This window comes from Microbacterium sp. P5_E9 (assembly GCF_054049175.1).
The window spans coordinates 1-57671 of sequence record NZ_JBFUMV010000014.1; the positions used below are offsets into that span (position 1 = coordinate 1).

A 57671-nucleotide genomic window follows, 5' to 3' on the forward strand; every position below is an offset into this window, starting at 1 on the left:
TCGTCGGTGATCTCTCCCGCAGGCGTGGCTGTTGGACTCCCCGCCGAAGAGCACCCCCCGAGTGCGATGGCTGCGATGACCGCGACCGCTGCAACGCTGCCGCGGGTCATCGCCTTCGTTGTGATTGCCATGACGTTCCCTTCTTGTTGGTGTGGGTGGTGGAGTCAGAGCTTGACCGCACCGGTGGCAAGCCCCGCACGCCAATACCGCTGCAGGACGAGGAAGGCAATGACGAGCGGGATGATCGCGATGACGGAACCGACCATGACCATCGGGTATATTCCCTCGACGGCGGCTGCGCTGTCGGTCTGGGTCGCCCGAGCGTTGAGCTGTGCGAGGCCGACGCCGAGTGGGAATTTGTGGTCGTCGTTCAGCACGATCAGCGGAAGGAAGTAGGCGTTCCACATCGCCGTGAGTTGGAACAAGGTGATCGTGACCAGACCCGGGGACATGAGGCGGAGAGCAATGCTCGCGAAGATTCGCAGTTCGCCGGCACCGTCGACGCGCGCGGCTTCGATCAGTTCACGGGGCACCGACTGCGCAGCGAAGATGGTCATGAGATAGAGCGCGAACGGGCTCGCAACGGACGGCAGCACGACGGCGAGCGGAGTGTCCGTGAGGCCCAGCTGACTGACGAGAAGGAAGATCGGCAGAGCGAGCACGGAGCCGGGAACCATGACTGCGCCGACGATGACCGCGAAGACCACGCGCTTGCCTGGGAGATCGAAGTGAGCGAGTGCGTACCCGCCCATGGCACACAGCACCGCGGATCCCAGAGCGGACGCGACGGCATAGACCACGGTGTTGAGCAGCCACCATCCATAGACGCCGTTCTGGTAGGCGAACAGGTGCTCGATGTTCTCCCACAGTGCGAAGACGCTTCCGAAGGACAGGCCTGGCGTCGAGAACAGCTCGGACTGCGTCTTCGTGGAGGAGATGACCAGCCAGACGAGGGGGACGAGGTAGTAGCCGAGCGCCAGGATCATCACTGCGGTGAGAAGCGTGCTGGGGTGTGCGCCGCTCAGCTTCGGCATCCGTGCCCCGGCGGTCGGCGCTGTCGCACTGGGCTGAACGCCGCCCTTTGGCACCATGGTGGCAGTCACAGTCCCCTCCGCGCCCGCCGCGCAACGACGACCTGCGCAAGGAGAACAAGCAGGATGGTGGCCACGCCGAGCGTGACGGCAATGGCTGCGGAGTACTCATATCGGCTGCCTTTCACCGCGAGGTTGTACATGTACATCGCGGGCGTGTAGTCGCTGACGATCGTCGTGGGCGCCAGGCTCTGCAGAATGCTCGGCTCGGTGAACAGCTGAATTCCGCCGATCGCCGAGAAGAACGTCGCGAGGAGGATGGCGGGGACGAGCGCCGGAAGCTTGATGCTCCACGCGATCCGGAATTGGCCCGCACCGTCGATGGCGGCCGCTTCGTACAGCTCCCGAGGAATGCTCTGCAGCGCCGCATAGAAGATCAGCATGTTGTAGCCCGTGAACTGCCACACGGAGATGTTCGCCATGGCCGGAGTGATCAGCTCGGGAGAGAGCAAGTTCGGCGCCGGCAAATTTAGTGCATCGGCGGCTTGTGCGATCAGACCGAACTGGTCTCCGTACATGTATCCCCACATCAACGCGGCCACAACCGTCGGAATCGCGTAAGGGATGAAGATGCCGAGGCGGAAGACACTCGCGAACGCAAGTCGACCGCTGTCCAGAGCCATCGAGACGCCCAGAGCGAGCGCCAGGATGACTGGGATCTGAATCAGCATGAAGAGAATCACGCGGCCGAGGCCGGCATAGAGTGCGGGGTCGGTCAGCGCGGCCAGGTAGTTCGCCAAGCCTGCGAACTGCACCCCGCCGATGAACTGGCTGCGAAACAGGCTGAGTCCCACCGCGTACCCCAGCGGAAGAATCACCGTTGCCGCGAACACGACGGCGAATGGCAGGAACAAGAGCCATCCGGTCCACTTGAGCCTGCGGTGGGCTCTGCGCCGAGGCAACGGAGGGGCCAGCTGGACGGCGGTGTCCATCAGACCTCCTTTTCATCAATCTGGTAGCGCTACCAGACTTATCATACGCAGTGGATGCAGGCTGTCAAATAACAGGTTGGTATCGAGCGGAGGGCTGCATCGTTCCATCGACTGATGAAAGGAGAATGCCGGTGGCGACGTTCGACTTCACCCCATTCCTCCAGCGCGCCAGAAAGCGCGTCACGCAGTCACTCCGCGACGGTGGGTACGCGCGCACGGAAGGTGCCGACCGCGCGGATCTGTACGGGACGGCGGCGGCAATCGGCATCCTCGCCGCGACCGGCGACCGACCCGGGGGCGGGCGCGCAATGGACCTGACCGTCAGGGTTCGCGGATGGCAGGAAGCCGACGGACGCTTCAGCGACCCGACCCACGGGGATCTCCACAGAGCGGCGACGGGGGTCGCCACCCTCGCGCTGCTCGGCGATCCGCCCGAAGTGCCGGCGTTCGCGGATGATCTCCTGGACGCCGCCGTCGCCGATTCGTTCCTCGATGGGCTGGATTGGTCCCACCCGTGGCCGGCATCTCACCAGGCTGCCGGCCTCCTCGCGATCGGGGTCCTCTCGCGGGCAGACGACACCCGTCGTCGAGCGGAGTGGCTGTCGGCCTACACGTCTTGGTTGGATGACAACGTCGACCCCCAAACCGGCCTGTGGCGGGGCGGACAGATGGGCGCCCTGACGGACGACCCGGGCCTCTTCGGAAATCTCGGCTGCAGCTTCCACATCCACTTCCTGTACACGTGGCTCGGGCGCCCCTGGCCCGTCCCGAGTGGCGTCGTCGACACGGGACTCGCGCTGTATTCGGAAACCACTGCCGTGATCGGAGCGGAGCAGACCGACTGGGGCTTTCGCCAACTGGACTGGGCGTACTCCGTCGGCCGCGCCTCAAGGCACGGCCATCGGCAGGACGAGGTGCGCAGCGCTCTGGAGGACCTCGCCGGTCGCGCGGAGGAAGCCTTCAGCCGGCCCGACGCGGTCGAAGGCGACCTCCATGTCGTTCAAGCTCGCGTTGGCCTCGTCGCCGAACTCGCGCAGCACCTGCCAGGCCTTGCGGGCCGCGACCGCCTGACCTCGATCGTCGATCCCCGGCCGTTCATCTGACCGAGCGGACACGACCGCCTTGGCGCCCCCCGACCACCACCGCGACGGCGCCCAGCGCGCACGACGCGAGAAAGATGGCTGCGGGACGGGTACTCTCCACGCCGAACGCCGCGACGATCGGCGCTGCAACGGCTCCGGCGATCATCGTGACGGCGCCCAGGAGGGATGCCGCTGTCCCGGCACGGCCCCCGTGGTGCTGCAGGGCTCCGGCCTGGAGGCAGGGTGAGAGGACCCCGAAGGATGCGGTGAAGCCGAAGAGCGGCACAAGGAACGCCCACAGCGCACCGGGCGCCACCACAGCGCTCACGATGAGGGCGAGCGCCGATATCGCGACTCCGCATGCTCCGAAAGCGACGACCGGCCGCAGACCCTGGCGATTCGTCAGCCGCGCGCTGAGCTGAGCGGCGAGGATCATCACCGCACCATGTCCCCCGAAGACCACAGCGTACATACCCCCGTCTAGGCCCAACACCTCTTGGAAGAGGAATGACGACGATGCCATGTAGCCCATCATCCCGGCCCAGAGGAGAGTGTTTGCTGCGAGCGGGAAGAGGTAGTCGCGGTCGCGGAACAGCGCCTGATAGTCGCCGATGAGGTCTTGGAGAGCCGGTGGCCGGCGCCGCTCTCGAGGAAGGGTCTCGCGCCGCGCCACGGTCGCGGAGACGATCACCAGGAGCGCACCGCCGAATCCCACAAGAATCCAGAACAGACCCCGCCACGACATGACCTGCAGCAGCATCGCCCCCAGGGCCGGTGCAGTGACCACGAAAGTTCCGTTGACGAGCTGAAGCCTGGCGAGCAGCAGCACCATGCGCGGACCCGCGGCGCAGTCTCGCACGATGGCCAGCACGATGACGGAGCTCGCCGCAGATCCCACGCCCTCCACCACACGGCACGCGATCAGGATGTCAACGGACGGTGCAAGGGCGCACCCCACTGTGGCCACGGCGTACACCGCGAGCACCGCCAGCAGGGGGCGCATGCGCCCGACCCGATCCGAGAGGGGCCCGGCGGTGAGCTGCCCGACGGCCATGCCGACGAATGCTCCAGTGAGAGTGAGCGAGACGAACTGCGGCGTCGTGCGCAGGTCCTGCTCGATCGCCGGAAACGCGGGCAGGTAGAGGTCCATCGTCAGCGGCCACAGAGCCTGCACGAATCCGAGCACGACGAAGAACGCCGCGGTCGGCGCAGCCACTGCCTGAGCGGAGCTCCTGGGTTCTTCGGTCAAAGGGGCCCCGCATCAGGGGGCGGTGTGCGAACCATCGCCCTAGCAGTCGCCGCCGAAGCGCATGACATTGCTCGATTCAGGTTCAGGTGCGTGCAGATCGGGTGGACTGCCGCTGCACGAGTACCGGCTCGAACCGCACGGGCTCCAGGTCGGTTGTGCCGGCCAGTGCTGCCAAGAGCAGGTCTGCGGCGCGGCGGCCCATCTCCGCGCTCGGCTGACTCACGGAGGTGAGCGGGACGATCGCCGCAGCTGCGAAGTCGATGTCGTCGTAGCCCACGATCGCGATCTCATCCGGGACAGAGACGCCCAGCCGAATGAGGCTCTGGAGTATGCCGAGGGCGACTTCATCGTTGGCGGCGAAGATGCCGTCCGGTCGCTCGTGCGAGGGGAGGGTCGCGATGCGGTCACCCAGCTCGCGGCCGAGCCGCACGCTGAGGGTGGATGTTTCGATGATCGTGAACGCCGCGCCTGCCGCCTCCACGGTGCGCCGGCATCCGTCTCGGCGGTCGCGCATCTGCGCGACCCGGAAGGGGCCGCCGACGAACATGATGCGCCGCGCGCCGCCTTCGAGCAGATGCTCAGTCGCAAGCGAGCCGCCGAGGACGTCGTCGAGGGAGACCGACAGATGGCGCCCGGATGGATCGCTGCGGTCAACCAGGACGATCGGCACCTTCCGATTGTCGAATCGCTCCAGCGCCGACAGGTCGTCTCCGACAGGAGCGAGCAGGATGCCGTCCAGTCGTTGCCTGTCGAAGAGTTCGAGGTAGCGCTTCTCGCGGTCGTAGGAGTCGTAGCTGTTGCCGACGATCACCGAGTACCCCGCCTTCTCTGCGACCTCCTCGGCGCCGAGGACTGCCAGTGAGAAGAACGGGTTGGTGATGTTGATGACGGCCATCCCGATCGCGTCACTGCGCCCGGCACGCAACTGACGAGCAGCGACGTTCGGCACATAGCCAAGCTCATCGATGGCCTGCTGCACGCGCGTCGCCGCACTCACGGAGACCAGCTCCGGCCGGTTCAGCGCATTGGAAACCGTCGCGACAGAGACCTTCGCGAGGGCGGCCACATCTCGGATGCTGATCTCAGCCACGTCGACCGCCCACGGCCTGCAGACTCGAGAGCAGCCGTACACGCGTATCCACCTTGTGGTCGGCGGGTCCGTGCACGATGGTGACGGCCCACGGCGTTGCGCGTTGGATCAGCACGGTCTCATTCTCGAGTGACCACGACGTCCCGCCCTCGGGCACGAGGGCGATGCCCGGGCCTCGCAGGATGCCCCGATGCTCTCGCCAGACGACCGGGGAGTGGGATCGGTGCACGAGCGACCAGGAAGCCGCCGAGGCGGTCAGTTCCACTCGCGCCACCATCTGGCCATGACTGTACACATCGAGACCTGCCTCCTGCGATCGGCGAACAGATCCGGGTGCGGCTGCCAGCATGAGATAGCCGGCGACCAGACGCCATGGCGGCCTTGCGGATGAGAACACGTCGCCGAACCCCCCCAGCTCCGTGACCGCGCTGCCTTCGCTCAACCGGATCATCTCATAGTCGATCGCATCGACGCTGACCTCGCGCCAAGCAGTCCTCATGTCGTGTTTCCTCGCCGTTCGGCGGCACTGTCGATCAGCCGCCGTGCGGCCGCGCGCAGCCACGTGCGACGGGGTTCGGACTCGAAAGACTCCACGCCGTGGCCGAGCGCGTCGTACACGACTGCCCCGTGCTCCGCCGTCGCGGGGCGCCACCAGACGACGGGATGGCGCACGCCGTCCTCAGTGTGCTCCGCGACCACCACGGCGTCGTTCCCACGTTCCAGCGACGTGTAGCGCTCGTCGTAGAGCACGAAGTCGCCGTCGAAGGCGATGACGCCGTCCGGAAGCTCGTCCGCCGGCGTGGTCTGCACCAGCGCCGCGCCGATCTGCGGGTGCATCGTGACCCCCGGAACCCAGCGACCTCCCATGATGGCAGCCCAGCGGGGGTCGTCGCGGAATGCGAGGGCAGAGGAGTGCAGGGCGAGAATCGGACGCCGTGAACGATGGTGGGCAACGATGCCGTCGACTACTCCTGCAGACTCGGGGGCCGGCAGTGCGAGGTCTCCGCTCGCGTTCAGCACGAGCAGATCTGCGGCCGGCCAGGGGGCGGTGCTCGAAGTCGTGATGGCGTGAACCTCTCCAACGGCCGCGAGCACGCTCGCCACCGCCTCGGAGGTGGCGTCCAGTGCATGCCACGGGTCGGCGTGATCTCGCGCACCGGTCAGGATGAGGATCGCAGCGGAGTCAGTCATCGATCCATGTCGAGCGATTTGGGCGGAGGCTCTCGAGCTCGTCCCACAGGTCGTCCGGAATCGTGAGGTCGAGCAGTGCGAGCGTGTTCTGAAGCTGCGCGGGTGAGACCATGCCGCAGATCGTGGAGTGTATGCGGGGATCGCGGGTCGAGGTCTGCAGCGCAGCGGCGATGAGTGGAACGCCGTGCCTCGCGCAGGCCGCGCCCATGGCGTCGATCGCGTCAAGGACCGGCATGGGCGCCGGGGCGTAGTGGTAGCGATCCGAGCCCCGCGGCCAGGAAGAGAGAATCCCTCCGCCATAGACGGCCGCGTTGACGACGCCCATGCCGGCGTCTGCCGCCGCCGTGAGAAGTTCATCGGCCGTGCGGTCGACGAGGGTGAACCGATTGTGGGTGATGAGCGCGTCGAACAGCCCTGTTTCCACGAACCGTCGCAGCAGGGTCGCCGGCCCTCCGGAGATCCCCACATGATCGGCATACCCCTCGTCGCGAAGGGTCAGAAGCACCTCGACCGGCCCCCCGGCGGCCATAGCCTCGTCGAAGGGTATGTGCTCTGGATCGTGCAGGTACAGCAGCGGGACCTTGTCTACTCCGAGGCGTTCGAGACTCTCATCGAGGGATCTCCGCATGCGGTCCGAGTCGAAGGAGTTCGTCCTGGGATCGCGATCGAGCTTCGTCTGCAGCACCACGTCGTCGGGCAACGGCCGCCCCGCCAGCGCGGAGCCGATCCGCCGCTCGCTCTCGCCGTCGCCGTAGTTGTTGGAGGTGTCGATGAAGTTGAGGGGTGAGTCGAGCATCGCGAGAACCGTGGCCACGGCATCCTCTTCTGGCACCACCAGTCCGTGCACCGGCGAAGCAGTCCCCCACGCCGCGGTGCCCACGCAGACCGGCGAGACGTTTAGCCCGGTACGCCCCAAGGGGACGCGACCGGTGGCGGTCGATACGCGTGTCATTCGAACGAGTCCCCCCCACGGAAGCGGTCGATGAGCACCGCGACCAGGAGGATGACCGCGACGATGAGGTCCAGGTAGTCGGGGTCGAAGAACTGGATGTTCAGGATGTTCGTGATGCCTGCCACGACGAGAAGGCCGAAGAGCCCGCCGATGGGATTGCCCACCCCGCCCCGGGTGATGGAATAGCCGCCGATCATGAGCGCGGCATAGATCTGGAACTCGAGCCCTGTGCCGAGGACGTTGGAGGCCGAGCCGAGCTGGCCGACGTACAGGATGCCTCCGATCGCCGCGCCGACGCTGCTGGCCACGAGCGCCAGCATCCGCACCCGCCCAACCGAGATTCCCGCGCGCGCGGCGGCCCGCGGGTCGCCTCCGACTGCCTGGACCTTCCGCCCGGACCGCGTCTTCGAAACGAACCCTGCGGCGACGAGGGTGAGGCCGATGCCGATGAGCAGCAGTGCCGGGATGCCGAGCACGGCGCCCTGCGTGAGGTTGTAGAGCGGATCGACGATGGTGGAAGGCGGCGCGTTGACGACGATCACCTGGCACAGCCCGCGCAGCAGGGTCAGCATGCCGAGGGTGACGGCGAGCGGCTCGGCACCGAAGCGGACAATGACGACGGCGTTGACAAGGCCGACAACGACACCGACGACGATGGTGATCCCCGCGACGAGCCAGGCGTTGAGACCGGTGGCGACGAGCTGATTGAAGATGACGGCCGCGAATCCGACCATCGACCCGATGGACAGATCGACGACACCGGCCAGCAGCGCGAACGATGCCATGATCGCGACGATCAACGGGATCGCGACGCTGACTCCCACGATCTGGATATTGGAGCGCGCCAGGAACGAAGGTCCGGCCCAGATCAGTCCGATGAGGATCGTCGCACCCAGCGTGATCCCGATGCTGCCGATCGGCCCCTTCACGGAGTCCAGGACTCGAGTCCGCCGCGACGGTGGCGCCTCGTCGAACAGCGTCGGCGCGATCGCGGTCATCGTGCGCTCCTCTTCTGGCGGAATCCGTCGATGCCGACGGCGAAGATCAAGATGGCACCCTGGAATACCAGTGCCCAGGCGGGGGCCAGCCCGAAGAAGGCGATGGAAGCCGGGATCGTGGCGAGGAAGCCGACGCTGAGAAGGAGAAGAAGAAGGTTCCCCTTGCCGCCGGACAGGCTGACTCCGGCAAGGATGACCGCAGCGATGACAATGAGCTGGAATCCGGCACCGGCGGCGGGTGTGAAGCTCGGGTTGACGGCGCTGAACAGCACACCCGCCACCCCGGCGATCGCGCCCGCACCGATGAAGGTGAGGAACCGCGTGCGGGGAAGCGATATGCCGCGCGCCTTGGCCGCCTGTGCGTTTCCTCCGACCGCCTTGAGCCTGCGACCCCAGCGGGTGTAGGTGAGTGCGATCCCGGTCACGACGATGATCACCACCATGGGCCAGAAGATGTTGGGGAGTCCGAGGAAGCGGCCCAGCCCGAACTGGCGCAGGCCGCTGTCGAACGGGATCTGCGCCGACGAGAAGAGCAGGAGGAGGACCGCCAGGCCACCGAAGCCGGTGGCGAGTGTCACGATGATCGGGTTCAGCTTGCCGAACACGACGATGAGGGCATTGACACCGCCCCAAGCGGCCCCGGCGACGATACCCAGGACCACAGCGAGCGGGGTCGGCCCACCGGCATTCAGCACCGTGACCGTCGTCCATGCACTGAAGATCAGCGCGACGGGCAGGCTCAGGTCGAGCAGCCCGCCGCTGATCACGACGAGCGACTGCGAGACGGCGAGGATGCCGGCGATGGATGCCGTGAAGGTGACCGCGAGGAGCGTCTGGTAAGAGAGGAAGTCGGGTCGTACCAAGGTGGTGGCGACGATGAGCAGCAGCCAAACCCCGGTGATGGTGAGTGCATCCCGAATCGTGGTGCCCGTCGGGGCCTCAGAGCGGCGCGGACGCCGGCTCTGACGCCCCGACGAGGTCGGTGCGGTCGAGGAGATGAGGGAGCTGGTCATGATCTCACTGACATGTCTCTTTCGACCGCGGGCCGAGGGTCAGGCGTTGCAGTACAGGTCGTATTCGGTCGTTCCCTCGGGGGCGTCGGCGAGGCCGGCGACCCGATCGTCGATGTTCGGGATCTGCGCTGCCTCCTCGGCGCTGACCGGGCACGGAGTGACGCTGACCGCGGCGTCGTCACCGGTGTCCTTCACTTCAGGGGCGTTGCCTGCCGCGATCTGGTCGGCGATCTCAAATGCGAAGGCCGGGTAGCCCTCGAGGAAGTACATGACGCTGCCGACGAGGTTGGGGTCGACGTTGGCGCCGGTGATGAGTCCGCCGTCCTGTCCCCAGCCCATGATGGATCCGTCGCGACCGAGCTGCGTTGCCGCCTGGAGTGCGCCGACGACCGCCTGGTCGTTGATCCCGACGACGAGGATGTTCTTCGCGTCGGGGTGGGCGGCGAGCACGCCGGGTGCATTCGCAAGCGACGTCGTCAGGTTGCCGTCGGCCTCGTAAGAGACGTAGGCGTCCTCGGCGATGTCGGGGCAGGTCTCCTTGACTGCGTCGCGTGCGTTGCCGGTGCGCCACGTGTTGATCTGGCCGGCGGAGGTGCCCTCTGCGGAGATGACGAGGTCGACGTCGCAGTTCCACTTCTCCTTCGCAAGCTCGCCCAGCCGCGTGCCGCCCTGGGTGCCGGCAGCTGCGTTGTCGACGCCGACGAAGTACCAGCCCTCCTGCGCGATGTCGAAGGTGATCACGGGGATATCGGCTTCGGCGTACTTCTTCGCGATCACGGGGTTGGCGGATGGCTGCCCATTGAACATCATGACGACGTCGACGCCCTGCTGAATGAACAGGTCGGCGTTCTTGGTCGCGGTTTCCTCGCTGTTGTCGTTGCTCAGCTCGACGAACTCCCAGCCCCGCTGCTCAGCCAGGCTTTTGGCGACGTCGCCTTGCAGCTCCTGCCAGTCGGCGTCGGGCTGCCCGCCCACGGCGAAGCCGACGGTGAACGTGTCGTCGTCGCCGGCGGCTGACGAGCCGGTGTCGCCGACGGTGCTGCAGCCGACGAGAGCGAGCGCGGCCGCCGCGACCGTCAGGATGCTCGTGCCGAGGCGGGTACGTGCGGTGAGGTGCTTCATTGCAGTGTCTCCTTGGTTGTGGGTGGTGGGCGGAGTGAGCTGTACGCGACCGCGACGGAAGCCTCCGGGCGGCGATGACGGTCAGTGAACGGTGGACGCGGTGTCTTCCGGCGTATCTATGTCGGCCGGGATCGCGCCGGTGATGAGCCCGACGATGGTCTCGGGGGTCACGTCCGCGACGTTGCGCGTGGCCACGGATCTGCCGAGTCGCATGACCGTGAAGCGATCGGCGACGGTGACGAGCTGCTGCATGTTGTGGCTGACGAGGATGACGCTCACCCCGTGGTCGCGCAGGCGCGAGATCAACTCGAGCACCTGTTTTGATTCGCGGACGCCGAGAGCCGCGGTCGGCTCGTCGAGGATGACGATTCGGCGACCCCAGATCAGCGCGCGGGCGATCGCAAGGCACTGCCGCTGGCCGCCCGACATCCCCTTGACCGACACGTTCACGGACTGAATGCCGACCTGGAGCTCCTTGAGCACCTCCCGAGCACGAGTGCGCATAGCCCGGTCGTTGACGACGTCGAGCATGCGGAGGATCACGTTCTGGGAAACGACCTCGCGGCCGAGGTAGATGTTCTGCACGGCCGACATCGTGTCAACGAGCGCGAGGTCCTGATAGACGGTTTCGATTCCGGCCTGCAGCGCGTCGGAGGGGCGGCGAAAACTCACCGGCTCGCCGTCGACGTAGAGCGTACCGGCGTCGGGAACCACAGCTCCAGAGAGCACCTTCAACAGCGTGGACTTGCCTGCTCCGTTGTCGCCCACCAGGCCCATGACCTCGCCGCGGCGCAGAGTCAGTGAGGCTCCGGCCAGCGCCACCACCGCCCCGTAACGGCGTGTGATGTTCTCCGCCTTGAGGGCGATGCCGGAATCAGCCGCGACCTGGGCTTGCCTCATGACAACTCCATCGTTGTGGTTGAAACGTTTTATCTAAAACGTTTAAATGGGAGTAAAGCACAGAGCAGTGGGGGCCTGCAACCATGAGAAGGTGGATCCTTCAAGGGCCCTCACACTTGGGCTAGATGACGTAGTCGTGTGTCAGTCGTGGGGATTGAGAGATCTGGCCCTGAGATCGGCAACGTCATCGCGATCCCCTATCGGCCGGCGCGCAAGCAGAATGAAGGCCGCCGCGGCGAGTGACACCGAGACAGTCGTGACGACGCCGAGCGGAAGAATGCTGAGCGCTCCCGCGACCCCGACCAGTGGCGCTGCGACTGCGCCGAAGCCGAACCGAACCGTTCCGAGCAGAGACGAAGCGGTGCCGGCGATCTGTGGGTACTCGACGAGCGCGAGTGTGGTGGCAGGGGGTGAGGTGATCGCCACTCCGCTGGCGATGAGGAACAACGACGTGAGGACAACCCAGAGCGGCATAGCAACGACCCCGGCAGCCAGCATCCCAAGCGCACCCGCGCAAGCGACGATGATGCCAAGCACAAGGGTGCCGCGAACGCTCCACTTCTCGGCGCTCCGCCCGGCGAGGTAGCCGGATGCCATGAATCCGGCCGAATTGACTCCGAACGCGAGCGCGTAACCGAGCGGCGATAGCCCGTAGATGTCCTGCAGGACGAAGCTCGACCCCGAGATATAAGCGAAGAGTGCGCTGTACATGAAGCCAAGGCAGAGCACCGCCCCGAGAAACACCCGATCGGAAATCAGGAGGCGGAAGTCGCCCATCGTTCGCCGGAACCCGCCGCGGATGCGCTGCTCGACACGGAGCGTCTCGCGGAAAACCAGCAGGGTGGCGATCAGGATGCCGGCACCCATCGCGGCGAGGAAGACGAACAGCCCGCGCCAGTCCGTGAGCGTCGTAAGCACTCCCCCGATCAGCGGCCCTACTACAGCTGCGAACCCGCCCATGACGGTCAGTCGACCGTAGAAGCGAATCAGCGCACCGTTGCTGTAGATGTCCCGACCGGCGGCCTGGGCGATGACCACCCCGATGCTTCCGGCGAGGCCCTGGGCGAATCGCGCCACGATGAGCATCTCGATTGTGGGGCTGACCGCGCACAGCCCCGAGGTGAGGATGTACGCGACGATGCCGACGAGCAGGATGCCGCGACGACCGAAGCGGTCCGACAAGGGACCGGCCACCAACTGCCCTCCGGCGAGCCCGATCAGGCAGGCCGTCACGGTCAGTTGCGCGACCGAGGTCGCTGCCCCGAGATCGGCGGCGAGCGCCGGCAGCGCAGGGAGGTACAGGTCCATGGAGATCGGACCGAAGACCGTCAGCAGGAGCAGGAGTACCGGCAGCACCCGGCCGAAGCCGGGACGCGCGAGTGACGTATCGTGCATGATCCCGGCCGGCCGAGCGACCTCAGGCCGGGAGAAGATCCACCTGGATGCTCCGAGGAGCGCGGAAGACCCAGCCGGTGACGGGAGTCACAGCCGCCTTGTCTCGCGTGATGTCCTTCGTACCGGCAAGCAGCTCTTCGTACATGATGCGCTCCACGTGGCGACCGAAGAAGTGCCCAGCGCAGAAATGCTCGCCGCCCCCGAAAGCCTGGTGATTCTTCTCGTTGCGTTCGATGTCGAATCTGTTCGGCTGATCGAAGTGCGACTCATCGCGGTTGGCCGACGCGATAATCGCCTCGACGACATGCCCCTGGGGGATGCTGACGCCTCGGAATTCGGTGTCCTGCGCCGGCTGTCGGCCTGTGGTCCCAATGGGCGCGATCCATCGAAGGCCTTCGAGAACGGCGTTCGGAATCCGACTCGCCGGATCCTCGCGCACCAGTCCCCACTGATCCGCTTCGAAGAGCCCCAACGCAGTGGAGGATGCCGCGTGGCCAGGCTCCTGCATGCCGCCAAGGAGGATGATCTTCACTGTCGAGAGGATGTGATCCTTGTCGCGCGGGGTTCCGCCCTCGCGGTTGGCCCAGAGCATGTGCGAAAGCATGGACTCGTCGGGCGTGCGGGACAGCTGCTCGAGCACGGGCAGAAGGACATCGTCGATCTCCCTTGCGGCGGCGTCGGAGATGTCGTAGATCGCGGGATCCTGCATCACGTTCGCGGCACCCTGCGCGAGCATCTTGAACCAGCGGACGAGCGTCTCGCTATCGACGTACGGGTCAAGGCCCATCACGTGGCGCAGGGCCTCGACACTGACAGGCTCGAAGTATTCGGTGACGAGATCGGCGCTTCCTCGGGCCGCCAATTCTTTGACGTGGCCCCGCGCGATCGGCCGAATGGCGTCTTCGATGATTTTGGTGATCGGCCGCGGCTGCAGCTTCTTGTCGACGCCTGCCCGGAGGTCATCGTGGATGGCTCCGCCCACGAGCGTGATCACCGGGTCGCCCAGAGTCCGTCGGAGAGACTTCTGCGATGAAGCCGAAACCCAGCTTTCCTTGTTCGCCAGCACTTCGGCGACATCGTCGAAGCGGGTCACCCAGTACAGGTGCAGCTGCGGCAGATAGGCCACGGGAGCGTCTTTGCGCAGCTGTTCGTAGATCGGATAGGGGTCGAGAAACAGCTGCTGGGGAGTGATGGAATCCAAAAAGCTCTGCACCGCGCTCATGTTCGTCTCCTTCGACGGATCTTGTGAAAAGGTATTAGATACTGTTCGTGTCGTTTCGAATCAATTTATCGACTTTGCGCCTCTGACGCAATGGGGCGACATTCGGTGCAGGTCAGGAACCGGCGAGTGCCCGAGAAGAGCGAAGCAAGTCCCGCAATGACACCGACGGGTCGCCCAGATCAGCTGCGTCAACAGGAATACGCGCATCGATGATGCGACGGGCCGCTCGCACGGTCTGGCTGTCATCGATTGAGACCGCGCCAACGAGCAGCCCGCCGTCGAGGTGGAACGCCACGTGCGCGGAGCGGAGGATGGTGACTCCGCTCCCCGTCATGCGGCCAACGCCTTCGACGTGAACGTGATATCGATCGGACCACCACCACGGCGAACTGCGCGTGGCAGGGTCTTTTCCTACGAGTACGGCCGCGAGCTCTTCAGCATCATGCTGCGCTGCTTCCCAGTGCTCCTCGCGCCGTCGAAGGACGCCGTCGCTGCCTAGGACTCTTGCGACGTCACCGATCGCGTAGAAGCCGTCGCCTGCGGAGTGTCGCTCGTCGACCACCACGCCGCCGTCGACGGTCAGGCCCGCGGACTCGGCCAGCTCCGTATTGGGAACGATTCCTGCCCCGACAACGACGGCGTCGACCGACACGCGCGATCCGTCATCCAGGAGCGCCGTGTACTCGCCATCGCGTTCGGCAACTTCGAGAATCGATCCCACGCGAACGTCGACACCGTGCTCACCGTGCATCTCATGCAGCCGCCGCGCGACGGATTCGCCCGCGGCGGGAACCAGCGGCACCTCGACGGGGTCGATGAGCGTCACGTGGACTCCCAGCGCACGCAGTGATGACGTYAGCTCGGCGCCGATGAGCCCGGCTCCCACAACGAGTATCCGGCCGCCTGGTCTTGCGGCGGTCTTGATGCGCTGGGCATCCGAGAAGGTTCTCAGCATGTGGACGATGGGAGCATCGTTGCCTCGAAACGGCAGCATTCTCGGGCGTCCGCCGGTCGCGAGCACCACAGCGTCCCCGCGCACCACTGTGCCGTCATCAAGCATGACGCCCTTGTCGAGCGAGACCACCGCGCGACCGCACATGACATCGACCCGCTGTGCCCGAAGCTGCTGTGGCGTGCTGAACTCGAGCTCGGCGAGCGTGGCGTCGCTCACGAATGCCGCCTTCGTGAGGGGCGGACGATCGTAGAGCGCAGGCTCTTGCTCGATCACGGTGATGCGCCCAGTGAACTCATGGCGGCGCAGGGCGTCGGCCAACGTGTAACCCGCCAGGCCACCGCCGACGATGACGACGGACTGCGGTATGCCGGTCATGACAGTGCGAGCCGTTCCACGTTCGGCACGATGAGGATGGAGTCGCCCTCCACTTCGACAACGTGCGCCGCGACGTTCTCCGTGGCGGGGGCGGAGAGGACCTTGCCGTCGCGAAGGCAGAAGCGACCGGTGTGCACCGGGCACTCCACGACGCCGCGCTCGATCCAACCGTCCGCGAGCGATGCGAGCTCATGGGAACACGTGTTGTCGAGGGCGAAATATTCGCCGGCGTCATGGAAGAGGGCGATGTCGTCGACGGTCCCGGTGACTGCCTTGGAGACGACGATGGCTTCCCCGTCGGGGACGTCGCCGACCTGCGCCACCTGAATCCTTGTTGCCACGAGATGCTCCTTTGCGTCTTGCGATATCTATCTATCCGAAACGTATCGTACACTAAATTACGACGGCATCGGAGATCTCCTTCATTCGACCGAGATCGGGCTCTTGCTGATGAGAGGAAGTGCTCCCATGACAGCAGCGCTGAAGGCAGATGATGCCGTGGTCGTGGCCTACCGGAGGACCGCGTTCGGTCGAGCGCGAAAGGGCTCCTTCGCCGACGAGAGACCAGAGGACCTCGCGCTAGCCGCAGTGCGTGGAGTGCTGGCCGACGTGCCGGCACTGGATCCCTCGACCATCGATGACTTCTACCTCGGCACGGCGATCCCCGAGGGCGCCCAGGGCGACAACGTCGCCCGTCGCGTGGCCGTCTACGCGGGCTACGACAGCCTCCCGGCAGCCACCATCAACCGTTTCTGCGCCTCCTCATTGCAGGCGACGGCCAGCGCAGCCCGCGCGATTCGCGCCGGCGACGGGAGTGTCTTCCTCGTGGGCGGCATGGAGTCTACCTCGAGCACTCCCCCGGCACCGACGAACATCTACCCCGGCTCTGAGACCGCGGCGGCGCGCGTCGATGCCCTCTTCACGTCTGACAATCAGTGGTCCGACCCTCGGGAACACGGACTCTCTCCCGACGTCTATGTCGCGATGGGCAAGACGGCCGAGCTTGTCGCCCGACTCACCGGAACCTCGCGGCGTGACCAGGACGAATGGGCTCTCCAGTCCCAGGTGCGCGCCGCAGCCGCCATCGACTCGGGCTACTTCGCCCGCGAGATCGTGCCGTACACCCGCCGCGACGGCAGCATCATCGCCACCGACGACGGGCCTCGAATCGGCACGACAATCGAGGACCTCGCCGCGCTCAGACCTGCCTTTCGCGAGGGCGGCACCGTGACCGCAGGCAACGCGAGCCCCCTCAACGACGGCGCCTCGGCGGCGGTGCTCATGAGCGCAGCGCGCGCGGACGAGCTCGGTCTGACGCCGCTCGCCCGCATCCTCGGATCGACGGCGAGCGCCGTGTCGCCCGAGATCATGGGACTGGGTCCGGTCGGGGCGACGCAGAAGCTGCTCGACCGCCTGGGACTCACGATCGCAGACATCGACATCATCGAGCTCAACGAGGCCTTCGCCGCCCAAGTGGTGCCGGTGGTGCGGCAACTCGGGGCTGATCCGGACCGGGTGAATGTTCACGGCGGTGCGATCGCGATCGGTCACCCATTTGGTGCGACCGGCGTCCGGCTGGTCGGCACGCTGATAAACGCCCTACAGGAGCGCGATGGCCGCCTGGGCCTTGCGACGCTGTGCGTCGGCGGCGGTCAGGGGATGGCCCTCGTCCTCGAGCGGGTGAAGTGACGTTGGGGACCGTCGACCCGTTCATCCTGACGCTGACTTCCGACGAGCCGGTCCTGGACTGGTTCGGTCTCACCATCCAAGAGGCACACGACGGCATCGCCGTCGTGACGCTGACCGTTTCCGCCGAACATCTGAATGGCAACCGCATGACGCATGGCGGAGTTGTCTTCGCGGTCGCCGACCAAGCCTTTGCCATGGCGGCGAACACAGTGCTGCCCTACGCCGCGACAGTGGATGCCAGCATCCAGTACCTGTCCTCCACTACTGCGGGCGACAACCTCACYGCAACCGCCCGCACGTCATACCGTGACTCGCGACGCGCCGTCGTCGACGTAGACGTGACGGTGGACGGACGCACGATCGCGCTGTTCCGTGGGACCGCCCGCGCCGTCCGGCGCGCTTGAACAACGGTCCGGTCCCACCGAGAGACCGGACCGCGAGAGCGCCTAGCTAGGCCCGCGTGCGGCCCTTCACGAACTCGCTGTCCGGAAGGTCTGTGACAGGCAGGCCGGAGGCTGCGAGGGCCTGACGCGCCTGCTTCATGAGGCGATCGGGGATGCGCGGTGCGGGTGCGCGCAGCGCTCCTCCGTTGAAACCCGCGAGCCATTCCTGGTACTTCCACCCGGTGCGGTTGATGACCGTCGTTCCGACCGATGAGCCAGTGAGGATTGCCGTGTTCGCCGCGCGCGCGGGCGCGACCTGCCACCACAGCTTCATCGCGTCCTCCCACTTCCCGTTACGGGCGAGTTCGAACGCGCGGGGAAAGTAGTCGCTCATCCAGTTGGAGTTGCTGGTGCCGGAGAACTGGAAGTCGAGCACGGACATGAGCGGGATCGTCTCACCTTCGATCGGGCAGGAGATGATGACTTCGTCGCGGAAGTGGTGGTACATCTCGAGGATCCCGCCGATGGTGGGGTAGCCCTGCTCGGCCTTGACTGCGACGATGTTCGGGATCTGGTCCAGCACCTCGCGGACGAAGGTCACCGGCATCCCGGCGTTGTCGATTCGCTCGAAGCCCCACGCGGGGAGACCGAACAGCATCACCCCGAGATCGGTCGAGTTCGACAGCTGCTTTGTGTAGTCGAACACCTCGTCGAGGGAGGTCGGCCAGAACGCGGTCGGATACGACAGCAGCACGCTGTCGACCCCCTCCTTCTCCGCCAGCGACAACGCGCGGATGTTCTCCTCGAGCGTGTTGAATGCGGCATGGAAGAACAGCTGGAAGTCCGCTCCGCCTGCTTCACGGGCGACTGCCGTCACCCGCGCATTCTCCTCTGGTGTGATGTTCACCTCGGTGACGAGCAACGTTCCCGCGTAGCCGAGCTCCTTGAGCTTGAGGATGTCGTGGCGGATCGCATTCTCGTTGACTTTCGAGAAGTCCGGCGAGAACGAGGGCAGCGTCACTGCGATTGTGCCCTTCCAGTGCTGCTTCGCCCACTCGCGTGCTTGGGTCTTGGTGTAGTCGACCATGGGATTCCTTCTCCTCACTTGCGGGTTGTCACAATGCCGGCAGGCAGCTCCGTGCCGATACCGCGCTCGCGCGCGAGATCGACAAGTGCCTCGGCGACGACGATGTCCTGCAGTCCGGCGCCGGTGGACTTGTAGATGCGGATACCGTGCTCGAGGTCAACAGCCCGCTCACCGAGCAGCACGGCGTTGAGCGATGCGGTCACCGCCTCGACATCGATGCCGGCGGCGCGCGCGGCAATCATGTCTCCGCTTCCGTGCAGGACCTCCTCCACCCCGTCTGCGACGATCAGCGCCGCTCGCGCGATGAGCTCAGCGGGAAGCTCGCGCTGAGTCGGGGTCGTCGAACCGATAGACACTACCGTCGCATCGTCGCCCACCCATTCCGCCCGAAGGGTGGGCGCCTCGTCCCGGGATCGGGCGGCACACAGCACCAAGTCGGCACCCCGAACGGCCTGCTCGGCTGAGTCGACGGGAATTACCGGGACCCCGAGGCTCTGCGAGAAGGACTCCGCGAAGGCCTCGCGGTTCTCGGGAGTGGGGCTGAACACCGCGACGGAGGCGAAACGTGTCACCAGGGAGAGGGCGGCGGTGTGCGATCGCGCTTCGAAGCCCGACCCGATTACACCGACCCGCAGCGGCCGCTTCGGAGCGATCGCTTGTGCGCCCACCGCGCTCGTTGCTGCGGTGCGCAGACCGGTGACGCGGTTACCGTCCACGAGGGCCACCAGGTCGGCCGTCTCCTTGTCGAAAAGCGAGATCAGATAGCTGACCGAGAGGCCGTCCGCGAACGACCCATTGATCGACTTCACCCCGAAGAGCCGGCCGGTGGTGGGCACCGACGGCATGACGCGCATCCACTCTCGGGTGCTGTCGGCGAAGATCCTGCCCGGATTGCGTCGGACATCCACTGGCGCGGAATACGCGGCGCGGATAGCTGCGATAGCGCTCGGGAGGTCCGATAGCTGCGCGACGTCCTCATCGGTGAGGAACAGGGCCGGGCGTGCAGGCGGTCGGGGTTCCGTGCTCACGTGGGTCACTCCTTCGTGATTGTTCTCACCGGTGCATGGGCTGGCCATTCTGCACGGTACGTTTCGTATCTATTGTGACTATACTCCTGAGCGAAGCGCATTTCGACGAGGGGATGAAGAATTGACTATCGCGACCGTGAACCCGGCGACCGGCAGGGTGGAGATCCTCATCGATGCGCACTCCCCGAAAGAGGTTGAGCAGCGCATCACCGAGGCGGCGGAGGCGGGGAAACGCCTTCGCGAGACGAGCATCGCGCAGCGCGCCGAATGGATGCGGGCAGCGGCCGCCATCCTCGACGGCGATGCGGAGGGCCTCGGAGAGCTCATCACGATCGAGATGGGAAAGCCGATCGCCCAGTCGGTCGCCGAGGTGCGCAAGTGCGCGAAGGCCATGCGCTTCTACGCAGACAACAGCGAGGAATTTCTCGCAGATCTCCCACTCGATGACCCCACCAGCGTCAACGCGTCACGCGCGTGGACTCGATATGAGCCGCTCGGCGTAATCCTCGCGGTCATGCCTTGGAACTATCCGCTCTGGCAGGTGATCCGCTTTGCCGCGCCCGCACTCATGGCCGGCAACACGGGGCTTCTCAAGCACGCCTCGAATGTGCCGCAATCGGCGCTCTTCCTTGACACGCTCTTCGAGCGTGGCGGCTTCCCGCAGGGGTCCTTCCGCGCACTCCTCATCGGTGGCGCGGAGGTCGGCGCGGTGATTGCCGACCCCAGGGTGAAGGCCGTCACTCTCACTGGCTCGGAACCGGCGGGACGCTCGGTTGCGGCGATCGCCGGCGATCACGTCAAGAAGGCGGTCCTCGAGCTCGGTGGCTCAGACCCGTTCATCGTGCTCCCCTCCGCGAACGTGGCCGCCGCCGCCGCGACCGCGGTCCGTGCGCGCATCAACAACAACGGGCAGTCGTGCATCGCGGGCAAGCGCTTCATCATCCACGATGAGGTGTACGACGAATTCGCTGCGGAGTTCACCCGCCTCATGGCGTCTCTCATGGTTGGCGACCCTCTGGATCCTGCCACGGAGATCGGTCCGGTCGCCACCGAGTCTGGACGTGACGACCTGATCGATCTCGTGGAGGACGCGCGGGCCAAAGGCGCCAGCATCCTCACCGGCGGGACCATCCCGGATCGCCCGGGCTGGTATTACGCCCCCACCGTGATCGCGGACCTCCCTGAGGACGCTCGACTCATTCAAGAGGAGACCTTCGGCCCGGTCGCGTCCCTCTATCGCGCGAAAGACAATGACGATGCGCTCCGGATCGCGAACCAGACCACTTTCGGGCTGTCCAGTGCTGTCTGGACCAATGACCTCGACGAGGAGGCCTGGTTCATCGAAAACCTGGACGCGGGTGCCGTCTTCATCAACGGGATGACTGTGTCGTACCAGGAACTGCCGTTCGGTGGAATCAAGCGCTCCGGTTTCGGCCGGGAGCTCGCTGCCGTCGGTCAGCGCGAGTTCTGCAACCTGAAGACAGTGTGGAAGGCATAGCCTGACTGCAATAGATCCGAGCATCGAGGTCGTGCGCAGGAGGGGAGCGGCCGGGCGCCATGGCGGCGAACGATTACAACCTGCTGCAACCGTTGCGTGCGCTGCTGGAAGAGCGGAGTGTGACGCGAGCGGCGGCCCGAATGCACGTTTCGCAACCGACGATGTCGACGCTGCTTGCGCGACTGCGCACTCACTATGGCGACGTCCTACTTGTCCGCCGCGGAAACCAGCACGTCCTGACCCCGCTCGGTGACCGATTGCTCGCGGCGCTCCCGCAGGTGATCGTGGAAGCGGACGAAATCTTTCGATGGCAGTCGCGCTTCGACCCAGTCACGAGCACTCGCTCGTTCTCGCTCGCKGGCGTGGACTATGCCGTCGCCCGTATCGCTCCCGCTCTGACGCGGATCGTCGAGCGCGAGGCACCCAACGTGCGATTCGAATTCCCGATAGTGGACGCGCGGCTCGTCAACGGCCTGCCGGACTCCCTGCGGGCGATCGATGCGGTGATCCTCCCCCACGGTTATGTCGTCGATCTACCTCACATCGACCTCCCATCTGAGCGCTGGGTATGTCTGGTGGATGGCGCGTCCGGCATTCCGGGAGAGCCCACGAAGGACGAACTACTCACGAGGCCCTGGGTTCAGAACTTGGCAGCGCGCGAAGGAATGAATCCGGCGCGAACGCAACTGCAATTCCGCGGCATCGACATCTCGGTCGCGGCCGTGACGTCCCATTTTTTCGTCATGCCGTCGCTTATCGTCGGCACGGACCGGGTCGCGCTCGTACCCGAGGGTATGGCCCGGCTGGCACTCGCGATGCAGCCTCGTCTGCGCGTGGTCATCCCACCGCTTGAGCTTGAGCCGATTCATGACGCCTTCTGGTGGCTCCCCGACCGGGAGCACGACGCGGAGCACATTTGGCTCCGCCAGGTGCTTACCCGCGCCGCAGGCGAGGTTATCTGAAATCCCAATAAAGGTTATGGCAAACCTGCCATTCCCTTATGGGACTCGTGCCGCGATGCTCGTGATGAGGCAAGTATCGGATTGATTCGATACGAAACGTTTTGCACACGAAGGAGTGTCTGTGAATATCGATGTCGATGTGGTGGTGATCGGCGGTGGCCCGGTCGGATCCACTGCCCTGGCGCTGTGCGGTCGAGCGGGGCTACGCGCGATCGGGTTCGAGAAGGATGCCGAGATGTGGCCGACAGCGCGGGCTGTCCACTTCGACGGCGAGACGATGCGCACCCTGCAGGGCCTCGGCATCGCGTCCCAGTTCTGGGACATTGTCATTCCGATGAAGGACATTGAAATCGTCAACGAGGCCGGCCAGGTCCTCGTGCACGCGCCGTCAGGTGGTGTGGGCGAACAGGGTTGGCCCGAGCACATCAGCTTCCACCAGCCCGACATTGAGCACCTCATCCGCGAGGTGATCGCCGACACCCCCGGCATCGAGTTGCGATGCGCGGAGCGAGTGACCGCCGTCTCGAGCGTCGACGGAGGCGTGGCGGTCACCTCGGTCGATGCCCGAGGTGTCGCGTCCACGACACACGCACGCTGGGCGATCGTCGCCGACGGTGGACGCTCCGAGACCCGGCATGCGCTCGGCATCGAGACCGAAAAGTACGGCGACGACGCTCAGTGGCTTGTCGTCGACGGCCAGCTCGTCGGTGCTCCCGGTTACGAAGCCGACATGGTGCAGTTCGGTCGCTACACCCGCCCGGCCCTTTGGCTCCGACTGCCCGGCGATCGGGTGCGTATGGAGTTCATGCTGATGCCCGACGATGACCCTCAGGAGATCGTCACCCCGGCGGCTGTTGAGCGGATCAGCCGCGGCGCCCTGCCCGCCGACAAGTTCACTCCCGACCGGCAGGCGATCTACACATTCCGCGGTCGCATCGCCCGGCAGTGGCGAAGCGGCAGCATCTTTCTCGCCGGAGACGCCGCTCACCAGGCCCCTCCCCTTTTCGGCCAGGGCCTCTGCGCGGGCATCCGCGACGTCGCGAACCTCGTCTGGAAGCTTGATCTCGTTCGTCGAGGCATCGCTGATGAGGCGCTTCTCGACACCTACGAGAGTGAGCGCAAGCCGCACGCGACCTTCTGGGTCGAGACGGCCGCGAACCAGGCGGTGTTCATCCAGACCACGGACCCGGCAGTCGCGGCGGGCCGAGACGCGTACATCGCGGCAAATCCTGGCGCGTCAGCTTTGCCACCGCCCCCGTCACTCGGGCCCGGCCTGCACGAGGGGGGCGACGGCACACGTGCCGGATACCTGGGACCGCAGCCGATCCTCTCCGACGGAACCCGACTGGACGACATGGTCGGACCCCACTTCCTTGTCGCCACAGAGCGCTCCCTTTACGACGCGCTGGCCCCTGCGACCAAAGCCGTGCTCGACGACGACGGTGACACTGTGACCCTGCTCGACCCCGCCAAGATCGACCAGCTGATCCAGACTGTCGGCGCCAAAGGGATCGTGCTGCGTCCCGACCACTACATCCTCGGTGTCGCAGACAGCGCATCCGATCTAGAACGACTGATCCACAGCATCCCCTCAATCGCGCATCTCGCAACCGCCCCCGCTGAATCGCGTTAGGAGAACACCATGTCATTCAGCCCGATCACCCACATCCGCCACTTCGACATCGCGGTACCCGATTTCGACAAGCAGATCGAGTTCTACAAGAACCACTGGGGCCTCACTGTGCAGCACGACGACGGCGACGTCGTCTACTTCGCCGCCGAAGGCTCACCGGAGCAGTATGTGACTCGAGTACGCCGCTCTGCCGACAAACGCCTCGACCTGGTCGCGTTTGGTGCAGCAGACCGAGAGTCCGTTGACGCTCTTGCGACCAACCTCGCGAGCACTGGTGTGAAGCTCATCTTCGAGCCGACCGACCTCCAGACGCTCGGCGGCGGCTACGGGTTCCGCTTCTTCGATCTTGAAGGGCGAACCATCGAGGTCTCCACGGACGTCGAGCTACGCAAGCACCGCAAGATCGAGGTGCGAGAGTCGATTCCGGTGCGCCTCTCGCATGTCGTCCTCAACTCACCAGAACCCGAGAAGATGATGGCCTGGTACGAGCGGAACCTGGGCTTCCGCCTTTCCGACACTCTGAACCATCCGCACGTCGGCGACCTGTTCTACTTCCTGCGATGCAATTCGCAGCACCACTCGATGGCCATCGCGCGAGGCCCGCACGCCTCGTTGCAGCACGCCTCCTTCGAGCTTCGCGGGATCGACGAGTACATGTACGGCAGCGGCCGGATCATCCGAGCCGGCTATCGCAAGATCTGGGGTCCCGGGCGTCACCGCGCCGGCGACAACACCTTCACCTACTTCGTCGACCCCAACGGCAACACGATGGAGTACACCACTGAGCTCGCAACCCTCGATGAGGACAGCTGGCACCCGAGCATCTTCGACGTGCAGGAGCCCGAGACCTCTGACCAGTGGGGCACCGGAGGCGACATGAACGAGTTCATCACGAAGGAAATGTTCAACGACCCCGACAACGCGAGCCTCTTCGTCGCGCCCCCCGTCTGAGTGGACCTCCATGAACTCTTTCGCCATCGTCTCTCTCGGACTCGAGGAAGGTGTTGTCCCTGCGATCGTGGCAGGGGATCACGTCTTTGACGCCCGAGTCGCCTTGCCCGCCATCCGCCGAACGGGTGACCTCTTCGCGGAATGGGATCGTAATCTCGACCTCCTCGAGGCTTACCTCGCGGCCGGAGTCACTCCCCTGGGGTCATTCGACGACCTGACGTCCTCAGGTGCTGCGCGGGTGCTGCCACCCGTGCAGCCCGTGGGCCCGGTCCTCGCCGCCGGGGCCAACTACCGTGAGCACATCATCCAGATGAGTGTCGCCCACGGCCTGGGGTCGGCCGGCGCTTCGCCGGAACGCCTCCGCCAGGAGGCCGCCGCGGAGATCGACGAGCGCGTCCGAACAGGTGACCCGTACGTCTGGACCGGCATCCCGTCGGCGGTGTCTGGCGCATACGACGAGATCCGACTGCCCGACGTGGGCACCGATGTCGACTGGGAACTCGAACTCGGAGTCGTCATCGGGCGCACCGCACATCGCGTCTCCATCCACGAGGCTCTCGACTATGTCGCCGGATACACCATCGTGAACGATCTCACCGCACGATCTCTCGTGCCCCGGGATGACATGGCCAAGATCGGCACCGACTGGTTCCGTGCGAAGAATCAACCTGGATTCTTCCCGACCGGCCCATGGCTCGTGCCCGCGCGGTTCGTCTCCAACCCCGCGGCGCTGCGAATGCGGCTGACATTGAACGGCCGGGTCATGCAGGATGCGACGACCGAGGATCTCGCGTTCGATGTGGCCTCGCTTCTCAGCTACACGTCATCGATCGCGATCCTCCAGCCGGGCGACCTCCTCATTACGGGCTCTCCCGCCGGCAACGGCTCGCATTGGAAGCGGTTCCTCACCGACGGCGACGTCGTGGAGTCGACCATCGAAGGACTGGGGTCGCAGCGCAACCTGGTCCGAGGACCGAGCGGCGCGCTTCCGCCGTGGCAGGCGGGCAGGCCGTGACGTTACGACAGAGCCAGTTCGTGCCTCCGGTGCCGCTCATCCTGGCACGCGAACTGGGACTTCTCGATGACATCGACCTTGAGGTGCATCGCACCACCGGCAGCCCCGAACAGCTCGCAGGCCTGGTCGCGGGCGACATAGACATCGCGATCACCGCGATCGACAACCTGTTCGCCTGGACACATGCCGGGGCAGATCTGAGACTCGTCGCCCAGACTGAGGCAACCACTCCGCTGGGCGTGTATGCGCGACCGGGACTCTCACGGCTCGCCGATCTCGAGGGCGGCAGATTCGCTGTGGATGCCGCGAGCAACGGCTTCTCGCTGGTCGCGCGATATCTGCTCGAGGGACAGGGAATCACCGTCGAGTACATCGAGGTCGGCGGGGTGAAGGAGCGCCTCGACGCACTTCTGGACGGCACCGTGGATGCCACGCTACTCGGACCGCCGTTCGACGCGACGGCGCGGGATTCGAGTTGCCCGCTGCTGGCCACGGTCGCTTCATCGCTGCCTGCCTTCCCCGGGCAAGGGCTGGTCGTTCGAGCAGCGGTTCTGGAATCGGGCGAGTTAGCGGTCTATCTGCACGCGCTGGAACTCGGCGTGAAGGCTGGTGAGGAATTCACGGATGCCGAGGGTGAAGCTCTTCTTGCACGTGCGGGATTCGGCGCGGCAGCCGCGACGGCCTGGGCGAGCCGCCCGCGGACGCTGGAGGTCGATCCCGCCGGTCTCGCGCTCCTGACGGACATTCGCACGCAGCTCGGACTCATGCCACCCGGCATCCGTCTCACAGATCTTCACGAGCCCACACCACTTCGTCTGTCGGTGTGACATGGTGCACAGGAGGGTTCATCGATGACGGCGGCAACCAGCGCTAGCGCCGTACTCGGATCTCCACTGAGGATCAACTCCGTGGAGCTGAAGAACCGCGTCATCCTCGGCCCAATGGCTGTGCTCCGCCCCACCGAGGATGGCCGGCCGAGCGGTCAGTCGATCGCCTTCCTCCGCCGACGCGCACAGGGAGGAGTCGGCCTCGTCTTCGTGGGCGGGGCAGTCGCCAGCGAGCGCGCATGGAACGAGTCGCCCTTCTTTCCCAACATTCGCTTCGACAAGGACGACTTCGTTCCCGACCTCGCCCGAATGGTGGACGCCGTTCAGGCAGAGGGCGCCGCGATCTTCGCGCAGCTGTTTCCGAGCTTCGGCCGCATGGGTGTTCCCCGCAATGGCGCTCAGCCGATCGCGGCCAGCGCCAAGCCCGTGGTCCTCGGCGCGGCAGGCTTCCCCGATCACGTCTATGTCCCGGGCGGGCGGGCCACCCCACCGCCGGCCCAGGCGACGGCGGAGGACATCAAGTCGGTAGAGGCCGACGTCGTCAGCGCCGCCCGTCGCGCGAAGGCCGCCGGCTTCGACGGCGTCGAGATCGGCGCTCACATGTGCTACTTCTACTCGTCGTTCCTCTCGCCTCTGTCGAATCAGCGCACCGACGAGTATGGCGGCAGCGCAGCGAACCGCGCCAGGGCGCTGCGCGACACCGTCGCTGCCGTGCGCGCCGAAGTCGGCCCCGACTACCCGGTCGGGATCCGCATGAGCGTCAACGATCACATGCCCGGCGGCCAGGGTCCCGACGGCTTCGCGGAGGTCGCCGGCCACATCGTCACGGCGGGCGTCGACTTCATCTCGTTGAGCGAGGCCAACTACGAATCTATGGCCGAGAATGTTCCATCGCGGTCCGGCAATATGTTGGCCCATGGTGAGCCTCAAGCGTTCCGGGCCGCCGTCGGCGGCATCCCGCTTTTCCTGTCGAGCACGCCGGACCCACAGCAGGCGGCAGATGCCATCACCGCCGGGCACGCCGACGCCACAATGCTTGCCCGTCAACTGCTCGCGGACCCCGACTATGCGAAGAAGGTCATCGACGGTCGCGGTGACGAGATCGTCTGGTGCGATCACGCGAACTCGTGCATGCGACGTCTGATGACAAACATCCCGGTCGCGTGCCACAAGAACCCTGAGATGGGCCGCGAGGATCCCGGGGCAAAGCGCTCGACCTCCCTGGAGAGCCTGTTCGTGTGGGCCGCGGGGAACGCGTTGCTGATGCGGATCGCAGACGCGGCGGCCAAGGCCGCCCCGAAATCGAAGCACTGAGAGAGGGGCGACGATGCCCGCCGCCGGTTACAAGCTCGTCATCCTGCTGAAGGCAGACCCCGCACTCACCGCAGATGCGTTCGCCGACGCCTGGGTCACGCTTGAACGCGAGGACCGGGTGACGTCACCCGGGATGCTGCGGTACGCCTTCGACGCCCCGATCGTCGGCCCTTCTCCCATCGAGAACGCACCCACCGCCCCTTTCGACGCAGCTGTCGAGACGTGGTGGGACAAGAAGAACAGCGCGGCCGACTGGGTCGTCTCGCGGGCCTTCGTGGAGCAGTGGCTCCCCCGGAGACTCGAGCTGCTGGCCTCGCATCCGACGGCGATCGGCGGCATCCCTCAGGTGATCTGGGAGCGCAAGGAGCCAGCCCCGGACAGCGCCGTCAAGGTCCTTGTCCTGCCGGTGGCGGCCCGACGAATGCGGTTTCAGGAGTTCGTCGACCACTGGACCGGTGAGCACGCGCGCCTGGCACTCGGCGGTCCGCATACAAAGGACCGGCTCCTGCGGCTCGAGGACACACCCGCCCCCATGCCGGCGACGTCGCGATTCGCGGCCGGCCTCTATGACGGCGTCGGTGCGATCACCTTCGCGTCGCTGGACGCAATGGCCGCGGAGTTCGGCAGCGAGTACTACCACTCCACGCTGGCGCCGGACGAGCTGCGGTTCACCAACCCGGCGGCATCGGCGGCGCTGCTCACCAGGGAGATCCCGCTGGATTGACCTGGCTTATCGCTGGTCAGAACCGATCACGCACGTGACGCTCGCGACCGTAGAGTGCGACGACGGCCAGGATGATGATCCCGTACACGATGCGGCCCTGCGCCTCGGACAAGCCCCGGCTGACGATGAGCGTCGACAGCACGGTCAGAATGAGCGCGCCCAGGGCGGTGCGGGTGAACCCGCCGTGCACGGAGCCGAACGTCGTGCCACCCACGAGCACGGCCGCGAGTCCCGCAAACAGATATGGATCTCCCACCGCCTGAGACCATCCCGCGCCGAACGCCGCGATGAAGACCCCGGCGAGCCCGGCCAGCGCCCCTGACGCCGCGAACACGAAGGTCCAGACCACTGACGTCTTCACCCGAGCGAAGTTCGCTGCGACCGGGTTCACGCCCGTGGCATAAAGTCTGCGGCCCGCACCGCTCTTGGCCAGGAAGAGCCACAGCACCACGCCCAGCACCACGACGATCGCGATGACCGGGGGGAAAGGCAGGCCGAACGTCGTACCGTTCAGCTGCGCGAGTGCGCGCAGATCCGCCGGCGGCTGACCGTTGTAATCGCCGTTGGCGATGAACATGGAACCCCCGGTAAGCATCGCACCTACCCCGAGAGTCAAGACGAGCGGCTGGATGCGGAAGCGGTGACAGAGCCACCCGACCGCGGCGCCGATGGCGCCGCACACCAGCACGACGACGAGGAATGCGAGTGAGACGGGCCACCCGAGGCGACTGGTCGCGTTGGACGCGATCATGGCGCCGAACGTGATGTAGCCCGCCACCGCGAGGTCCAGGCCCCCGATGATCACCACGAGGGTCTGCCCCATCGAGGCGAGGGCTAACAGCGAAGCGATAGCGAGTACTGCGATCGCCGCCTGTGGCCGCGCCAGAAAGGCGGGGATGGTCACCACCAGCACGGCTGAAAGGACGATCAGAACGACGACCTGAACGAACGGGGTGCGCAGCGCCCACTCGCGGAACTTGGGCCAGCCGGTGGGGGCGGGCTGGGGCAGCGTGAGCGTGCGGGTGACGCCCGTACTCGGCTCAGTCATGCGCGACTCCTTATACGGCGAGAATTCAGCAGGGTTGCTCCGACGAGAACCCCGATCACCAGGGCGAGCCCGTAGGCGAACTGCACCAGACTGGGCTGCACACCGGCCGCCGTGAGCAGCTGTTGCAGCAGGTAGATCACGAGAGCGCCGAAGAAGGTGCCGAGCAGCCCGCCCCTCCCGCCCCCCAGGGCTGTGCCGCCGAGAACGGCGGCGGCCAGGCCCAGCAGCGCATAGGTTGTGGCGAGCGACGACTGCGACGACTGCAGGAGTGCGGATAGCGCGATTCCGCCAACCCCTGCGAAGAGTCCGCCCAGAGCGTAGGCAATGACCCGCACGGCCGTTACGTTCACTCCGGAGCCGTACGCCGATACGTCGCTCTCGCCCGTCGCGAGCAGGTTCGCGACGAATGCCGTGCGCCGCAGCACGAACCACGCGAGCGCGACCGAGCCCATCGTCAGCAACGCCCCCGGAATCCAGCCGATCGACTGCGCGAGCGGATCGGACCAGTTGGGCGTCGCCGACACCGGCGACTTGGAGATCGTGATCGACAGGCCGACGAGGACGAACAGCACTCCCGTTGACGCGACCACCGGATGCAGGCGGACGACGGCGACCAGCACCCCGGTCACGGCCCCGATGGCGGCCGCGGTCCCGAGGAGGATGGGGATGGCTGCATACCAATCCCCGAGACCGGCGGGCAGCAGGACAGCGATGAACAGGCAGTTGATGAAGGTCGCGAGCGGGCCCACCGACACGTCGATGCCCCCGGAGAGGATCGACGGAGTCGACGCGAACCCGACGAGCACAAAGGGCGCCAGCGTAGCCAGAGTGGCAGGGAGTCGCTCGGGCGACAGAAAGTTGGGACTCACCAACAGGTTCACAATGAGCAGCGCGATCGCCAGCACCAGAGCGAACGCCCACGAGTGGCGTCGCAGGAGGTCGAGGAATCTGTTCACGCGGCACTCTCCGTGCTTTGACCGAAATAGGCGGCGACCACTGACGCCGTTGTGAGTCGGTCTCGCGGGATCTCAGCGAAGATCTCCTGATCACGGAAGATCAGCACTCGGTCCACCAGCTCCACCAGCTCCTCGACTTCGCTCGAAAGCATGACGACGCTCATGCCGCTCGCGCAGAGCCGGTCCAACGTGGCGTAGATCTCCCGCTTGGTCATGATGTCGACTCCACGCGTCGGGTCGTTGAGCAGCAGCACCCTCGGGTCGGTGGCGAGCCAGCGGGCAAGCACCACCTTCTGCTGGCTGCCCCCCGAGAGGCTCGAGATCGGGTCATCCTGGGTGCCCAGGCGGATGCCGAGGGAGGAGATGTACTCACCGAAGCGCTCCCTCATCCGCTTCGCGCTGATGAAGGCGCCGCGTCGGTCGTGGCGGAGGGTCGGCAGCGCGAAGTTCTCTCTAATCGACATGGACTCGAAGAGCGACTCCCCCCGGCGTTCGCGCGGCAAGTAGGCGACCCCGAGTTTGGCGCCGTTGCCCTGCCGCACGACTATGTCGGGAGCGAGAACACGCGTGACGGAGCCGCCTCCTGAGGTGATGCCGGAGAGCCGCTTGAGGAAAGCGTCCTGCCCCTGACCCTCGAGCCCCGCGAGTCCGACCAGTTCCCCCGCGCGGAGCTCGAAGTGGATCGGTGCGGCGTGCGGAACCAGTCGCAGGTCCGCCGCGCGGAGCGTGGAGTCGCCGAGCGCGTGGTCGCGCGCCGAGCGCTCGAATTGCCCAGACGTGCCGGTCATGTCCGCGATCAGCTGCGGGATAGACACTTGGGCCCGGTCTACGCTCGAGATCGTCCGCCCGGATCGCAGCACCGTGACGCGATCCGAGATCTCCTGCACCTCGTCCATGCGGTGGGAGATGAACAGGATGCCGACCCCTTCGGCCGTGAGGCGCCGCATCTCGGCGAACAGTCGGTCGCGGGTCTGCACGTCCAGTGCGGCGGTCGATTCGTCGAGGATGAGGACTCGCGGATTGCGCACGAGGGCGCGCACTATGCAGACCGCCTGCCGGTCTGAGAGCGACAGCTGCCCCGCCGGGGAATCCAGGTCGATCCCGTCCACGAGCCTGCCGAGCGTGTCAGCAGCGAGCTGCCGTTGCTTCGACCGGTTCAGCTTGCGAGTGAAGAGGCCGTCGGAGCCGAGCCAGATGTTGTTCAGCACAGACTGACTGGCGGCCGTCAGCACTTCCTGGAAGACGACCGCGATCCCGAGCTCGCTCATTCCCCTGGGACTCCGCCGAACGACAGAGACGCCGTCAAGGCGGAATTCGCCCTCGTCTGGGCGGTGCACGCCGCCGATGATCTTCACGAGCGTCGACTTGCCCGAGCCGTTTTCGCCCAGCAGTGTGTGCACCTCCCCGCGTCGAATCTGCAGGTGGGCATCCACGAGGGCGCGCGTCGCCCCGAAGCGCTTGGTCACGTGGGCGAGCGTGAGGCCGTCGCCGGATACTGCCATGCCGTCGCTCCTCATTGAGTCAGGTGCGCGTCCCTCGCGCTCATTCCAAACTAGACGTATCGTATCGAATGTGTCTAGTCTGTAGTCACGCAAACTTTTGCGCCCAGCTCAAAGAGGAGTAGCAATCATGGTGAAGTCCACTCGCTTCCGCAGCATCGGGGTCGCCGCTGCGGCCTTGGTCGCCGTCGGCGCTCTCAGCCTCGCGGGCTGCTCGGCAACGCCCACCGAATCCGGAGGCACCCCGGAGGCGGCCGAGAGCCCCACAGCTGGCGGTTGCGGATCCGTCCCGGAGATCGGCGTGACGGACCCGGGCGACCTGCTTTCGACGCTCAGCGCCGACGTCCAGTCCGGCTACAACGCGTACCCGTACGAGATCAAGGAGTCGGCCTGGTCCGACTGGAAGTCAGAGAAGGCCGACGGCTTCACCGCGGCCATCGTGGGACAGGCGCCGGCCGCCCCGTTCATCGCGACCTACCAGAGCACACTCGCCGACTCGCTCGAGGCAGCCGGGGTCGATGTTGTGCTGAACGTGGCTCCGAACGATCCCTCGGATGTGCCTGGGCAGCTTCAGCAGTTCGGACAGGCGCTCTCCCTCAAGCCCGACATCATCTTCTTCAACGCGACCGCGCCCGAGGCGGCACTGGATCTCGTTTCACAAGCGCATGATGCCGGTATTCCCGTGATCTCGATGGTGTCTCAGATCGACAGCCCGTACTCGATCTCCGTCACCTACAACAGCAACCTCCAGGCGATGGTGGGTGCGGCCGAGACGGTCAAGAACATCGGCGGCAAGGGCAGCCTCCTCGAGGTCACTGGCATCCCGGGCATCTCGAATGAGATCGCGTGGGAGGACGGCACCGAGAAGGCGCTGGCCCTCTGCCCCGACGTGACGGTTGCCGGACAGGCGCAGGGGCTGTTCCAGCCACCGGTGGCGCAGCAGGCCGTCGTGCAGTACCTCGCGACCAACCCTGCCGGCGTGGATGCCGTCCTGCAGGCGGGCACGATGGGCTGGGCGATTCGCGACGCCTTCGAGCAGTCCGGCCTTCCGGTGCCCCCCATCGCCGATATCGGCGCTTCACAGGGGTTCGCCGCGTGGGCCGCAGAGAAGCCGGACTACCCCTACGTCGGCACGTCCACGCCAGCCGTCGCGATGGCGCAGTCCGCCGCACAGGTCGGGCTCAAGGTGCTGGCCGGCGCCGGCCCCAAGGTGAATCACATCGTGTGGGCACCCGCACTGATCACCTCCGCCGACCTGCCTGAGATCGTCGATCCGTCGTGGGTGCCGGAGGACGGGACTGACCTGGCTCCCGAAGGCGTCTACTTCACCGACGCGCAGATCGCTGAGTTCTTCAACAGCCCCGAGCTCGGCCCGCAGACCACCGAGTAGGCCCCGCTAGGTGGTGCGGGGACCCCGAATCGGCCCCGCACCACCCGCGCGACACCAACCCTCGTCGAACGACTATCGATCACCTCGAAAGGATCCACCCATGAAGCTTGGACGCATCGCCCTGACCGGTCTGGACGGTGAAGAACTGCGCGTCGTCGCAGCCGAACCCGAGAACGGGCGGGTGATCGACCTCAAGAAGGCGTACGCACTCGCACTGCAGAAGGGCGGCGCGACGGTTGAGGGATCACGACACCTCGCGCACGCGACGTTCCGCGACCTCACCCAGGGAATCTCCAGCGGCGACTTCTTCCTCGACGCCGCCCATCGCGCCCTCGCGGCCGCGGACGACGCCTCGATCCCCCTCGAACAGGCGAGCTTCCGGGCAGCGATCAAGCCCCCGGTGCTCCGGGACAGCCTCACCTTCAACGGTCACATCAAGAACTTCTTCGGCAACGTCATGAAGACCACGCCTACGCGCGCAGTCTACGAGCGTCCGGGTTTCTTCAAGGGGTCGACGGCAACCCTGTACGGCACGAACGAGACCATCCCCTACCCGAGCATCACCGAGCAGCTCGATTACGAGCTCGAGATCGGGTATGTCATCGGCAAGCCCGGGCGCAACGTGACACCTGACAACGCGTTCGACCACGTTTTCGGGATCACCATCTTCAACGACTTCAGTCTGCGCGACGTCCAGAAGCTCGAGAGCCCCATCGGCATGGGCGCTCAGCACTCCAAGGACTTCGCCTACGGGATCGGACCGTGGATCGTGACTCTCGACGAGATCCCCTCGGTCATCGGACTCGAGGGACAAGTCCGCGTCAATGGTGAGGTGTGGTCGAACACGAAGGTCGAGGACTTCATCTGGACTCCGGAGGAGACCGTGTCGTACGTGTCGCAGTTCGACGGCCTTCAGCCCGGTGACCTGATCGGCTCTGGAACGATGGCATTCGGCGCCGGCGTGGAGCTGCAGCGATTCCTGCAGCCGGGCGATGTACTCGAACTCGAACTCGAGCGCGTCGGGGTGCTCCGCTCGCCCATCGCGGCCGAGAAGGAGTCCCCCACATGGTGGCCGGAGCCGCAGCCCTTCCCTTTCGAGGAGGCGTAGCCAATGTCCAGCGGACCCCAGATCCACCGCGTCGTGACGGGCCACGACGATCGCGGGCATGCCGTCATCCTCGTCGACGACATGGCCCCCAACGCGTTCTACTCCCCCACGATCCCCGGATTCGGCGCGGCCGTACCCTGGCTCACCCGCGGGCCCGTCGACCACGCCATCGACGAGGACCCGGTCGGCGAGGGCTCGCCCACGCCGACCTTCCCCCGTACGGGCGAGACTGTGTTCCGCATCGCGGAGTTCCCGCCCGACTCGGCGTACCCCGAGGACGCGCAGGAAGCGATCTTCGACGAGATCGACGGCAAAGCCGAGGCGGAAGACGGTGCCAGACATTCCGGCGACCGGCACTTCTGGTTCCACCGCACTGACTCTCTTGACTACGCGATCGTGCTCGAAGGAGAGATCACCCTTCTCGTCGACGACGGCGAGGCCACGCTCAAGGCGGGTGACGTAGCGATCCAGCGCGCCACGAGCCACGCCTGGTCCAATCGCACAGATCGCGTTGCCCGAGTGGCGTTCGTCCTGATCGGAACAGAACCCATCTCTGCTGACGAGATCGCGCGACAGCGCCGCGATCTGTCCGTACGAGCGGGGTGACTGTGATCATCGATTCGGATGCCCGCGAGGGCGAAGTGATCTGGAGCCTCGACTCCGACCTCCGAGCCGACACGAATATCGTGCGGTTCTCGAAGTTCCTCCGGAGTCGCGGCGTGGACCACGATGAGGGCTACGACGGACTCTGGCAATGGTCCGTCGACGAGCCGAACCGGTTCTGGTCCGAGTGGGCGGACTTCGCCGGGGTGAAGCTGGGCGGCGAGGCAGGGCCGGTACGCACCACGGAACCCATGCCGCGCACGCGCTGGTTCCCAGGACGGACCCTGAACTACGCGCGACACCTTCTCGACGGACACGAGGGGGTCGCGCTCATCGCCATCGCCGAGGACGGAAGCCGCAAGGAGGTAACCTTCGCCGAGCTTCGCGCACAGGTGGGCGCCTTCGCCGCCCATCTCCGGTCGGTCGGTGTCGAGGCCGGCGATCGGGTGGTGGCCATCCTTCCGAACGTGAGCGAAGCGGTCGTCGCGCTGCTCGCCACAGCATCGGTCGGCGCGATCTGGTCGGTGTGTGCGCCAGAGTTCGGTCCCGGGGCGATCTCGTCGCGCTTTCAGCAGCTCGAGCCGAAGGTGGTCATCGCAGCTCCGGGATATCGGCTCGGCGGCAAGGATCGCAATCGCGGCACAGAACTGGCGGAGGTCTTCGCATCGCTTCCGAGCGTGCAGAGTGTCGTGTGGGTCACCGGTCACACCGACGCCGCCCCAATCCCGGTCGGGCCGCCGGCGATCGATTGGGCGGCAGCGATTGCCACCGCGAGCCCGATCGAGTTCGCCGACGTCGAGTTCAGCCACCCGCTCTGGGTGCTCTTCTCTTCGGGGACGACAGGGATGCCGAAGGGCATCGTGCACGGCCACGGAGGCGCTCTGCTCGAGCAGCTGAAGCTCTGCAGCATCCACGACGACATCCGCCCGGGCGACCGCGTACTGACCATTGCATCGACTAGCTGGGTCGTCTGGAATGGCCTGGTGGCGGCGCTTGGGGTCGGGGCGACCGCGGTACTCATCGACGGCAACCCGACGTTTCCCTCACTCGACCGGGTGTGGCAGGTCGCCTCAGCTGAGAAAGTCTCCGTTCTGGGCGTTGGTGCGGGGTTCATCCACGCCTGCGGCAAGGCGGCGCTCGAGCCAAGTAGCGATCACGACCTCTCCGCACTGCGAACCGTCGCCGTGACCGGCTCGCCTCTCTCGGGAGACGGTTTCCGCTGGATTTATCACAGCGTCGGCGACGTCTGGGTCACCTCGCAGAGCGGCGGCACCGACATCGCATCGATCTTTGTCGGCGGTGTTCCGACTCTTCCGGTACGTGTGGGTTACATTCAGGCGCCCGCCCTCGGCGTACGGGTGGAGTCTTGGAACGATGTGGGCGACCCGACGCTCGGCCGTGGCGAGCTCGTCGTCACCGACGCGATTCCCTCCATGCCTCTCTTCTTTTGGGGAGATTCCGACGGCACCCGCTACCAATCCAGCTACTTCGAGACCTTTCCGGGGGTCTGGCGCCATGGCGACTTCATCGAACTCGGGGATCGCGGCATCCTGATCCACGGCCGCTCGGATTCGACCCTCAACCGCAACGGGATCCGGCTGGGGTCTGCGGACATCTACGCCRCTGTCGAAGCACTGCCTGAGGTGGCGGAGGCGATGGTGGTCGGCGCGGAACTGGGAACCGACTATTACATGCCGCTGTTCGTGAAGCTCGCCGACGGCGTCGAGGCGGCGGATGCGCGCACGGCGATCGAGTCGGCGATTCGCGCGAATCTGTCGGCGCGCTACCTCCCCGACGAGATCGTCGTGATGGCGGGGATCCCGCATACGAAGACCGGGAAGAAGCTGGAAGTGCCCGTAAAGCGATTGATCCAAGGAGCTCGACTAGACGAGGTCGCCGACCTCGGTGCCGTCGACGACCCAGCGCTGCTCGAGGACTACGCCCGGTTCGCCAGAGGTGCCGGCGTCGCCGCCGGCCACTGAGACACGCGCATGGTGTACGTTTCGTATCGCATTGACGGGCCCTAAGGTCGAAGCATGGCCATTCGCAGTGAACAAAGCCGACAGGCGATCCTTCAGTCGACGATGAAGCTTCTCGACGAACGTGAGCCTGGCTCGATGTCTGTTCAGCAGCTCTCCATCGAGCGCATCGCCCGAGAAGCGGGTGTGAGCAAGACGACGATCTACCGGTGGTGGCCCGACAAGGCAGCCGTCATCATTGACACGTTCCTCGAGAACCACATTCTCTTGACCCCGATGCGCGAGGACCTGGCGCCCATAGAAGCGCTCCGGGAGCACGTGGTCGCACTGGCAGCAGTGTATGCCGGGCACGAGGGCCGGCTGATGGCTCAGCTCCTCGCTGAAAGCCAATACGATCCAGCCACTCTCGAGGAGTTCAAGGCACAGTTCTGGCGGCCTCGGCGCGAGGTCGTGAACCGCATGATCGAGCGCGCCATCGAGGCGGGATCGATCCGTGCGGACCGCACCGCCGACGAGATCGCCGAACGAATCTACGCGCCCATCTACTTCAAGCTGTTGTTCAGGGAAGGCTCCTTCGACGCAGACACCATGCGAGCGAGCTTCGACCTCGCACTGGAAGGGATTGCGGCCCGTTAGGGATCCGGCTTCGTTCCTGGCAGCGCCGCCCCTGGCCGGCTCGTCGACCTACTGGAACACGATTGTGTGGGGGCCGTGACGGACCACCCGGTCTTCGGCATGCCATTGCACGGCACGCGATAGAACCTCCCGCTCGACGTATGCCCCGCGAGCTTGGAGCGCCGCAGCCGTCATTGTGTGGTCAACGCGCGTGACATCCTGCTCGATGATGGGGCCCTCATCGAGTTCCTCGGTCACGTAATGAGACGTTGCGCCGATGAGCTTGACGCCGCGTTCCTTTGCCTTGCGATACGGCGCCGCACCGACGAAGGCCGGCAGGAAGCTGTGGTGGATGTTGATCACGGGTACCCCGATCGCTTCAAGGAAGCCATCCGAGAGGATTTGCATGTATCGCGCCAGCACCACGAAGTCGACATTGCCTCTCAGAAGATCGACGATCCGATCCTCAGCATCAGACTTGTCCTCGCCCGAGGAAGGCACGTGAAAGAACGGCACACCAAAGGAGCGCACATCTTCAGCAGTGTCCGTGTGGTTTGAGATCACCATCGGAATGGAGACCGGCAACTCGTCTCGGCGATGACGCCATAGGAGGTCCAGAAGGCAGTGATCACTCTTCGAGGCCAGGATCGCCATCCGCTTCCGAACGGATCGGTCCGTCAGTCGCCACTGCAACCCGTGCGACCGAAGGGTGGTTTCGAGGTCCGCCTCCAGTTCCGGCATAGCCGCGCTCAGGTCCTGGCGATGGAACACGACTCGCTGGAAGAAGTCACCGCCCTCGTGATTGTCGGAGTACTGATCCAGGGCGATGATGTTGCCTCCGTTACGGGCAATCAGGCCGCTGACAGCAGCAACGATGCCCGGCTTGTCGGGACCGTGCACGATAAGGCACGCCTGATCGCGCTTCGCTTCGATGGTGGCCGTCATCGTTTCCTCTTCCTCGTGGCAGTACTCGACCAAAGTACTATACGATACGACTCGTATAGCATTGCTGGATTTCGACAACACGAAGGAGTGTCGCTCATGTCCGAGAGCGAATCTGTTCCCATGCGAACGGTCGGTGCGGTGCCGGCCTACCTCGACGTCCACAATTACTCCCTCATCTGGGGCGCTATGCGAGTCTGGGAAGGAGATGGCTGGCAGGCGGAATCCATGTCCTGGAAGGAGACCGCTTACCTCGCAGCAAATCTCATCGGGCCGATCGAACTGGTCATCTCAGGCCCTGATGCGCAGGCATTCCTCTCGAAGATCAGTATCAATGACGTATCGCGGTGGCCGATCGGACGATCGAAGCACCTGGTCATGCTGAGCGAGGACGGCCTGATCGCGAACCACACGCTCACCGTGCGTGACAGTGAAGATCGGTTCCGTACCCTGGCCAGTCCCCCATGGCCGCTCTTCCAGCAGCCGAAGTACGACTTCGACGTCAAGCTCGAACTCAACGAAATCTTCATCCTGCAGGTCGCCGGGCCTCGGTCTCTCGAAATCCTCGAGCGGGTACTGGGCAAGGACATCCGAGACCTGGAATTCCTCGATTTTGTTCCTACAAGCATTCCCGGAGTCGACACTCCCGTTGAACTCGAGCTCTCCCGCATCGGCATGGCCGGAACACTCGCGTATGAGATTCGCGGTCCTCTCGAGTCCGGACCTGCCGTCTATGACGCCGTCTACCAGGCCGGCAAGCCACTGGGTATCAAGCGACTCGGGTGGCGTACCTATGCCGTCAACCACACCGAGGGTGGATTCCCCCAGCTCGGTGTCACCTGGCTTGGGTCGATGATCCTCGATCCGGGTGTGCAGCACAGCCCATTGGGTCCGCTGCTCGCGGCCCCGATGACTGGAAGCATCGACCCTGCCGACACCCGAGCTCGCATGCGCACTCCGCAGGAAGTCAACTGGGCGTGGATGGGCAAGTTCAACCATGACTTCGTGGGCCGCGAAGCCATGGAGGCCGAAGCGGCAGACCCGAAACGCAAGACCGTGATCCTCCGTTGGAACCCTGAGGATTTGGTCGATGTGTTCGCGTCGCAGTTCGAGCAGGGCGAACCGTACAAGTTCATCGAGTTTCCGGTCGCGCCCCAGCAGCCTGCGGGCGGGCATGCGGATCTGGTGACGAAGGACGGAAAGCCGGTGGGAATCTCCTCAGCGGCGGTCTACAGCTTCTACTATCGCGAAATGATCTCGCAGACGACGATCGACCTCGCCGAGGCCGAGATCGGGAACGAAGTGGTCGTCCACTGGGGAGACTTCGGGAAGCGCATCAAAGAGGTGCGTGCCGTGGTCGAGCGCTTTCCGTACCTCGACCTCCCAAGCAACCGGGACTACGACCTGACTTCCGTTCCGTCTGGCGTCTAAGACATCCGTGGGGGCCGATGGCGTGTGTCGCCTCGGCCCTCACGGACGTCCCTGCCCTCGCGGGCATATCGGCTTAGTGTGACAAGAATCGTGGAGGTCAAAGAGCATGGCAAGGAAGCCTCCCCAGTCGGATATCGATGAGAGTCGCGTCCGCGTCACAGGACCGAAAAAGGTCGCGGTCGGCGTGCCGGCGGTGCTGCATGCGCTGCAGATCTCTTACGACCAGATGGGGGTGAGTCGCAGCGCTCAGAGCCTGCTGCGGGTCAACCAGAAAGAAGGATTCGACTGTCCAGGCTGCGCGTGGCCGGAGGAGGACAAGCGACACATCGCCGAGTTCTGCGAGAACGGGGCCAAGGCGGTCGCCGAGGAGGCGACGATCCGGCGGATCGGGCCGGAGTTCTTCGCTCAGCACTCAGTTAGGGAGTTGGAGGCGCATGACGACTGGTGGCTCGGCCAGCAGGGCCGACTGACGCATCCGATGATCCTTGACGAGGGTGCGACGCACTACCGCCCGATCCCGTGGGATGAGGCGCTCCGCGAGATCGCCACCGCGCTGCGTGGGCTGGACGATCCCGACCAGGCGATCTTCTACACCTCGGGGCGCACGTCCAACGAGGCCGCGTTCCTCTACCAGCTGCTGGTGCGCGGGTTCGGGACGAACAACCTGCCGGACTGCTCGAACATGTGCCACGAGTCATCCGGCTCGGCGCTGACCGAGACCATCGGCATCGGTAAGGGCACGGTCTCGATCGGCGACATCCACGAAGCCGATCTGCTGATCGTCGCCGGGCAGAACCCCGGCACCAACCACCCCCGCATGCTGAGCGCCCTCGAGAAGGCGAAGAAGGCGGGCGCCACGATCATCGCCGTGAACCCGCTTCCGGAGGCGGGGCTGGTGCGGTTCGAGAACCCGCAGACCGTGAAGGGCGCGATCCTCGGCGGCACCAAGCTCGCCGACCAGTTCCTGCAGATCCGACTCGGCGGCGACCAGGCGCTCTTCCAGGCGATCGGCAAGCACCTGGTCGAGTACGAGGCCGAGAACGGTGGCGTGCTCGATCACGAGTTCATCGCGGCACACACCAGCGGGTTCGATGCGTACGCGCAGGCGATGGCCGCAGTGCCATGGCGCGAGCTCGTCGCCGCGACCGGGCTGCCGGAGAAGACCCTACGGCGTGTCGGCGAAAGCGTGCGGGTCTCGAACGCGACCATCGTCTGCTGGGCGATGGGGCTCACCCAGCACAAGCACTCCGTCCCGACGCTCCGTGATGTCGTGAACGTGCTGCTCCTCCAGGGCAACATCGGCCGGCCCGGTGCCGGAGTGTGCCCGGTGCGCGGCCACTCCAACGTGCAGGGCGATCGCACGATGGGAATCTACGAGAAGCCCTCCGAAGAGTTCCTTGCTGCTCTCGACCGCGAATTCGACTTCACCGCACCGCGAGAACACGGCTACGACGTCGTCGCGGCGACCCGCGCGATGCGCGACGGGAAGGGCCGCGTATTCATCGGCATGGGCGGCAACTTCGTCAGCGCCACGCCCGACACGCTCGTCACCGAAGCGGCGCTACGCAGCACCGAGCTGACCGTCCAAGTGTCGACGAAGCTCAACCGCTCGCACGTCGTCACCGGGCGTCGCGCGATCATCCTCCCCACGCTCGGCCGCACCGACCGCGACCGGCGCGGAACCGGCGAGCAGCGGGTCACGGTCGAGGACTCGATGGGCGCGGTGCACGCTTCACGCGGCCGTCTGGCGCCCCCATCCGAGGACCTGCTCAGCGCGGTCGCGATCGTTGCCCGCCTGTGTGCGCTGCTGTTCGGAACGGATGCCGGCGCCCGGCCCGGTCCCACTGTCGATGTCGATAGGGCCGTGGAGGTCGATCGCGGGCAAGTCGAGCGGACTGCGAGTGAGTACCCCGACCGCGGCGACATTCTCGACGCGCACGCTGCCGCGGCGCGGCATCCGCACGACCCGCCGAACGCGGACTGGGTGGCGCTCGAGCACGACTACGCGCTCATCCGGCAGCACATCGCCGCCGTGATCCCCGGATTCGAAGACTTCGAGAAGTCGATCGACAAAGGCCGCAGCCTGTTTCTACCGAACGGCCCCCGTGACGAACGCACGTTCGCGACCGTCGACGGCAAGGCACGTTTCACCGCCAACGAACTCGAATATCCGCGGATCCCACGGGGCCGGCTGCTGCTGCAGACGCTCCGCTCGCACGACCAGTACAACACCACGATTTACGGCAAAGACGACCGCTACCGCGGCATCCACGGCGGCCGCCGCGTCATCATGGTGAACCCGAAAGACCTCCAAGCCCTCGGATTCACGGACGGCGAGATCGTCGACCTCGCCTCCGAATGGACTCGCCCCGATGGCAACGTCGAAGAGCGTCGCGCCGAAGCCTTCCGCATCGTCGGCTACAACACGCCCAGGGGAAACGCAGCCGCCTATTATCCCGAGACGAACGTGCTCGTGCCCCTCGACTCGGTCGCCGACATCAGCGGCACCCCTACGTCGAAATCCGTGATCATCCGACTCGAGCACCGCTGACCCGGAGGCGTGCCCTCGCGCGAGCAGTAGGAGCAACCGCCCCGACGTTCCCCCGCGGCACAGTGTGCCGCGGGGGAACTTTGGGTTGCAGTCGAAGATGGCGCCCGCAACTACCCGGGTCAGAAGCCGGCGACGCCGGCTTCGGCGACAGCGTGGTCCTGCTCACCAGAGCCGCCGCTGACGCCGACCGCTCCGACGACGACGCCGTCGCGTGAGAGAGGGATGCCGCCGGCGAAGATCGCGACCTTTCCGCCGTTGGTGGTGTGGATGCCGAAGAACTGCTGGGTCGGCTGCGAATTGTCTCCCAGATCCTTGGTGGAGATGTCGAAGGCCTTCGAGGTCCAGGCCTTGTTGATCGAGATGTTGACGCTGCCGATCCAGGCACCGTCCTGGCGGACATGGGCGACAAGATTGCCACCCGAGTCGACGACCGCGATGTTCATCGGCTGGCCGATCTCGGTGGCCTTCTTCTCGGCGGCGGCGATGACGCGGCGGGCATCTTCTAGCGTGACGCTGGACATGGTTTTGCTCCTTGTTGTGCGGGTTGAAAGTACTGTATGGGGTTGAAGACGAAAGGCTAGGCGGCGATGTACCCGTTCGGGTTGAGGACGTACTTGGTGGCGGCACCGGCGTCGAACTCGGCGTATCCCTGCGGTGCGTCGTCTAGCGAGATTGCCTTGGCGTTGACCGCCCGAGCGATGTGCACCTTGTCGTGCAGGATCGCCATCATCAGCTTGCGGTTGTAGCGCATGACCGGGCATTGGCCCGTGGTGAAGGAGAGCGATTTCGCCCAGCCGGTGCCGAGGCTGATCGACAGGGAGCCGACCTTGGCCGCGTCGTCCACCGCGCCGGGATCGCCGGTGACATACAGACCCGGGATGCCGATCGCTCCGCCCGCGGCGGTGACACCCATCAGCGAATTGAGGACGGTCGCCGGCGCCTCTTTCGCGTGCGCGCCGTGTCCTTCGCTGCGCGCCTCGAAACCGACGGCATCTACGGCGGCATCGACCTCAGGAACACCGAGCAGCTGCTCCAGCTGGTCGGGTACGGATCCGTCGCCGACATTCACCGTCTCGCAACCGAAAGACCGCGCCTGCGCGAGGCGCTCTTCGTTGAGATCGCCCACGATGACTACGGCGGCTCCGAGCAGCTGCGCGCCGGCTGCCGCCGCCAACCCGACTGGTCCGGCGCCCGCGATGTACACAGTGGACCCGACACCGACACCGGCGGTCACGGCACCGTGGAACCCGGTCGGGAAGATGTCAGAGAGCATCGCGAGGTCGAGGATCTTCTCGAGCGCCTGATCGCGATCGGGGAACTTGAGGAGGTTCCAATCCGCGTACGGCACGAGTACATATTCGGCCTGTCCCCCAACCCATCCGCCCATGTCGACGTAGCCGTACGCGCTGCCGGGTCGGTCAGGGTTCACGTTCAGGCAGATCCCGGTCTTGCCCTCCTTGCAGTTGCGGCAGCGGCCGCACGAGATGTTGAACGGCACCGAGACGATATCGCCCACCTTGATGAACTCGACGTCGGGTCCCGTTTCGACGACCTCGCCAGTGATCTCGTGACCAAGCACCAGGCCCGCCGGAGCCGTGGTCCGGCCGCGCACCATGTGCTGGTCGGATCCGCAGATGTTGGTCGCCACGGTCCGAAGGATGACCCCGTGGGGAATCTTGCGCCCGATATTCGCGGGATTCACCCCAGGCCCATCATGGAGCTCGAAGTCGGGATAGTCGGTATCGATCAGCTTTACGACCCCGGGGCCCTCATAGGCCACCGCTCTATTTCCAGACATCCTCGTCCTTCCTCTGGGCGCGCCTCGTGCTCGCCCCCTTCGAGCTTGGTCCCTCCCTTCGAGTAGTGACATCCTTCCTCAGGGTCGTTCCGCTACCCGAACGGGTAGGAACCCTAGGCTGGGTCCATGATCCCCACGCCCGGAGAGTCGATGAAGAGCGGCACCGTCTACGCCGATGCCGAACGCGGTGTGGACACCATCCGAGGGCTCGCCGAGGTGCTGACAGCGCCGCCCACCCTCATTCCGCAGCGACTGTCGACCTTTCTCGCTCCGCTGGTCTCGCATTCGGCGCTCGTCTTCCTCGTCGCCGACGCGGCCGGAGCGCAATGCGAGGGGGCAGGCGCGGCCTCTTTCGTCGACGGCGTCTCCTTCCTCGCACTCGACGAACTGCGCCGGATGCTCGAGCCTGGCCGCACCAAGCGAGGAACGATCCCGACCGCGAGCGGTGACGTGGACGCGCTCCAGGCACTGTCGACCAACGGCGCCCTGCTCGTTCTCGCGGAGCCCGGTGGCGAGTACAGCGACGCGGCGGTGCTGCAGCTTTGGAACATCGTCGCGTTGCGCGTACAGGAGCTCGCCGATACCGCACCCCCCGACTATCTTCAGCTCGCGCGTGCGACTTCGAGCGTGCGTATGGAGGCCCTGACGGAACTCGCCGATGAATACTCCACGACACTCGAGTCGGTGCTGGCCGCCCTGCGGTCGTCGACGCTCGATGACCGCACCGCGCGGCGAACGGCGACCCAGATCGCCGCGGAGGGGATGGTGCACCTTCGCACCGCGAGCGATCGCGTCCGCACGTTCACCGAGGAGCCCGTGACGACGGCCTTCGCGCGCCTCCGTGACGACCTGCGGCCGCTGGTGCGCTATCGCGACATCGACGTGCAGTTCGTGGAGCCGCCGACCAATGGCCGCGCTTTGCCCAGCGAGATCGCGCACGGCGCGCGGGCGGTGGTGCGTGGCTCGATCCTCGCCCTCGTCGACCGGCACGACGTCAGTCGTGTGCGCGTGCAGTGGGATTGCGATGGGACGAATCTGCTCATCAATGTACGCGATGACGGACCGGGCGACCTCTCCGACGAGAGCACGCAGCTCCGCCTCGTGCGTCAGCGCGTGGTCGCCCTCAACGGCAGCCTCTCCCTCGAGGCGACCCCCGGGTGGGGTACTGAGATGTCGGTGGTGATGCCGCTGGATCCGCCGACTGCTCGCGCGGTCATGCCCAGGGAGTGGGATCTGGGCCCACGCGAGGCAGAAGTGCTGGGGCTGCTGATCGCCGGACAGCGCAACCGCGAGATCGCCACCCATCTGGGAATCAGCGAGAACACCGTCAAATTCCACGTCGCGAAGATATTGCGCAAACTGGGCGTCGGGTCGCGTGCCGAAGCCACCGCCTTCGTGCTGGCGCACCACCCGGGCGCCGCGCGAAGGTAGTCCTCGCTACGTGTTGCTGATCGTGTAGACGGAACTCTTGCCGAGCAGATACGGCGAGCAGGTCACATCCACTCGTTCTCCCAACTGTGCGGCGGCTGCGGGCCCCACATGTTCATGTGATACCAGGGCTCGTGCATCGCGGCTGTGGGCAGATGGTCAAAGCCAACGACTTCCATCGAGCTCGTGAGCTCAAGGCGGTTGCCAAACGGGTCACGTATGTAGAAGGAGAGCATGTTGCCCTCGTGGTGGCGGACCGGGCCATATTCTGCTGGACGTTTCAACACTCCTAAATGATCGAGCATCGCCCAGAATGCGAGTTCATCGACCTCGAGCGCGACGTGGTGCAGACCGTTMTTGCCCGTGAGGATGGCAATCTGATGGTGGAATTCATTTGCTCGAACAAACTGAATGAAGTAGTTGTCAGAGTTTGGCAATTGGACGAACGTGCTGCTTCGGAAGCCAAGCACTCCAAGGAATTCGGTGAGTCCCCTGACATCTGTGGTGCGCAGTTGCAGGTGGCTGCTTCGAACGTCGATCGATCCCGGATGCTGTCCGTTCTGCATCCCGCGGGGATCGATGTCCTCGTGCGAGAGCAGGACTTCGATGGAATGTCCGGTCGGTAGCTGGACACGCAGCGAATCATCCGTTCCTGGGCGCGTCAGATGCTTGCCGTGATCGAGACGTATGCCGGCGCTGTCCAGGCGCGCACCAAGTGTCTGAAACACTTCGGGAGTTCTCGCTCGGAAGCTTACGTAGTCAAGCCCCTGGCCACCCTCCGACAGCGCCAGCACAACGCGCCCACTCACGGGGCTCGCGAGGAATGCGCGCCCGCGGCCGTGCTCCGTGACGACGAGGCCGAGCAACTCCCGGTACCACCGCACTCCGTCGTCGAGGTTAGGCACACGGATTGTCGTATGGTCGATCCCCGCTAGCGGGCCCTTCCAAGCGACGGTGCTGCGGTCGTCGATGACCGGGTGATCAATACGGGCCATGATCTCTTCTCTTCTCTTCTCTTCTCGTCTCAGCGATCTGCGTCAAATGGAGGCATTCCCCAATGTGGGGTGCGAGAACGGGCGTCCTCAGCGACGACGCGGTGATGCTGACGACCGAGGCCAGTGATTGCGATGTCCACGGTGTCGCCGACCTGGAGCCAACGTCCACCGTGTACAGCGCCATTGCCCGGAGGCGAACCCATCATCATCAGATCACCAGGTAGCGTGGCGAGCCGCTCCGATACGTAGGACAGGTAATCCTCCGGCGTGAAGATCATGTCGGCGGCCGGCCAGTCCTGCATCCGCTCCCCGCTCACGTCTAGGTGAATTTGGACGTGCGTTCGGTCAGGAAAGAACTGCTTCGGGACAACAAAGGGTCCGGCCTGCTTGAACGTTGGCTGCTGTTTGGCAATCCAATCGGCATTCCACTTGATGTCAGTTCGGCTGAACAAGTCACCGGTGTGCATGTCGTTGCCGATGGTGTAGCCGGCGATGTAGTCGGCAGCCTCGTCTGGAGACATGTAGCGCGGAGCTCCGCCTGCGATGACCACAGTCAGCTCTGCCTCCCAATCGTGTGCCGTGCCGACGAGGGGAATCTCGATGTCATCGTCTGGTCCAACAAGCGATCCGTGCGAGGMGAGCCAGATGAACGGCATTCCCTTCGCTCGCTTGTCGTCGACGAACGCTGTGTTTCGAGCGAAAAAGTCTTCGTTGCTCTCGCCGAGCAGTCGTTCCTTCTGGTAATTGCCGTCGTTATAGGTGTACATTTCGGCCGCATGCTGGCGGTAATTCGATCCAGCACAGAAGATTTGTGGACGCTCAACCGGAGCAAGGACTCTATAGGAGGACAAGCTTGCACCGGTCGACCGTGCGTGCTGCGCCACCGTCTGCAAAGCATCGAAATTCCGTGGCCAGTCAGCGTAGATTTCTGTCGCGACCGGGAATTGACGGGAGATGTCCACGACATCTCCCTCCGGCCGCACGAGCGCCGCGAAAGTCCGGTCGTCGTCCCTGAGCCGGGCGAGACCGAAAGTCCCATCCGCCAGCCCTGTGGCAGGGGCGATGCTTGCCATTGTCACTCCTTCGTTGTCGTGCTCTGCTCCTGATACCGATGGACTAACTCGGCCCTACCGGCTGACCACGGGTCAAATAGACGGAGAAGCCCAAGTCGCGAGATGTTGACAGGTCAAAGTCGTGATCCTGCCCCGTCGCTCGGATGACACGCGATGTGCGTGTTCGACTCCCCTCGGGGGCGAGCCCTACCTGTCCATGTCGGCGCTGCGCAGGTTGGCGCGCACCGCCTTGGGTACCCTCGACGCCATCCCGGCTCGTTGATCCCTAATTCGAACGGATTCCGGACGGGATGTCGGTGAGATCGTAGTTGCGGTTGGTGGGCAGGTCCAGGTAGGGATAGCGCTCCACGGTGGCGCGTACTCGCTTGATGCGCTTGTCAGGGTCACCCCACTCGACGATGACCTCACGACCGATCTCAGCTCGATCGATGTCGATCGTGGAGAGTGACAGCATCTCTCGGTAGTAGTACGAGTAGACGACGACCGACGACACCCCGACGTACTCGCCGTCGACCAAGACTCGGTCTGCATGCAAATCGCTCGGCACCTGGGGTGTAACCGGAAATTCGAAGAGCCGATACTCCTGCCCCTGTTCGAACTGGGAAGCGAACACGTCGAGGATGTCTTCCTTGTTCCACCGCAAAGTCACGGTCTTGCGCCGCGGAGCCTGCGACTCGGCCTCCACCGCCTCCCGACCGATGAAGTCATGGTCGAACTTCGCCATCCAACCCCAGTTCACCTCGTGCGGCGTTCGAAGACGAGRGAAGAAGTCCTCCGCGCCGGCACTGCCGGTCAGGCGAGAGCTCTTCATCAGACGCCGCTCCCCCCACTGGACGGCGAACTGAACGAAATCAGGGTCGCCGAGCGCCGAGGGCGCGAAGAGTCCTCCCATCTGTGGGAATCCGCCCTCGGTGTGGTTCACGAAGTATGTCCGCCATCCGGTTCGGGTGATGCCGAAATCACGCCCGGCCTGGTAAACCGCGTCATACACCGCAGCACTGAACTCCCACGGACCACGCAGCTCGTAGGACAGCGTGCCTGCCATGCCAATGCGGGAAAGCTCGATCTCGACCTCGGCGTCAATGCCGGGTACGTCGACCGGGCGTACCTGAAGAAATTTGACATCACGGATGTCGACGCCCAGGAGGCGCTCGATCACCTGAACCGAGCGTGGGCCAGCGATCTGGAGGATGAAGACCTTCCGACGCTCAATAGCGACGTCGAGCCCGAGCAGCTTTGCCTGGTACGCGGTCCACGGAAGTGAGCCGTACTGCCGAAACGAGTCTTCAGCGCTACGAATTGTCAACCCATGGCTGGCGATGAACCCATTGGCATCCGTCTGCACCAAGTGCTTCGACGTGCCAACCTTCCAGTCGGCAACCGAGTTGATGCTGGTGCGCGAAAGCAGCTCGAGGGCATCGGGACCGCTGTAGGTGATCTCATAATCCCCACCGAGATGAGAACCGACGTAGACGCCCTGCTTCCAGGAGAGGGACTCTTCTTTCCAACCGTCGCCCTCCCAGACGTGCAGTTCGCCAAGGATGTCAGCAAAGGTCGTGATGTCGGCGTACCTCGGTACGTCCCGAAGGGTTAAGCGTTCCGTAGCCTGCGGATCAGTCATCTTGGTCACCTTTTATCGCCATTGAGTACAGGGAGTCGGGCCCAAAATATACGAAACGACCCGTATCGAACACTGTAACCTAAACACTCCGGGGATGGATAGATGACGGACCGATGTCCCTTAGAGATCGTCATTGRCCTGCTGACGAGCGGTCGGCGCCGTCCTGTTTCTCCGTGTCTATGATTGCTTATGCGATACGGCACGTTTAGTATCTGATCAGCGTACGACTCATCACATTGGAGTGACTCATGAGCACAACGGCCAGGAAGCCCAGGGCGGCCATCATCGGGGCTGGACCTGCCGGACTCGCGGCTGCACTTGGCCTTCACCGCAAAGGCTGGGAGGTGCGTCTCTACGAGCGTTATCCCGAGGTCAAGGCCGCCGGAAACATCCTCAACCTGTGGCCCGCTCCACAGAAAGCGTTGCGCGCATTGGGTGTCGATACGGACAACCTGGGAGCCCCCGCCTACACGCAGCTAAGACGGTATGACGGGCGCGTGCGCGCGGAATTCCGGATGCCGGACGAAGTCGCCCGGGAGTACAACGGAGGCTTCATCGGCCTGATCCGCTGGGGGCTCTACAAGCGCATGATCGACGCGCTCCCCGCGGATGTCCTCCAGCTTTCCCACAAGTTTTCAGGGCTTACCGATCGCGGCGACTCTGTACGAGTCGAATTCGAGGGTCGCGAGCCCGTCGACGTCGACCTCGTCGTCGGAGCGGACGGCATCGACTCTTCGGTGCGAAAGGCGATCTGGGGCGACTCGCCAAAGCGCTACCACGGGCTTCACCTCATGGGTGGCTGGTTCCTCTCCGACGAGCCGATCGGAACCCGGGGCGTCTTCGCTCATGACCGCACAGTTCAGGGGTCCTACACCCCGATCCGCCACGAAGGTCGAGATGGCTACGAATGGTGGGTGCTCGAGAAATGGACTGCCCAGGCCCCTTTCACCGAGACTGACATCCGCGCCTACGCCCTCAATCGCGTTGGCCATTTTGCCGAGCCGCTCCCGGAGTTCATCCGACGAACGGCGCCGGAGAACACTCATCGCTGGGAGATCGTCGATCGTGAGCCGATCAAGCAGTGGGCCAAGGGCCGTGTGACGATCATCGGAGACGCCGCCCACCCCACCTCCCCCTACGCGGCATACGGCGCTGGCATGTCGATCGAAGACGGCTACTTCCTGGGCAAGGAACTCGCGGGAGTCGACGGTTCCGATACGGCCGCGGTCACTAATGCGCTCCAAAGCTTCGAGGACATGCGTAAGCCGCACACCGGCCCAGTCAGTCAAGGCGCATACGTCACCGGGAAGATCTTCCACCACGCACCCGCGGCACTCCGCCCTGTGCGCGACTTCATGTTCGACCACACCACGTTCCTGCAGAAGAACCAGGGTGATGCCGTGCCCGCCCAGACGATTGCCCTTCTCGACCTGATCGAAGACTTGCCTGCCCCGCAAGTGACGACGGAGTAGCGGGCCGTCGAAGGGAGCAGCGTCTGCTCGACACCCCACCATCCTCAACGTCCGCAGGCCGGTCCTCCTGCGAGCTGCGGTGCGTATCGTCGCGTCGTGACGTCACAGGATAGGCGATGCCCCGCGCAGGCCGGACCGATGAAGTGCCCGGCGGTGGTACGGCAATCGAACGTCGATCGCAAGCCGTCCAAGTCTGAGGAGACACCACCTGTGCGGGGTGGTGCGCTCCAAGCCCTTGAGCCGGCCGACTCCCCCGGAATCACGCGCCAGCACGACGCACGTGTGGCGGAGCTAAGTGTGCCGCTGCCCTGCAAGTGACCCCCAGGTGACCACGCGACGGTCACCTGGGGGTCACCTGGCGCCAATTCAGCCCCAATAGCTCGCAACGCATGCGTTGGCAGGCAAAGCGAAAACCCCCGATTTACCGGGGGTTTTTCTGCGGTGTCATGTCTCAGGACATCGGTGACAGTTCTGGGTCAATACATCGGTGACGTTTCGGCGGTGTTTGGTGGTGACACTTCTCCCTTCTATTTGTGAGGGATGAGCGCCGTTGAGCCTGTTGATCCTCGTGTCCGTCTTGCGATCACGCAGTGGCCGCCGGACGCGCCGCGTGGGTCTGTGACGACGTTCTGCGCCGAGCACTCGATCTCGAGGAAGACGTTTTACGAGATCCGGAAGCGCGCGATCGAGGAGGGTCAGGCGGCGGCGCTGGAGCCGCGGACTCGTCGGCCGAAGACCAGTCCGAGTCGGCTCACCGACGAGGTGAGGCAGCAGGCGATTGGGGTGCGCGCCGCGTTGGAGTCGTCGGGCCTGGACCACGGCCCGATCAGCGTGCACGAGAAGATGCGGTCGCTCGGAATGGATGCTCCGTCGGTGGCGTCGTTGGCGCGGATCTTCCGCGACGCCGGTGTCGCGCGGGCGGAGCCGCGGAAGAAGCCGCGGGCGTCGTATCGGCGGTTCGTGTATCCGGCGCCGAACGCGTGCTGGCAGCTCGACGCGACCGAGTACGTCCTGACCGGTGGTCGCAAGTGTGTGATCTTCCAGCTCATCGACGACCACTCCCGGTACGCGGTTGCTTCCCATGTCGCCTGGGGCGAGACGTCGAAGGACGCGATCGTTGTGGTGAAGAAGGGGATCGCCGCGCACGGCGTCCCGCAACGGCTGCTGTCGGACAACGGGCTCGCGCTCAACCCCTCCCGGCGGGGTGTGCTCGGCCAGCTGGTCGCGCATGTCACCGCACTCGGGGTGGAGCCGATCACCGGGAAGCCGGGCAAGCCGACCACGCAGGGCAAGAACGAGCGGTTCCATCAGACCCTGTTCCGCTACCTCGACAAGCAGCCTCTGGCCGGCAGCCTCGAGCAGCTGCAGGAGCAKGTCGACGCGTTCGATCTGATCTATAACGTCAACCGGCCGCACCAAGCCCTGCCCGGTCGGATCACCCCGCAAGCCGCGTGGGACGCGACGCCGAAAGCCGACCCGCCCCGACCACTACCCGCTGAACAGCGGCACGCGATCCCGAAGACAGGGCTCATCCCGCCGCCGCAGGGCCGCGCCGTCGACGGCATCCGAGTCGCGACGATCCACCTCAACGGCACGATCAAGGCCCGCGGGATCTGGTTCAACATCAGCCATACCCGCCGGGGGCAGGAGGTCTACGTCATCTACGAACGCGACTCCCTGATCGTCTTCGACGCCCGCGGCACCCTGATCATCGAGCACCCCTGGCCCGCCCCTGGCGTGAAGTACGTCGGCAACGGCCAGCCCCGCGGACCGCGCAAGACGCTCTGAGTGTCACCGATGTCCTGAGACATGAAGTGTCACCGATGTCCTGAGACATGAAGTGTCACCGATGTCCTGATGCAGAACTGTCACCGATGTCCTGAGACATCACAGGGTTTTCTATGCGGAGACGGAGGGATTTGAACCCCGCCTGTGAGAGGTCGATCAGGGGCGTTCAGGGGCGCTTCCGTTGATACGACTGAGTTCGCGGCCGTATTCGTGGAGGTTCAGGGTTGTTCGCGGGTGCTCACGTTTACGCGATTCTTACGCACGTCGTGCCGTCGAGACAGGGCATTGGCCAGTTTGTCTTGAGGCACTCGTCCATGCCACCCTGCCGGGCGGATTTGCGGCCCAGAACCCCCTCGGACCCCATGAGGGGCTCCACCTTAGCAGGGTAGAAATGCGGCTCCACGGAGGGGCAAACGCCGACAAATCCGCGAAATCCCGCACCCCACGCACTGGAGACTCGCGCAGAATCGACATCCTCAGGATGTTCGGGGTCACCTGGGGGTCACTTGCACGTGAAGCGCCGATGTCACCGTGGTCAGTCGGAGATCAACGTGCCGCCATCGATCACGATGTTCTGCCCGGTGACGAACGCGCCGGCCGGTGACGCGAGCCAGACCACGGCTCCCGCGACCTCTGCGGGTGTGCCGAATCGGCCGAGCGGCGTCTTCGCGAGTCGGGCGGCCGCGGCATCCGCGTCGGCGGTGATCGGTGCGGCGAACTCGGTCGCGATCACTCCCGGTGAGATCGCATTCGACCGGATGCCGCGGCCACCCCACTGGACGGCGACGTTGCGGGCAAGCTGGGCGTTCGCGGCCTTGGTCACTCCGTAGCCGGACAGCACGCGGTTGCCCCGCAGTCCCGAGAGGCTCGACATGATGAGGAACGCTCCCCCGCCGCCGTCGGCGATGACCGGCAGTGCCAGTTCAGCGAGCGCGGCGACCGCGCGGACATGCAGCCCGTACATGCTGTCCATCCGGTCCAGAGCATCGTCGGCTCCCGGCTGGTCGAGAGCAGCGCCGGCGTTGGCGAGCACGGTGTCGATCCGTCCCCAGCGGTCCACCGTCGCCGCGACGAGCTGCGCCAATTGCGCGGCATCCGTCACATCGCACGCGAAGCCGAACGCCTCCGCACCCTGCGCGGTGAGCTCGGCGGCGGCGCGCTCCGGCTCAGAATCGGCGAGCCCGGCAAGAGCGACCCGTGCGCCGGCGGCCGCGAGCGCCTCCGCGCATGTGCGGCCGATGCCGGTGCCCGCGCCCGTGACGATCGCGACCTGCCCCGCGCAGGAGAAGAGCGTGCCGGGTACGAGCGCGGAGCGGATCATGGTCCCCATCCTTCCGCGCCACGTGGCGTCGCGCCCTCGGGGGTCAGCGCCCGGCGAGCTCCTCGATCGCCTTGCGCGCTCCGCGGACGGCGATCGCGACGCTCGTGAGCGTCGGGTTCATGGTGTTCGCGGTCGGGATCAGGGCGTTGCCGCCGACGATGAGGCCGTCCACGCCCCACACGCGTGAGTAAGGGTCGGCGACGGAGGTGCCGTCGTCGGTGTCGCCCATGCGCATCGTGCCCATGTAGTGCAGGCTCGATCCGTTCGGCATGAGCCTCGGTTCGGCCACGAACACGCCGAGCGTCTCACCGATCCGCCGCAGATCAGCCGTGGCAGCTTCGATCTCACTGAGCTCGGCATCCGTCAGCTCGTACTCGACCGTGAAGTTCGGGAAACCGCGGTAATCGAGCTCCTCGCCGGTGAACGTGAGGCCATCCTCGATGCGCGGGCGCTTGCGCAGTCCGTTCCCCATGTTGACGAAGCCCCAGCGGTTGCCGGCGAACGGGCTGTCCTCGGGCAGCGGGAAAGGGGTGTTCTCGGAGTACATGACCTGCAGTGAGAACGGGTGGCCGGGCTCCGAGAAGGGGATCCGGTTCACGGCAGCGACCGGGTCGGCGGCGTGCTTCGCCCRCTGTGCGAGCTCCGCGTCGAGTTCGTCTTCGGTGGCGAAGCGGCTCATCTTCTCGGCGTCCAGCGCAACAGTCGTGATGACGACCGGGTGCTCCGTGAGATAGCGCCCCAGGGCAGCGGGACGGATGCCGGAAGCCCACAGCAGCTGCGGGGAGCGGAACGCGTCTGCGGCCACCACCACGAGATCGGCCGGCACGAACGAGGTCTCTCGGGTGCGCAGGTCCTCCACCGTGACGCCGGTCACGCGGTCACCCTCGCGCTCTACCTGGCGCACCAGCGACAGGTCACGCAGCTCGAAGCGCTCCACAATGCGGTTGCCCGGTTCGATGAGCGGACCGAGCACGAAATCTGTGCCGCCCCAGCGCATGGAACCGTCAGGCTGGGGGTCGCCGGAGACCGGCAGGGTGCTGATGCCGTAGCCCTCGGGAAGCTCTGCCGCGAACTCCTCCGACAGCAGGGAACGGATCGCTGCGCCGACCGCGGAGTCCGCGAAGGCCGCGTCCTGCACGTGCAGCAGGTCCTTCGCACGGTCGATCAGCTCGTCCCACTCGGCGTCGGCGATGAACGGGATCTTCTCGCTGAAGGCGGGCGACGGCGTCGCGCACGTCCAGTGCGCACCCTGGCCGCCGACGTTGGTCGCACCCGCCGCGGCCGCGAACGTCGGCGCATGCGCCGAGCCCTCGCCGCCGAAGTCGAACAGATGAGTCCCCTGGCGGGCGGTGAACATTCCCTCCACGACAGTCGCCGACGGGATGCCCAGCGACTCGCGGTGATCGCCGGCCTGCGGCCCCTGGGAGAGTTCCCGCGCCCTGGCCTTGGCGTCAGGGTCCTCGATGTTGCGGACACTCTCGCCCGGGCGATCCGTCACCTGAGGGCCGGCTTCGAACATGATCACGCGGGCGCTGGGGAGTCCCTCGAGCAGTGTGCGTGCATAGGTCGCGCCGATCGGACCGCTGCCGACGATCGCGATCGTGGGCCCGGATGACGGGACTGGATGCTGTGACATGGGGTCTCCTCTTCGAGTTCAGGTTTCAGATTCTCAGGCGATCGCCGCTTCGGCGGCGTCGCGGGTGTGCTGTTCAACCTCGTCGGAGAGCCGCCCGTCGGGGAGCAGCAGCGCGGCGACCACTCCGAGGGCGTAGACGATGGCGAGTCCGAGGAAGATCGGCGCGAGGACGCTCGAGTACAGGTCGGCGACCTGTTGCTGCACGGCATCCGGGGCCTCCCGCACGGCTTGCGGGGTCAGCTTCGCAAGCGCGGCTGGCAGTCCGGCGGCCACCCCCGCACCGATCAGCCCGCCGACGATCGCGGTCGCGGTCGTGGAGCCGATCTGTCGCACGAGGCTGAGGGTCGCTGTCACGCTTCCGGTGTCGGTGCGCGGAGCTGCGCTCTGCCCGACCGCGACAACGATGTTCATGAACGATCCTGTGCCGATGCCGACCAGCCCCATCGCGGCCATGGGCACCCAGAGCGGCATCCCCACCGGGAGCAGTGCCATCACGAGCAGCCCGGCAGCGGCAGCGGCGGTGCCGAAGATGGGAAACACGCGGTAGCGGCCCGACCTGCTGGAGAGCCAGCCCGTCACGAGGCTGCTCACCAGCATTCCGAACACGGTCGCGATGGGGACGAGCCCCGACACGGTCGCAGAGGTGCCGTACGCCATCTGAATATAGGTGGGCACATACGAGACCACCGAGAACAGGCCGACGCCGATCACCGTGGACAGGACGATCGAGATGAGGATGGTGCGATCCGCGAAGTGGCGGAGCGGCACGAGCGGTTCGTCGACGCGGAGCTCGATCGCAATGAACGCGGCTACGCCGAGGATGACCACGAGCGCCGCGATCACCACCGCGGTGCCGCTGCCTGGCGTGCCTGCGCTCGCCCAGCTGGCGCCCAGCACGAGGGCGGTGACGGTGACGCCCAGAACGACCGCCCCGGCGATGTCGAACTTGCGGCCGGTGCGACCGGCGATGTGCGGCACCGCGACCACGGCGAGAGCGAGCGCGATGAGGCCGACCGGGATGTTGATCCAGAACACCCAGCGCCACCCCCAGGCGTCGGTGATGAGCCCACCCGCGATCGGCCCGACGAGGATCGCCACCGGAAAGGCGCTGCCGATGATCGAGAGCACTCGCGGCCGCTCTCGCGGGGACGTGACTTCGCCGACGATCGTCTGCGGCATCAGGTGCAGCCCGGCCGAGCCGATGCCCTGGGCGACGCGGGCGAGGGCAAGCTGGGTCATGTCCTGTGCGAATCCGCAGAACAGCGAGGCCACGAGGAACACGACGAGGCTCGTGAGGAAGATGAGCCGCGCGCCGACCAGGTCGGCGAGCTTGCCGAGCACCGGGAGCACGACGGTGCTTGCGAGCGTGTAGGAGACGAGCACCCAACTCATCTGCTCGACGGCACCGAGGTCGCCGGCGATCGTCGCAAGCGAGGTGGCGACCACAGTGTGGTCGAGCGCACCGAGGAAGGACACGGTGAACAGGGAGATCATCAGGAGACGGAGTCTCCACGGTGAAAGAGGCATACGTGATCTACCCGAACGATCGGGTGGTCGACGCGACCTGGTGTGCCCCGCGTGCTGCATCACACATGGGAACGGACCCTCGCGGATCCCGGCGCCATGTCCATTCTAGGCGTTCTTTAGTTCTAAAGCAACATAAGTCGACAGGCGCTGTCAACTTTGACGCTGAGCATCTGTTCGACCAGCACGGTGTCCGCAACCAGCCGATGCAGGTC

The 57671-nt window shown here is 65.5% G+C and carries 51 protein-coding genes (1 of these 51 running past the window's edge); 21 read left to right on the top strand and 30 right to left on the bottom strand.

Annotation, left to right across the window (positions count from 1 at the left end; genetic code table 11):
- Window positions 1–164: 164 nt before the first annotated feature.
- Window positions 165–1103, bottom strand: coding sequence for a carbohydrate ABC transporter permease (locus tag ACXJ3V_RS15095; RefSeq protein ID WP_457101151.1), 939 nt, complete (start codon window positions 1101–1103; stop codon window positions 165–167).
- Window positions 1100–2023, bottom strand: coding sequence for a carbohydrate ABC transporter permease (locus ACXJ3V_RS15100; protein ID WP_457101152.1), 924 nt, complete (start codon window positions 2021–2023; stop codon window positions 1100–1102). The genes ACXJ3V_RS15095 and ACXJ3V_RS15100 overlap by 4 nt, the downstream gene beginning before the upstream one ends.
- A gap of 131 nt (window positions 2024–2154) precedes the next feature.
- Here ACXJ3V_RS15100 and ACXJ3V_RS15105 point away from each other — a divergent pair, with 131 nt between their 5' ends.
- On the top strand, window positions 2155–3126 hold the full coding sequence (locus ACXJ3V_RS15105; RefSeq protein WP_457101153.1) for a hypothetical protein: 972 nt from the start codon (window positions 2155–2157) through the stop codon (window positions 3124–3126).
- On the opposite strand, the gene ACXJ3V_RS15110 is transcribed toward ACXJ3V_RS15105, so the two are convergent.
- The 13 genes from ACXJ3V_RS15110 to ACXJ3V_RS15170 form a co-directional block, all read right to left on the bottom strand.
- Window positions 3119–4321 (bottom strand): multidrug effflux MFS transporter, encoded by a 1203-nt coding sequence (locus ACXJ3V_RS15110; RefSeq protein WP_457101154.1) that lies wholly within the window; start codon window positions 4319–4321, stop codon window positions 3119–3121. The genes ACXJ3V_RS15105 and ACXJ3V_RS15110 overlap by 8 nt on opposite strands.
- Window positions 4322–4436: 115 nt before the next feature.
- Complete coding sequence (locus tag ACXJ3V_RS15115) at window positions 4437–5444, bottom strand: LacI family DNA-binding transcriptional regulator (RefSeq protein ID WP_457101155.1); 1008 nt, start codon at window positions 5442–5444, stop codon at window positions 4437–4439.
- Window positions 5437–5943: a hypothetical protein gene (locus tag ACXJ3V_RS15120; RefSeq protein ID WP_457101156.1), complete on the bottom strand. Its 507-nt coding sequence runs from the start codon at window positions 5941–5943 to the stop codon at window positions 5437–5439. The genes ACXJ3V_RS15115 and ACXJ3V_RS15120 overlap by 8 nt, the downstream gene beginning before the upstream one ends.
- A complete protein-coding gene (locus tag ACXJ3V_RS15125) occupies window positions 5940–6635 on the bottom strand; it encodes a ThuA domain-containing protein (protein ID WP_457101157.1) in 696 nt (231 codons plus the stop codon). Before ACXJ3V_RS15125 ends, ACXJ3V_RS15120 begins: the two co-directional genes overlap by 4 nt.
- On the bottom strand, window positions 6628–7587 hold the full coding sequence (locus ACXJ3V_RS15130; RefSeq protein ID WP_457101158.1) for an aldo/keto reductase: 960 nt from the start codon (window positions 7585–7587) through the stop codon (window positions 6628–6630). Before ACXJ3V_RS15130 ends, ACXJ3V_RS15125 begins: the two co-directional genes overlap by 8 nt.
- Window positions 7584–8585: an ABC transporter permease gene (locus tag ACXJ3V_RS15135; protein ID WP_457101159.1), complete on the bottom strand. Its 1002-nt coding sequence runs from the start codon at window positions 8583–8585 to the stop codon at window positions 7584–7586. The genes ACXJ3V_RS15130 and ACXJ3V_RS15135 overlap by 4 nt, the downstream gene beginning before the upstream one ends.
- The gene (locus ACXJ3V_RS15140) at window positions 8582–9598 is read right to left on the bottom strand and encodes an ABC transporter permease (RefSeq protein WP_457101160.1); all 1017 of its coding nucleotides are present in this window, start codon (window positions 9596–9598) and stop codon (window positions 8582–8584) included. The genes ACXJ3V_RS15135 and ACXJ3V_RS15140 overlap by 4 nt, the downstream gene beginning before the upstream one ends.
- Window positions 9599–9637: 39 nt before the next feature.
- Window positions 9638–10720, bottom strand: coding sequence for a sugar ABC transporter substrate-binding protein (locus ACXJ3V_RS15145; protein WP_457101161.1), 1083 nt, complete (start codon window positions 10718–10720; stop codon window positions 9638–9640).
- Between the two features lie 81 nt (window positions 10721–10801).
- On the bottom strand, window positions 10802–11620 hold the full coding sequence (locus ACXJ3V_RS15150; protein ID WP_457101162.1) for an ATP-binding cassette domain-containing protein: 819 nt from the start codon (window positions 11618–11620) through the stop codon (window positions 10802–10804).
- Between the two features lie 141 nt (window positions 11621–11761).
- Window positions 11762–13015 carry a multidrug effflux MFS transporter gene (locus ACXJ3V_RS15155; protein ID WP_457101163.1) on the bottom strand — a complete coding sequence of 418 codons (1254 nt, stop codon included), beginning with the start codon at window positions 13013–13015 and terminating at the stop codon, window positions 11762–11764.
- A gap of 22 nt (window positions 13016–13037) precedes the next feature.
- On the bottom strand, window positions 13038–14237 hold the full coding sequence (locus tag ACXJ3V_RS15160) for a cytochrome P450 (RefSeq protein ID WP_457101164.1): 1200 nt from the start codon (window positions 14235–14237) through the stop codon (window positions 13038–13040).
- A 112-nt stretch (window positions 14238–14349) separates the two neighbouring features.
- Window positions 14350–15567 (bottom strand): NAD(P)/FAD-dependent oxidoreductase, encoded by a 1218-nt coding sequence (locus ACXJ3V_RS15165; RefSeq protein ID WP_457101165.1) that lies wholly within the window; start codon window positions 15565–15567, stop codon window positions 14350–14352.
- Window positions 15564–15908, bottom strand: coding sequence for a non-heme iron oxygenase ferredoxin subunit (locus tag ACXJ3V_RS15170; protein ID WP_457101166.1), 345 nt, complete (start codon window positions 15906–15908; stop codon window positions 15564–15566). Before ACXJ3V_RS15170 ends, ACXJ3V_RS15165 begins: the two co-directional genes overlap by 4 nt.
- A gap of 127 nt (window positions 15909–16035) precedes the next feature.
- On the opposite strand from ACXJ3V_RS15170, the gene ACXJ3V_RS15175 reads away from it, so the two are divergent.
- A complete protein-coding gene (locus ACXJ3V_RS15175; protein WP_457101167.1) occupies window positions 16036–17256 on the top strand; it encodes an acetyl-CoA C-acyltransferase in 1221 nt (406 codons plus the stop codon).
- The gene (locus ACXJ3V_RS15180; protein ID WP_457101168.1) at window positions 17253–17660 is read left to right on the top strand and encodes a PaaI family thioesterase; all 408 of its coding nucleotides are present in this window, start codon (window positions 17253–17255) and stop codon (window positions 17658–17660) included. Before ACXJ3V_RS15175 ends, ACXJ3V_RS15180 begins: the two co-directional genes overlap by 4 nt.
- A 46-nt stretch (window positions 17661–17706) precedes the next feature.
- On the opposite strand, the gene ACXJ3V_RS15185 is transcribed toward ACXJ3V_RS15180, so the two are convergent.
- On the bottom strand, window positions 17707–18726 hold the full coding sequence (locus ACXJ3V_RS15185) for a dihydrodipicolinate synthase family protein (RefSeq protein ID WP_457101169.1): 1020 nt from the start codon (window positions 18724–18726) through the stop codon (window positions 17707–17709).
- 14 nt (window positions 18727–18740) lie between these two features.
- Entirely contained in the window at window positions 18741–19754 is a 1014-nt protein-coding gene (locus tag ACXJ3V_RS15190; protein ID WP_457101170.1) for an ornithine cyclodeaminase family protein, read from the bottom strand.
- Between the two features lie 121 nt (window positions 19755–19875).
- Between ACXJ3V_RS15190 and ACXJ3V_RS15195 the strand changes: the two genes are divergently transcribed.
- The 8 genes from ACXJ3V_RS15195 (at window position 19876) to ACXJ3V_RS15230 (ending at window position 28678) form a co-directional block, all read left to right on the top strand.
- Entirely contained in the window at window positions 19876–21252 is a 1377-nt protein-coding gene (locus tag ACXJ3V_RS15195; protein ID WP_457101171.1) for an aldehyde dehydrogenase family protein, read from the top strand.
- Between the two features lie 59 nt (window positions 21253–21311).
- Window positions 21312–22214, top strand: coding sequence for a LysR family transcriptional regulator (locus ACXJ3V_RS15200; RefSeq protein WP_457101172.1), 903 nt, complete (start codon window positions 21312–21314; stop codon window positions 22212–22214).
- A 121-nt stretch (window positions 22215–22335) separates the two neighbouring features.
- Window positions 22336–23847 (top strand): bifunctional 3-(3-hydroxy-phenyl)propionate/3-hydroxycinnamic acid hydroxylase, encoded by a 1512-nt coding sequence (locus ACXJ3V_RS15205; RefSeq protein WP_457101173.1) that lies wholly within the window; start codon window positions 22336–22338, stop codon window positions 23845–23847.
- Between the two features lie 9 nt (window positions 23848–23856).
- Window positions 23857–24798, top strand: coding sequence for a VOC family protein (locus ACXJ3V_RS15210; RefSeq protein ID WP_457101174.1), 942 nt, complete (start codon window positions 23857–23859; stop codon window positions 24796–24798).
- 10 nt (window positions 24799–24808) lie between these two features.
- Window positions 24809–25813 (top strand): fumarylacetoacetate hydrolase family protein, encoded by a 1005-nt coding sequence (locus ACXJ3V_RS15215; RefSeq protein WP_457101175.1) that lies wholly within the window; start codon window positions 24809–24811, stop codon window positions 25811–25813.
- On the top strand, window positions 25810–26640 hold the full coding sequence (locus tag ACXJ3V_RS15220; protein WP_457101176.1) for an ABC transporter substrate-binding protein: 831 nt from the start codon (window positions 25810–25812) through the stop codon (window positions 26638–26640). Before ACXJ3V_RS15215 ends, ACXJ3V_RS15220 begins: the two co-directional genes overlap by 4 nt.
- Before the next feature lie 24 nt (window positions 26641–26664).
- Window positions 26665–27954 carry an oxidoreductase gene (locus ACXJ3V_RS15225; protein ID WP_457101177.1) on the top strand — a complete coding sequence of 430 codons (1290 nt, stop codon included), beginning with the start codon at window positions 26665–26667 and terminating at the stop codon, window positions 27952–27954.
- A gap of 13 nt (window positions 27955–27967) precedes the next feature.
- Window positions 27968–28678: an EthD domain-containing protein gene (locus ACXJ3V_RS15230; protein ID WP_457101178.1), complete on the top strand. Its 711-nt coding sequence runs from the start codon at window positions 27968–27970 to the stop codon at window positions 28676–28678.
- A 16-nt stretch (window positions 28679–28694) separates the two neighbouring features.
- On the opposite strand, the gene ACXJ3V_RS15235 is transcribed toward ACXJ3V_RS15230, so the two are convergent.
- From ACXJ3V_RS15235 to ACXJ3V_RS15245, 3 genes are read right to left on the bottom strand one after another with little or no spacing between them, the layout of a single operon-like run.
- The gene (locus tag ACXJ3V_RS15235; RefSeq protein WP_457101179.1) at window positions 28695–29726 is read right to left on the bottom strand and encodes an ABC transporter permease; all 1032 of its coding nucleotides are present in this window, start codon (window positions 29724–29726) and stop codon (window positions 28695–28697) included.
- Window positions 29723–30682, bottom strand: coding sequence for an ABC transporter permease (locus ACXJ3V_RS15240; RefSeq protein ID WP_457101180.1), 960 nt, complete (start codon window positions 30680–30682; stop codon window positions 29723–29725). The genes ACXJ3V_RS15235 and ACXJ3V_RS15240 overlap by 4 nt, the downstream gene beginning before the upstream one ends.
- Window positions 30679–32184 carry a sugar ABC transporter ATP-binding protein gene (locus ACXJ3V_RS15245; RefSeq protein ID WP_457101181.1) on the bottom strand — a complete coding sequence of 502 codons (1506 nt, stop codon included), beginning with the start codon at window positions 32182–32184 and terminating at the stop codon, window positions 30679–30681. The genes ACXJ3V_RS15240 and ACXJ3V_RS15245 overlap by 4 nt, the downstream gene beginning before the upstream one ends.
- 127 nt (window positions 32185–32311) lie before the next feature.
- Between ACXJ3V_RS15245 and ACXJ3V_RS15250 the strand changes: the two genes are divergently transcribed.
- The 5 genes from ACXJ3V_RS15250 (at window position 32312) to ACXJ3V_RS15270 (ending at window position 37897) form a co-directional block, all read left to right on the top strand.
- The gene (locus tag ACXJ3V_RS15250; RefSeq protein WP_457101182.1) at window positions 32312–33571 is read left to right on the top strand and encodes a substrate-binding domain-containing protein; all 1260 of its coding nucleotides are present in this window, start codon (window positions 32312–32314) and stop codon (window positions 33569–33571) included.
- Between the two features lie 100 nt (window positions 33572–33671).
- Window positions 33672–34679 carry a fumarylacetoacetate hydrolase family protein gene (locus tag ACXJ3V_RS15255; protein ID WP_457101183.1) on the top strand — a complete coding sequence of 336 codons (1008 nt, stop codon included), beginning with the start codon at window positions 33672–33674 and terminating at the stop codon, window positions 34677–34679.
- A gap of 3 nt (window positions 34680–34682) precedes the next feature.
- Entirely contained in the window at window positions 34683–35285 is a 603-nt protein-coding gene (locus ACXJ3V_RS15260; RefSeq protein WP_457101184.1) for a cupin domain-containing protein, read from the top strand.
- Complete coding sequence (locus ACXJ3V_RS15265; protein ID WP_457101185.1) at window positions 35282–37264, top strand: acetoacetate--CoA ligase; 1983 nt, start codon at window positions 35282–35284, stop codon at window positions 37262–37264. The genes ACXJ3V_RS15260 and ACXJ3V_RS15265 overlap by 4 nt, the downstream gene beginning before the upstream one ends.
- A 54-nt stretch (window positions 37265–37318) precedes the next feature.
- Window positions 37319–37897 carry a TetR/AcrR family transcriptional regulator gene (locus ACXJ3V_RS15270; RefSeq protein ID WP_457101186.1) on the top strand — a complete coding sequence of 193 codons (579 nt, stop codon included), beginning with the start codon at window positions 37319–37321 and terminating at the stop codon, window positions 37895–37897.
- A gap of 48 nt (window positions 37898–37945) precedes the next feature.
- Here the strand turns inward: ACXJ3V_RS15270 and purU are convergent, their stop codons facing one another.
- The gene (purU, locus tag ACXJ3V_RS15275) at window positions 37946–38821 is read right to left on the bottom strand and encodes a formyltetrahydrofolate deformylase (RefSeq protein WP_457101187.1); all 876 of its coding nucleotides are present in this window, start codon (window positions 38819–38821) and stop codon (window positions 37946–37948) included.
- Window positions 38822–39046: 225 nt separating this feature from the next.
- On the opposite strand from purU, the gene ACXJ3V_RS15280 reads away from it, so the two are divergent.
- Together ACXJ3V_RS15280 and ACXJ3V_RS15285 are read left to right on the top strand one after the other, a co-directional pair.
- On the top strand, window positions 39047–40249 hold the full coding sequence (locus ACXJ3V_RS15280; RefSeq protein WP_457101237.1) for a hypothetical protein: 1203 nt from the start codon (window positions 39047–39049) through the stop codon (window positions 40247–40249).
- 106 nt (window positions 40250–40355) lie between these two features.
- Entirely contained in the window at window positions 40356–42800 is a 2445-nt protein-coding gene (locus ACXJ3V_RS15285; RefSeq protein WP_457101188.1) for an FdhF/YdeP family oxidoreductase, read from the top strand.
- Window positions 42801–42919: 119 nt separating this feature from the next.
- Here ACXJ3V_RS15285 and ACXJ3V_RS15290 read toward each other — a convergent pair whose 3' ends face one another.
- Both ACXJ3V_RS15290 and fdhA read right to left on the bottom strand, forming a co-directional pair.
- Window positions 42920–43321 carry a GlcG/HbpS family heme-binding protein gene (locus tag ACXJ3V_RS15290; protein WP_457101189.1) on the bottom strand — a complete coding sequence of 134 codons (402 nt, stop codon included), beginning with the start codon at window positions 43319–43321 and terminating at the stop codon, window positions 42920–42922.
- Window positions 43322–43377: 56 nt separating this feature from the next.
- Entirely contained in the window at window positions 43378–44598 is a 1221-nt protein-coding gene (gene fdhA / locus ACXJ3V_RS15295) for a formaldehyde dehydrogenase, glutathione-independent (protein WP_457101190.1), read from the bottom strand.
- Window positions 44599–44724: 126 nt separating this feature from the next.
- On the opposite strand from fdhA, the gene ACXJ3V_RS15300 reads away from it, so the two are divergent.
- Entirely contained in the window at window positions 44725–46029 is a 1305-nt protein-coding gene (locus tag ACXJ3V_RS15300) for a LuxR C-terminal-related transcriptional regulator (RefSeq protein ID WP_457101191.1), read from the top strand.
- 62 nt (window positions 46030–46091) lie between these two features.
- On the opposite strand, the gene ACXJ3V_RS15305 is transcribed toward ACXJ3V_RS15300, so the two are convergent.
- From ACXJ3V_RS15305 to ACXJ3V_RS15315, 3 genes are all read right to left on the bottom strand, one after another.
- Window positions 46092–47021, bottom strand: coding sequence for a VOC family protein (locus tag ACXJ3V_RS15305; RefSeq protein WP_457101192.1), 930 nt, complete (start codon window positions 47019–47021; stop codon window positions 46092–46094).
- 29 nt (window positions 47022–47050) lie between these two features.
- Window positions 47051–48094: a fumarylacetoacetate hydrolase family protein gene (locus tag ACXJ3V_RS15310; RefSeq protein ID WP_457101193.1), complete on the bottom strand. Its 1044-nt coding sequence runs from the start codon at window positions 48092–48094 to the stop codon at window positions 47051–47053.
- Between the two features lie 265 nt (window positions 48095–48359).
- A complete protein-coding gene (locus tag ACXJ3V_RS15315; RefSeq protein WP_457101194.1) occupies window positions 48360–49715 on the bottom strand; it encodes a hypothetical protein in 1356 nt (451 codons plus the stop codon).
- 248 nt (window positions 49716–49963) lie between these two features.
- Between ACXJ3V_RS15315 and ACXJ3V_RS15320 the strand changes: the two genes are divergently transcribed.
- Complete coding sequence (locus tag ACXJ3V_RS15320) at window positions 49964–51187, top strand: FAD-dependent oxidoreductase (protein ID WP_457101195.1); 1224 nt, start codon at window positions 49964–49966, stop codon at window positions 51185–51187.
- Window positions 51188–51727: 540 nt separating this feature from the next.
- Window positions 51728–52975 carry an integrase core domain-containing protein gene (locus tag ACXJ3V_RS15325; protein ID WP_457101196.1) on the top strand — a complete coding sequence of 416 codons (1248 nt, stop codon included), beginning with the start codon at window positions 51728–51730 and terminating at the stop codon, window positions 52973–52975.
- A 535-nt stretch (window positions 52976–53510) separates the two neighbouring features.
- Here ACXJ3V_RS15325 and ACXJ3V_RS15330 read toward each other — a convergent pair.
- From ACXJ3V_RS15330 to ACXJ3V_RS15345, 4 genes are all read right to left on the bottom strand, one after another.
- Window positions 53511–54296 carry an SDR family NAD(P)-dependent oxidoreductase gene (locus ACXJ3V_RS15330; protein ID WP_457101197.1) on the bottom strand — a complete coding sequence of 262 codons (786 nt, stop codon included), beginning with the start codon at window positions 54294–54296 and terminating at the stop codon, window positions 53511–53513.
- Window positions 54297–54339: 43 nt separating this feature from the next.
- On the bottom strand, window positions 54340–55932 hold the full coding sequence (locus tag ACXJ3V_RS15335) for a GMC oxidoreductase (protein WP_457101198.1): 1593 nt from the start codon (window positions 55930–55932) through the stop codon (window positions 54340–54342).
- Between the two features lie 33 nt (window positions 55933–55965).
- The gene (locus ACXJ3V_RS15340; RefSeq protein WP_457101199.1) at window positions 55966–57426 is read right to left on the bottom strand and encodes an MFS transporter; all 1461 of its coding nucleotides are present in this window, start codon (window positions 57424–57426) and stop codon (window positions 55966–55968) included.
- Window positions 57427–57581: 155 nt separating this feature from the next.
- Window positions 57582–57671 carry the 3' end of a hypothetical protein gene (locus tag ACXJ3V_RS15345; RefSeq protein ID WP_457101200.1) on the bottom strand. It continues 702 nt past the right edge of the window, so 90 of the gene's 792 nt are visible here — the last part of the coding sequence; the start codon falls outside the window, past its right edge; its stop codon occupies window positions 57582–57584.

What these genes read in the sequence shown, in the direction of transcription:
- ACXJ3V_RS15100 (WP_457101152.1), bottom strand. Translation starts at nt 2,023, where the DNA reads ATGGACACCGCCGTCCAGCTGGCCCCTCCGTTGCCTCGGCGCAGAGCC.
- ACXJ3V_RS15120 (WP_457101156.1), bottom strand. Translation starts at nt 5,943, where the DNA reads ATGAGGACTGCTTGGCGCGAGGTCAGCGTCGATGCGATCGACTATGAG.
- ACXJ3V_RS15125 (WP_457101157.1), bottom strand. Translation starts at nt 6,635, where the DNA reads ATGACTGACTCCGCTGCGATCCTCATCCTGACCGGTGCGCGAGATCAC.
- ACXJ3V_RS15130 (WP_457101158.1), bottom strand. Translation starts at nt 7,587, where the DNA reads ATGACACGCGTATCGACCGCCACCGGTCGCGTCCCCTTGGGGCGTACC.
- ACXJ3V_RS15135 (WP_457101159.1), bottom strand. Translation starts at nt 8,585, where the DNA reads ATGACCGCGATCGCGCCGACGCTGTTCGACGAGGCGCCACCGTCGCGG.
- ACXJ3V_RS15140 (WP_457101160.1), bottom strand. Translation starts at nt 9,598, where the DNA reads ATGACCAGCTCCCTCATCTCCTCGACCGCACCGACCTCGTCGGGGCGT.
- ACXJ3V_RS15145 (WP_457101161.1), bottom strand. Translation starts at nt 10,720, where the DNA reads ATGAAGCACCTCACCGCACGTACCCGCCTCGGCACGAGCATCCTGACG.
- ACXJ3V_RS15150 (WP_457101162.1), bottom strand. Translation starts at nt 11,620, where the DNA reads ATGAGGCAAGCCCAGGTCGCGGCTGATTCCGGCATCGCCCTCAAGGCG.
- ACXJ3V_RS15155 (WP_457101163.1), bottom strand. Translation starts at nt 13,015, where the DNA reads ATGCACGATACGTCACTCGCGCGTCCCGGCTTCGGCCGGGTGCTGCCG.
- ACXJ3V_RS15160 (WP_457101164.1), bottom strand. Translation starts at nt 14,237, where the DNA reads ATGAGCGCGGTGCAGAGCTTTTTGGATTCCATCACTCCCCAGCAGCTG.
- ACXJ3V_RS15175 (WP_457101167.1), top strand. Translation starts at nt 16,036, where the DNA reads ATGACAGCAGCGCTGAAGGCAGATGATGCCGTGGTCGTGGCCTACCGG.
- ACXJ3V_RS15185 (WP_457101169.1), bottom strand. Translation starts at nt 18,726, where the DNA reads ATGGTCGACTACACCAAGACCCAAGCACGCGAGTGGGCGAAGCAGCAC.
- ACXJ3V_RS15210 (WP_457101174.1), top strand. Translation starts at nt 23,857, where the DNA reads ATGTCATTCAGCCCGATCACCCACATCCGCCACTTCGACATCGCGGTA.
- ACXJ3V_RS15215 (WP_457101175.1), top strand. Translation starts at nt 24,809, where the DNA reads ATGAACTCTTTCGCCATCGTCTCTCTCGGACTCGAGGAAGGTGTTGTC.
- ACXJ3V_RS15225 (WP_457101177.1), top strand. Translation starts at nt 26,665, where the DNA reads ATGACGGCGGCAACCAGCGCTAGCGCCGTACTCGGATCTCCACTGAGG.
- ACXJ3V_RS15230 (WP_457101178.1), top strand. Translation starts at nt 27,968, where the DNA reads ATGCCCGCCGCCGGTTACAAGCTCGTCATCCTGCTGAAGGCAGACCCC.
- ACXJ3V_RS15235 (WP_457101179.1), bottom strand. Translation starts at nt 29,726, where the DNA reads ATGACTGAGCCGAGTACGGGCGTCACCCGCACGCTCACGCTGCCCCAG.
- ACXJ3V_RS15245 (WP_457101181.1), bottom strand. Translation starts at nt 32,184, where the DNA reads ATGGCAGTATCCGGCGACGGCCTCACGCTCGCCCACGTGACCAAGCGC.
- ACXJ3V_RS15250 (WP_457101182.1), top strand. Translation starts at nt 32,312, where the DNA reads ATGGTGAAGTCCACTCGCTTCCGCAGCATCGGGGTCGCCGCTGCGGCC.
- ACXJ3V_RS15255 (WP_457101183.1), top strand. Translation starts at nt 33,672, where the DNA reads ATGAAGCTTGGACGCATCGCCCTGACCGGTCTGGACGGTGAAGAACTG.
- ACXJ3V_RS15260 (WP_457101184.1), top strand. Translation starts at nt 34,683, where the DNA reads ATGTCCAGCGGACCCCAGATCCACCGCGTCGTGACGGGCCACGACGAT.
- ACXJ3V_RS15270 (WP_457101186.1), top strand. Translation starts at nt 37,319, where the DNA reads ATGGCCATTCGCAGTGAACAAAGCCGACAGGCGATCCTTCAGTCGACG.
- purU (WP_457101187.1), bottom strand. Translation starts at nt 38,821, where the DNA reads ATGACGGCCACCATCGAAGCGAAGCGCGATCAGGCGTGCCTTATCGTG.
- ACXJ3V_RS15280 (WP_457101237.1), top strand. Translation starts at nt 39,047, where the DNA reads ATGTCCTGGAAGGAGACCGCTTACCTCGCAGCAAATCTCATCGGGCCG.
- ACXJ3V_RS15285 (WP_457101188.1), top strand. Translation starts at nt 40,356, where the DNA reads ATGGCAAGGAAGCCTCCCCAGTCGGATATCGATGAGAGTCGCGTCCGC.
- ACXJ3V_RS15290 (WP_457101189.1), bottom strand. Translation starts at nt 43,321, where the DNA reads ATGTCCAGCGTCACGCTAGAAGATGCCCGCCGCGTCATCGCCGCCGCC.
- fdhA (WP_457101190.1), bottom strand. Translation starts at nt 44,598, where the DNA reads ATGTCTGGAAATAGAGCGGTGGCCTATGAGGGCCCCGGGGTCGTAAAG.
- ACXJ3V_RS15300 (WP_457101191.1), top strand. Translation starts at nt 44,725, where the DNA reads ATGATCCCCACGCCCGGAGAGTCGATGAAGAGCGGCACCGTCTACGCC.
- ACXJ3V_RS15320 (WP_457101195.1), top strand. Translation starts at nt 49,964, where the DNA reads ATGAGCACAACGGCCAGGAAGCCCAGGGCGGCCATCATCGGGGCTGGA.
- ACXJ3V_RS15330 (WP_457101197.1), bottom strand. Translation starts at nt 54,296, where the DNA reads ATGATCCGCTCCGCGCTCGTACCCGGCACGCTCTTCTCCTGCGCGGGG.
- ACXJ3V_RS15340 (WP_457101199.1), bottom strand. Translation starts at nt 57,426, where the DNA reads ATGATCTCCCTGTTCACCGTGTCCTTCCTCGGTGCGCTCGACCACACT.